55 protein-coding genes, 5 tRNA genes and 2 pseudogenes (2 of these 62 cut by a window edge) are annotated in these 55,250 nt (G+C 60.1%); 32 read left to right on the top strand and 30 right to left on the bottom strand.

Annotated features, from left to right (window positions below; all coding sequences use genetic code 11):
* Positions 1-606 (bottom strand): annotated as a pseudogene (locus WI754_RS15615) (IS30 family transposase); it reaches 400 nt to the left of the window's first position.
* A gap of 281 nt (positions 607-887) precedes the next feature.
* Between WI754_RS15615 and WI754_RS15620 the strand changes: the two are divergent.
* Both WI754_RS15620 and WI754_RS15625 read left to right on the top strand, forming a co-directional pair.
* Positions 888-962, top strand: a tRNA-Glu gene (locus WI754_RS15620).
* 181 nt (positions 963-1,143) lie between these two features.
* Positions 1,144-2,088, top strand: a complete 945-nt coding sequence (locus tag WI754_RS15625) for a phosphoribosylaminoimidazolesuccinocarboxamide synthase (protein WP_349437829.1) — start codon at positions 1,144-1,146, stop codon at positions 2,086-2,088.
* On the opposite strand, the gene WI754_RS15630 is transcribed toward WI754_RS15625, so the two are convergent.
* The 3 genes from WI754_RS15630 to metG are packed head-to-tail and all read right to left on the bottom strand — an operon-like array spanning position 2,081 to position 5,259.
* Entirely contained in the window at positions 2,081-2,917 is an 837-nt protein-coding gene (locus WI754_RS15630) for an MBL fold metallo-hydrolase (RefSeq protein ID WP_349434395.1), read from the bottom strand. The genes WI754_RS15625 and WI754_RS15630 overlap by 8 nt on opposite strands.
* Position 2,918: 1 nt before the next feature.
* A complete protein-coding gene (locus WI754_RS15635) occupies positions 2,919-3,698 on the bottom strand; it encodes a TatD family hydrolase (protein ID WP_349434396.1) in 780 nt (259 codons plus the stop codon).
* A 10-nt stretch (positions 3,699-3,708) separates the two neighbouring features.
* Entirely contained in the window at positions 3,709-5,259 is a 1,551-nt protein-coding gene (metG, locus tag WI754_RS15640) for a methionine--tRNA ligase (protein ID WP_349434397.1), read from the bottom strand.
* Between the two features lie 191 nt (positions 5,260-5,450).
* On the opposite strand from metG, the pseudogene WI754_RS15645 reads away from it, so the two are divergent.
* A pseudogene (locus WI754_RS15645) lies at positions 5,451-5,769 on the top strand (pyrophosphatase).
* Here WI754_RS15645 and WI754_RS15650 read toward each other — a convergent pair.
* From WI754_RS15650 to WI754_RS15670, 5 genes are all read right to left on the bottom strand, one after another.
* Entirely contained in the window at positions 5,741-6,784 is a 1,044-nt protein-coding gene (locus WI754_RS15650) for a DNA polymerase III subunit delta' (protein WP_349434399.1), read from the bottom strand. The pseudogene WI754_RS15645 and the gene WI754_RS15650 overlap by 29 nt on opposite strands.
* Complete coding sequence (gene tmk / locus WI754_RS15655; RefSeq protein WP_349434400.1) at positions 6,781-7,479, bottom strand: dTMP kinase; 699 nt, start codon at positions 7,477-7,479, stop codon at positions 6,781-6,783. The genes WI754_RS15650 and tmk overlap by 4 nt, the downstream gene beginning before the upstream one ends.
* A gap of 144 nt (positions 7,480-7,623) precedes the next feature.
* On the bottom strand, positions 7,624-8,778 hold the full coding sequence (locus WI754_RS15660) for a D-alanyl-D-alanine carboxypeptidase family protein (RefSeq protein WP_349434401.1): 1,155 nt from the start codon (positions 8,776-8,778) through the stop codon (positions 7,624-7,626).
* Between the two features lie 66 nt (positions 8,779-8,844).
* On the bottom strand, positions 8,845-9,876 hold the full coding sequence (locus WI754_RS15665) for a septal ring lytic transglycosylase RlpA family protein (RefSeq protein WP_349434403.1): 1,032 nt from the start codon (positions 9,874-9,876) through the stop codon (positions 8,845-8,847).
* A 268-nt stretch (positions 9,877-10,144) separates the two neighbouring features.
* Positions 10,145-10,354 carry a hypothetical protein gene (locus WI754_RS15670; protein WP_349434404.1) on the bottom strand — a complete coding sequence of 70 codons (210 nt, stop codon included), beginning with the start codon at positions 10,352-10,354 and terminating at the stop codon, positions 10,145-10,147.
* Between the two features lie 291 nt (positions 10,355-10,645).
* Between WI754_RS15670 and WI754_RS15675 the strand changes: the two genes are divergently transcribed.
* A tRNA-Ser gene (locus tag WI754_RS15675) sits at positions 10,646-10,735 on the top strand.
* Between the two features lie 531 nt (positions 10,736-11,266).
* On the opposite strand, the gene WI754_RS15680 is transcribed toward WI754_RS15675, so the two are convergent.
* Positions 11,267-11,416: a hypothetical protein gene (locus tag WI754_RS15680; RefSeq protein ID WP_349434405.1), complete on the bottom strand. Its 150-nt coding sequence runs from the start codon at positions 11,414-11,416 to the stop codon at positions 11,267-11,269.
* A gap of 352 nt (positions 11,417-11,768) precedes the next feature.
* Between WI754_RS15680 and WI754_RS15685 the strand changes: the two genes are divergently transcribed.
* On the top strand, positions 11,769-11,987 hold the full coding sequence (locus tag WI754_RS15685; protein ID WP_037130304.1) for a hypothetical protein: 219 nt from the start codon (positions 11,769-11,771) through the stop codon (positions 11,985-11,987).
* A 176-nt stretch (positions 11,988-12,163) separates the two neighbouring features.
* On the opposite strand, the gene WI754_RS15690 is transcribed toward WI754_RS15685, so the two are convergent.
* Positions 12,164-12,379 carry a hypothetical protein gene (locus WI754_RS15690; protein ID WP_349434407.1) on the bottom strand — a complete coding sequence of 72 codons (216 nt, stop codon included), beginning with the start codon at positions 12,377-12,379 and terminating at the stop codon, positions 12,164-12,166.
* A 266-nt stretch (positions 12,380-12,645) separates the two neighbouring features.
* Between WI754_RS15690 and WI754_RS15695 the strand changes: the two genes are divergently transcribed.
* Complete coding sequence (locus tag WI754_RS15695) at positions 12,646-12,807, top strand: DUF3102 domain-containing protein (RefSeq protein WP_349434409.1); 162 nt, start codon at positions 12,646-12,648, stop codon at positions 12,805-12,807.
* A gap of 29 nt (positions 12,808-12,836) precedes the next feature.
* On the opposite strand, the gene WI754_RS15700 is transcribed toward WI754_RS15695, so the two are convergent.
* Positions 12,837-13,100 (bottom strand): hypothetical protein, encoded by a 264-nt coding sequence (locus WI754_RS15700; protein WP_349434411.1) that lies wholly within the window; start codon positions 13,098-13,100, stop codon positions 12,837-12,839.
* Positions 13,101-13,386: 286 nt separating this feature from the next.
* Between WI754_RS15700 and WI754_RS15705 the strand changes: the two genes are divergently transcribed.
* Positions 13,387-13,566: a hypothetical protein gene (locus WI754_RS15705; protein ID WP_349434412.1), complete on the top strand. Its 180-nt coding sequence runs from the start codon at positions 13,387-13,389 to the stop codon at positions 13,564-13,566.
* Between the two features lie 10 nt (positions 13,567-13,576).
* On the opposite strand, the gene WI754_RS15710 is transcribed toward WI754_RS15705, so the two are convergent.
* From WI754_RS15710 to lexA, 3 genes are all read right to left on the bottom strand, one after another.
* Entirely contained in the window at positions 13,577-13,786 is a 210-nt protein-coding gene (locus WI754_RS15710) for a hypothetical protein (RefSeq protein ID WP_349434414.1), read from the bottom strand.
* 947 nt (positions 13,787-14,733) lie between these two features.
* Positions 14,734-14,807 (bottom strand) — tRNA-Cys (locus WI754_RS15715).
* A gap of 357 nt (positions 14,808-15,164) precedes the next feature.
* A complete protein-coding gene (gene lexA / locus WI754_RS15720) occupies positions 15,165-15,881 on the bottom strand; it encodes a transcriptional repressor LexA (RefSeq protein WP_349434415.1) in 717 nt (238 codons plus the stop codon).
* Positions 15,882-16,110: 229 nt separating this feature from the next.
* Here lexA and WI754_RS15725 point away from each other — a divergent pair, with 229 nt between their 5' ends.
* Complete coding sequence (locus tag WI754_RS15725; RefSeq protein ID WP_349434416.1) at positions 16,111-16,263, top strand: hypothetical protein; 153 nt, start codon at positions 16,111-16,113, stop codon at positions 16,261-16,263.
* A gap of 47 nt (positions 16,264-16,310) precedes the next feature.
* Here WI754_RS15725 and WI754_RS15730 read toward each other — a convergent pair whose 3' ends face one another.
* Positions 16,311-16,586 (bottom strand): hypothetical protein, encoded by a 276-nt coding sequence (locus WI754_RS15730; protein ID WP_349437830.1) that lies wholly within the window; start codon positions 16,584-16,586, stop codon positions 16,311-16,313.
* A gap of 192 nt (positions 16,587-16,778) precedes the next feature.
* Here WI754_RS15730 and WI754_RS15735 point away from each other — a divergent pair.
* The 6 genes from WI754_RS15735 (at position 16,779) to WI754_RS15760 (ending at position 20,954) form a co-directional block, all read left to right on the top strand.
* Positions 16,779-16,853: transfer RNA gene (locus WI754_RS15735), tRNA-Asn, on the top strand.
* A gap of 227 nt (positions 16,854-17,080) precedes the next feature.
* Entirely contained in the window at positions 17,081-17,911 is an 831-nt protein-coding gene (locus WI754_RS15740) for a class I SAM-dependent methyltransferase (protein ID WP_349434418.1), read from the top strand.
* A gap of 135 nt (positions 17,912-18,046) precedes the next feature.
* Positions 18,047-18,679 carry a LysE family translocator gene (locus WI754_RS15745; RefSeq protein WP_349434419.1) on the top strand — a complete coding sequence of 211 codons (633 nt, stop codon included), beginning with the start codon at positions 18,047-18,049 and terminating at the stop codon, positions 18,677-18,679.
* A 196-nt stretch (positions 18,680-18,875) separates the two neighbouring features.
* Positions 18,876-20,129, top strand: coding sequence for a cyclopropane-fatty-acyl-phospholipid synthase family protein (locus WI754_RS15750; protein ID WP_349434421.1), 1,254 nt, complete (start codon positions 18,876-18,878; stop codon positions 20,127-20,129).
* Between the two features lie 149 nt (positions 20,130-20,278).
* Positions 20,279-20,641: an SMR family transporter gene (locus tag WI754_RS15755; RefSeq protein ID WP_349434423.1), complete on the top strand. Its 363-nt coding sequence runs from the start codon at positions 20,279-20,281 to the stop codon at positions 20,639-20,641.
* The gene (locus tag WI754_RS15760) at positions 20,628-20,954 is read left to right on the top strand and encodes an SMR family transporter (protein ID WP_349434424.1); all 327 of its coding nucleotides are present in this window, start codon (positions 20,628-20,630) and stop codon (positions 20,952-20,954) included. Before WI754_RS15755 ends, WI754_RS15760 begins: the two co-directional genes overlap by 14 nt.
* Here the strand turns inward: WI754_RS15760 and WI754_RS15765 are convergent.
* Positions 20,942-21,784, bottom strand: coding sequence for an SDR family NAD(P)-dependent oxidoreductase (locus tag WI754_RS15765; RefSeq protein WP_349434426.1), 843 nt, complete (start codon positions 21,782-21,784; stop codon positions 20,942-20,944). The genes WI754_RS15760 and WI754_RS15765 overlap by 13 nt on opposite strands.
* 397 nt (positions 21,785-22,181) lie before the next feature.
* Between WI754_RS15765 and WI754_RS15770 the strand changes: the two genes are divergently transcribed.
* From WI754_RS15770 to WI754_RS15790, 5 genes are all read left to right on the top strand, one after another.
* Positions 22,182-23,222, top strand: a complete 1,041-nt coding sequence (locus tag WI754_RS15770) for a cysteine synthase A (RefSeq protein ID WP_349434428.1) — start codon at positions 22,182-22,184, stop codon at positions 23,220-23,222.
* A 7-nt stretch (positions 23,223-23,229) separates the two neighbouring features.
* Positions 23,230-23,973 (top strand): alanyl-tRNA editing protein, encoded by a 744-nt coding sequence (locus WI754_RS15775; protein ID WP_349434429.1) that lies wholly within the window; start codon positions 23,230-23,232, stop codon positions 23,971-23,973.
* A 15-nt stretch (positions 23,974-23,988) separates the two neighbouring features.
* Positions 23,989-24,843 carry a 3-mercaptopyruvate sulfurtransferase gene (sseA, locus tag WI754_RS15780; protein ID WP_349434431.1) on the top strand — a complete coding sequence of 285 codons (855 nt, stop codon included), beginning with the start codon at positions 23,989-23,991 and terminating at the stop codon, positions 24,841-24,843.
* Between the two features lie 5 nt (positions 24,844-24,848).
* Positions 24,849-25,415, top strand: a complete 567-nt coding sequence (locus tag WI754_RS15785) for a GNAT family N-acetyltransferase (RefSeq protein ID WP_349434433.1) — start codon at positions 24,849-24,851, stop codon at positions 25,413-25,415.
* A gap of 81 nt (positions 25,416-25,496) precedes the next feature.
* Positions 25,497-25,967 (top strand): DUF1203 domain-containing protein, encoded by a 471-nt coding sequence (locus tag WI754_RS15790; protein ID WP_349434434.1) that lies wholly within the window; start codon positions 25,497-25,499, stop codon positions 25,965-25,967.
* Between the two features lie 54 nt (positions 25,968-26,021).
* Here WI754_RS15790 and ald read toward each other — a convergent pair whose 3' ends face one another.
* A complete protein-coding gene (gene ald, locus WI754_RS15795; RefSeq protein WP_349434436.1) occupies positions 26,022-27,140 on the bottom strand; it encodes an alanine dehydrogenase in 1,119 nt (372 codons plus the stop codon).
* A gap of 157 nt (positions 27,141-27,297) precedes the next feature.
* On the opposite strand from ald, the gene WI754_RS15800 reads away from it, so the two are divergent.
* Complete coding sequence (locus WI754_RS15800) at positions 27,298-27,756, top strand: Lrp/AsnC family transcriptional regulator (RefSeq protein WP_349434438.1); 459 nt, start codon at positions 27,298-27,300, stop codon at positions 27,754-27,756.
* A gap of 21 nt (positions 27,757-27,777) precedes the next feature.
* On the opposite strand, the gene WI754_RS15805 is transcribed toward WI754_RS15800, so the two are convergent.
* Complete coding sequence (locus WI754_RS15805; protein WP_349434439.1) at positions 27,778-29,055, bottom strand: GGDEF domain-containing protein; 1,278 nt, start codon at positions 29,053-29,055, stop codon at positions 27,778-27,780.
* Positions 29,056-29,231: 176 nt separating this feature from the next.
* Positions 29,232-29,549: an HlyU family transcriptional regulator gene (locus WI754_RS15810; protein WP_349434441.1), complete on the bottom strand. Its 318-nt coding sequence runs from the start codon at positions 29,547-29,549 to the stop codon at positions 29,232-29,234.
* Positions 29,550-29,629: 80 nt separating this feature from the next.
* Between WI754_RS15810 and WI754_RS15815 the strand changes: the two genes are divergently transcribed.
* Positions 29,630-30,547 (top strand): alpha/beta fold hydrolase, encoded by a 918-nt coding sequence (locus WI754_RS15815; RefSeq protein WP_349434443.1) that lies wholly within the window; start codon positions 29,630-29,632, stop codon positions 30,545-30,547.
* Positions 30,548-30,574: 27 nt separating this feature from the next.
* Here WI754_RS15815 and ilvA read toward each other — a convergent pair whose 3' ends face one another.
* Complete coding sequence (gene ilvA / locus WI754_RS15820; RefSeq protein WP_349434445.1) at positions 30,575-31,822, bottom strand: threonine ammonia-lyase; 1,248 nt, start codon at positions 31,820-31,822, stop codon at positions 30,575-30,577.
* Between the two features lie 231 nt (positions 31,823-32,053).
* Between ilvA and WI754_RS15825 the strand changes: the two genes are divergently transcribed.
* Positions 32,054-32,614, top strand: a complete 561-nt coding sequence (locus WI754_RS15825) for a hypothetical protein (protein WP_349437831.1) — start codon at positions 32,054-32,056, stop codon at positions 32,612-32,614.
* A 12-nt stretch (positions 32,615-32,626) separates the two neighbouring features.
* Here the strand turns inward: WI754_RS15825 and WI754_RS15830 are convergent, their stop codons facing one another.
* On the bottom strand, positions 32,627-33,382 hold the full coding sequence (locus WI754_RS15830) for a competence/damage-inducible protein A (protein ID WP_349434447.1): 756 nt from the start codon (positions 33,380-33,382) through the stop codon (positions 32,627-32,629).
* 451 nt (positions 33,383-33,833) lie between these two features.
* On the opposite strand from WI754_RS15830, the gene WI754_RS15835 reads away from it, so the two are divergent.
* On the top strand, positions 33,834-34,076 hold the full coding sequence (locus tag WI754_RS15835; RefSeq protein ID WP_349434449.1) for a DUF2188 domain-containing protein: 243 nt from the start codon (positions 33,834-33,836) through the stop codon (positions 34,074-34,076).
* Between the two features lie 539 nt (positions 34,077-34,615).
* Here the strand turns inward: WI754_RS15835 and WI754_RS15840 are convergent.
* Positions 34,616-34,915 carry a hypothetical protein gene (locus WI754_RS15840; RefSeq protein WP_349434450.1) on the bottom strand — a complete coding sequence of 100 codons (300 nt, stop codon included), beginning with the start codon at positions 34,913-34,915 and terminating at the stop codon, positions 34,616-34,618.
* A 296-nt stretch (positions 34,916-35,211) separates the two neighbouring features.
* Here WI754_RS15840 and WI754_RS15845 point away from each other — a divergent pair.
* The 4 genes from WI754_RS15845 (at position 35,212) to WI754_RS15860 (ending at position 41,115) form a co-directional block, all read left to right on the top strand.
* Positions 35,212-35,296, top strand: a tRNA-Leu gene (locus WI754_RS15845).
* 42 nt (positions 35,297-35,338) lie between these two features.
* Complete coding sequence (gene gpt, locus WI754_RS15850) at positions 35,339-35,836, top strand: xanthine phosphoribosyltransferase (protein ID WP_037130339.1); 498 nt, start codon at positions 35,339-35,341, stop codon at positions 35,834-35,836.
* A 276-nt stretch (positions 35,837-36,112) separates the two neighbouring features.
* On the top strand, positions 36,113-36,631 hold the full coding sequence (locus WI754_RS15855) for a hypothetical protein (protein ID WP_349434451.1): 519 nt from the start codon (positions 36,113-36,115) through the stop codon (positions 36,629-36,631).
* A gap of 683 nt (positions 36,632-37,314) precedes the next feature.
* A complete protein-coding gene (locus WI754_RS15860; RefSeq protein ID WP_349434452.1) occupies positions 37,315-41,115 on the top strand; it encodes a vitamin B12-dependent ribonucleotide reductase in 3,801 nt (1,266 codons plus the stop codon).
* 97 nt (positions 41,116-41,212) lie between these two features.
* Here WI754_RS15860 and WI754_RS15865 read toward each other — a convergent pair whose 3' ends face one another.
* The 6 genes from WI754_RS15865 to WI754_RS15890 form a co-directional block, all read right to left on the bottom strand.
* Positions 41,213-41,497: a hypothetical protein gene (locus tag WI754_RS15865; protein WP_349434453.1), complete on the bottom strand. Its 285-nt coding sequence runs from the start codon at positions 41,495-41,497 to the stop codon at positions 41,213-41,215.
* Positions 41,498-41,687: 190 nt separating this feature from the next.
* On the bottom strand, positions 41,688-43,427 hold the full coding sequence (gene lpdA / locus WI754_RS15870; protein ID WP_349434454.1) for a dihydrolipoyl dehydrogenase: 1,740 nt from the start codon (positions 43,425-43,427) through the stop codon (positions 41,688-41,690).
* A gap of 8 nt (positions 43,428-43,435) precedes the next feature.
* On the bottom strand, positions 43,436-44,851 hold the full coding sequence (aceF, locus tag WI754_RS15875; protein ID WP_349434455.1) for a dihydrolipoyllysine-residue acetyltransferase: 1,416 nt from the start codon (positions 44,849-44,851) through the stop codon (positions 43,436-43,438).
* Positions 44,748-47,426, bottom strand: a complete 2,679-nt coding sequence (mdeB, locus tag WI754_RS15880) for an alpha-ketoglutarate dehydrogenase (protein ID WP_349434456.1) — start codon at positions 47,424-47,426, stop codon at positions 44,748-44,750. Before mdeB ends, aceF begins: the two co-directional genes overlap by 104 nt.
* Before the next feature lie 125 nt (positions 47,427-47,551).
* Positions 47,552-48,571: a 4-hydroxy-2-oxovalerate aldolase gene (dmpG, locus tag WI754_RS15885; protein WP_349434457.1), complete on the bottom strand. Its 1,020-nt coding sequence runs from the start codon at positions 48,569-48,571 to the stop codon at positions 47,552-47,554.
* Positions 48,572-48,576: 5 nt separating this feature from the next.
* On the bottom strand, positions 48,577-49,512 hold the full coding sequence (locus WI754_RS15890; protein ID WP_349434458.1) for an acetaldehyde dehydrogenase (acetylating): 936 nt from the start codon (positions 49,510-49,512) through the stop codon (positions 48,577-48,579).
* A 429-nt stretch (positions 49,513-49,941) separates the two neighbouring features.
* Here WI754_RS15890 and WI754_RS15895 point away from each other — a divergent pair, with 429 nt between their 5' ends.
* Both WI754_RS15895 and WI754_RS15900 read left to right on the top strand, forming a co-directional pair.
* Positions 49,942-50,880: a cyclase family protein gene (locus tag WI754_RS15895; RefSeq protein WP_349434459.1), complete on the top strand. Its 939-nt coding sequence runs from the start codon at positions 49,942-49,944 to the stop codon at positions 50,878-50,880.
* Positions 50,881-51,143: 263 nt separating this feature from the next.
* The gene (locus WI754_RS15900; protein ID WP_349434460.1) at positions 51,144-51,941 is read left to right on the top strand and encodes an AraC family transcriptional regulator; all 798 of its coding nucleotides are present in this window, start codon (positions 51,144-51,146) and stop codon (positions 51,939-51,941) included.
* Positions 51,942-52,005: 64 nt separating this feature from the next.
* On the opposite strand, the gene WI754_RS15905 is transcribed toward WI754_RS15900, so the two are convergent.
* Positions 52,006-52,593 (bottom strand): hypothetical protein, encoded by a 588-nt coding sequence (locus tag WI754_RS15905; RefSeq protein ID WP_349434461.1) that lies wholly within the window; start codon positions 52,591-52,593, stop codon positions 52,006-52,008.
* 583 nt (positions 52,594-53,176) lie between these two features.
* Here WI754_RS15905 and WI754_RS15910 point away from each other — a divergent pair.
* The 3 genes in view from WI754_RS15910 to WI754_RS15920 are tightly spaced (at most 11 nt apart) and all read left to right on the top strand, a layout consistent with a single transcriptional unit that may run on beyond the window.
* Positions 53,177-53,947 carry an ABC transporter ATP-binding protein gene (locus tag WI754_RS15910; RefSeq protein WP_349434462.1) on the top strand — a complete coding sequence of 257 codons (771 nt, stop codon included), beginning with the start codon at positions 53,177-53,179 and terminating at the stop codon, positions 53,945-53,947.
* The gene (locus WI754_RS15915; RefSeq protein WP_349434463.1) at positions 53,944-54,651 is read left to right on the top strand and encodes an ABC transporter ATP-binding protein; all 708 of its coding nucleotides are present in this window, start codon (positions 53,944-53,946) and stop codon (positions 54,649-54,651) included. Before WI754_RS15910 ends, WI754_RS15915 begins: the two co-directional genes overlap by 4 nt.
* A gap of 11 nt (positions 54,652-54,662) precedes the next feature.
* On the top strand, positions 54,663-55,250 hold the 5' portion of the coding sequence (locus WI754_RS15920) for a branched-chain amino acid ABC transporter permease (RefSeq protein ID WP_349434464.1). 285 nt of this gene lie beyond the right edge of the window; only the first 588 of its 873 coding nucleotides appear in the window; it begins with the start codon at positions 54,663-54,665; its stop codon lies off the right edge, out of view.

A 55,250-nucleotide genomic window follows, 5' to 3' on the forward strand; every position in this document is an offset into this window, starting at 1 on the left:
CCGTTCGACCAGTGACGTCACATTGGCCTTTCCGAACTTCTTTCGGAACTGAATCAGATCGCATTCCCAATGCCCGAACTGCTTGCGTTCAGCGACCACGTCGGGGCGATACAGAATGTTGACCTCCGGGCTGAAACGCCGGCCATGACGGCGCCTGGCATGCCGCGGCCGGCGTCTGGCACGATGTTCCGGCAGATGTCGCCACAGCTTGATCGCATGGCCGTCCGCTGAATAGGCGAACTTGTAGATCGTCTCATGACTGACGCAGATCGGATGCCGCTCCAGTCGCATCCGGCCGGCAATCTGCTGCGGCGACCAGCCATGCAGGATGCGGTCGATAACCGACTGACGCAGATGCGAGAACCGCGCAAGCTTACGCAGCTTGGCACGTCGCTCACGTGCCATCGCATTCGCCGTCACGCAGTAGTAGCCGTTGAGATCCGGCATCTGCTGATCCTCGAACGTATTGCGTCTGAGCTCGCGGAAAATCGTCGAGCGATGCCGTCCGAGTTTCTCGGCAATCACCTCGACACCGATGCCGGCCATTCGCCAACGCGCGATCTTGCGGCGTTCATCCATATCGATCTGGGAGTAGGTGCGCTTCATGGGCCGTTCCTTGCAACTGATAAGCCATTGTTATCTATTGCAAGTCGCACTTCATCCTTGAACCCACCCCCGCTACATATCCAAGTTGGATAAGATAGATTATGGAACATAATCGTGTTGCGGTTTTCCTGAATGGATTTATTCCCGGTGCCATTCCGCTGCAAAGACTTCGCGCTTTTTCCTGCGTTGGCCCTCTATGGTGTCTATTCGTCTTTTTTGTTGTATGTTGCTGAATGCCTCGCGGTGTCGGTGTGACAACACGCAGCTGTAAATGGCCCCGAGCGCCCATCGTCTAGCGGTCAGGACGCCGCCCTCTCACGGCGGCAACACGGGTTCGAGTCCCGTTGGGCGTACCAAAGGCAATGTTTGACAGCGAACGATCCTGTCACTTAAGGCAACTACGGCCGTCATACGGCAAGCCCAGCATTTGATTTGGAAAACCGAAATGTTCCGGCCTTCCGCTTGACCATCGCCGTCCTCAAGGCTTAAGCGATGCCCACCTCAACCGTCAGCGAAAGACCGAACCCGATGAGCGATTTGCGCATTCTTTCAGACGCTTTCATTCCCGAGTTGCCGGGACGCTACAAGGGCAAGGTTCGTGAGAACTACGATCTGCCGGATGGCCGCCGGATCATCATTGCGACGGATCGGCTGAGCGCTTTCGACGTCATCCTGACCGCGATCCCGTTCAAGGGCCAGGTTTTGACGCAGACGGCCCGCTACTGGTTCGAGGAAACGGCCGATATCTGCCCGAACCACGTCATCGACTATCCGGATCCCAACGTCGTCGTCGGCACAAGGCTCGATATCCTGCCGGTCGAAATTGTCGTGCGCGGTTATCTGGCCGGCACGACCAGCACGTCGATCCTGACCAAATACCGCAACGGCGAACGCGACATGTACGGCATCCGGCTGCCGGACGGCCTGAAGGACAACGAGAAGCTTCCGCAGCCGATCATCACCCCGACCAGCAAGGCCTTCGACGGCGGCCATGACGAGCCGCTGTCCGCCGCAGACATCCTGTCGCAGAAACTGCTGACGCCGGAACAATGGGAAACCGTATCCCGCTATGCGCTGGCGCTGTTTCAGCGCGGCCAGGAGCGCGCTGCCGAACGTGGCCTCATTCTCGTCGATACCAAATATGAATTCGGCACCGACAAGGACGGCCGTATCGTTCTTGCCGACGAGATCCACACGCCCGACAGCAGCCGTTACTGGATTGCCGAGAGCTACGCGGAAAGCTTTGCCTCTGGCGCGCGGCCAAGGAGCTTCGACAAGGATTTCGTGCGCGCCTGGGTGACGGAACGCTGCGATCCCTACAAGGACCCGATCCCGGAAATTCCGGCCGACCTCGTCGAACAGACGTCGAAAGTCTATATAGAGGCCTACGAGACGATTACCGGCCAGCGTTTCGTTGCCGATCTTTCCGGCACCACCGTTCTCGATCGCATCCGGCGCAACCTGCAGCCCTATTTCAGCTGACCGGGACGACCTCGTCCGTCACGTCGAATTCCAGCCGCATCCCGTCATAGGCCGGCTCCACATGATCCGGCGTCTCGCGCATCACAGTCTCGTAGTCGAGCGGCGTATGCATGTGGGTCAGCACGGCGTGTTTCGGAGCGAAGCGTTCGATCCAGCCGAGTGACTGTTCCACCGACAGATGGCTTGGGTGGAACTTGTATTGCAGCGTATCGATCACCAGCGCATCGAGCCCCGAAAGCTTGTCGATCGTTTCCTGAGGGAACCCGCTGACATCGCTGCAATAGGCAAAATCGCCGATGCGAAATCCGAGTGACACGATGCTACCGTGGTACTGCAGCAGCGGCTGAAAGACAATCGTGCCGCCAGCGCCGGCGATCGTGATCGGCGGCAGCGCCGGATCGATGATCTTCGCCTCGACGATCGGCGGATAGCCGCTTTCAGGCGGCGTCTCCAGGCAGTAGCGAAAGGCCTCGCGAATGCGCTCCATGGTCACAGCATCGGCCCAGATCGGCATTCGTTCGCCGGTGTGTTGCACGTAGCCGCGCAGATCATCGATACCATGAATATGATCGGCATGCGCATGGGTGTAGAACACGGCATCCAGGTTGTGGACCTTCGCCGCGATCATATGCGCGCGAAAATCCGGTCCCGTATCGATAACGACGGTTGTCGTTCCGCCATCCTGACCTGTCTGTTCGACAAGCAGGGACGCGCGCGTACGGCGGTTTTTGCGATTGGCCGGATCGCAGGCACCCCAGTCGCCATTGATGCGCGGCACGCCAGGAGACGAGCCGCAGCCGAGAATGGTAAAGACCCGACGCGCCACCACCTCAGAGCCTCGGCATTTTAGAGAAGACGCGGAAAGCGTTCTCCGTCGTGATCGTCGCGATCTCGTCCACCGAAACGCCGATCGTCTCGGCCAGAACCTGTGCCGTGTGAGCGACATAGGCCGGTTCGTTGCGCTTGCCGCGGAACGGCTTCGGCGCCAGATAAGGCGCGTCGGTTTCAACGATCATTCGGTCGTGCGGCACGGTCTTGGCTATCTCGCGCAGTTCCTCCGACTTCGGAAACGTCAGGATACCGGAAAAGGAAACATAGCCGCCGAGCTCGACGCCGACGCGCGCGAGGTCAGGCCCGGAAGAAAAGCAGTGCAGCAGGAAAGGGAAGGCCCCCCTCCCCGTTTCCTCGGTCAGGATCGCGGCCATGTCCTCGTCGGCAGAGCGGCTGTGGATCACCAGCGGCAGGCCGGTTTCCCGCGCGGCGGCGATATGGCGGCGCAGGCCGATTGCCTGCGCATCGCGCGGCGCATTGTCGTAGAAATAGTCGAGCCCAGCCTCGCCGATCGCGACGACTTTCGGATGCGCCGAAAGACGCACCAGATCAGCCGTCTCGATATCCAGTTCCTCGTCGGCATTGTGCGGATGCGTGCCGACCGAGCAGAAGACGTTGGCATAGGATTCGGCGATGCTAAGGATCGTCTCGAACCTCTTCACCCGCGTTGAGATCGTGATCATCTGGCCGACACCGGCTGCATGCGCGCGCGCGACGATCGCGTCGCGCTCGGCCTCGAAATCCGGAAAATCCAGATGGCAATGGGTGTCGATCAGCATTTGGTGGTCCTCATGCTTCCGGCGCGACGTAGCGCGGGAAAACCGGCTTCGGTGCCTCCAGAGCCGTACCTGCGACCAGACGCCCCGCTTCGCCAAGAGACGCGAAATCGCGCTTGTCGGCCGGAACGGCGACGAGGTCGAGCAGCTTTCCGGCCGATTCCGGCATGAAGGGCTGCAGCAGGATGGCAATCTGGCGCACGACGTCGGCCGTGACGTAAAGCACGGTCGCCATGCGGGCCGGATCGGTTTTCTTCAACGCCCACGGTTCCTGGCTTGCGAAGTAGCGGTCGGCCTCGGACACCACGGCGATGATCGAGGTCAGCGCCCGATGGATCATCAGCGCGTTCATGTCGTCGCGCGTCGAGGCATGCAGCGCGTCCGCCGATGCCAGCATCGCGTTGTCCTCTTCGGTCAGCGGTCCGCATTCGGGGATCTGACCGTCGCAGTTCTTGACAATCATCGACAGCGATCGGCTGGCGAGATTGCCGATGCCATTGGCAAGATCGGAATTGATGCGGGTCGCGATCCCCTCCTCGCTGTAACTGCCGTCCTGACCGAAGGAGACTTCGCGCAGGAAAAAATAACGGATCTGGTCGAGGCCGAAATGCTCGACCAGATTGAAGGGATCGACGACGTTGCCGAGCGACTTCGACATCTTCTCACCCTTGTTGAGCAGGAAGCCATGCGCAAAGACCTTCTTCGGCAAAGGCAGGCCGGCCGACATCAGGAAGGCAGGCCAGTAGACCGCGTGAAAGCGAATGATGTCCTTGCCGATCATGTGGATGTTCGCCGGCCAGTATTTCGCCCGCGGCCCTTCCGGATCCGTCAGGTAGCCGGTCGCGGTGACGTAGTTGGTCAGCGCGTCGACCCAGACATACATGACATGGCCGGGATCGTATGGCACCGGAATACCCCAGTCGAACGTCGTGCGCGACATGGAGAGATCCTTCAGGCCGGATTTCACGAAGGAAATCACCTCATTGCGGCGCTCGGCGGGGCCGATGAAATCCGGGTTTTCCTCGTAGTGTTTCAGCAGCTTTTCCTGATAGGCGGAAAGCTTGAAGAAGTAGCTCGCCTCTTCCACCCACTCGACCGGCGACCCTTGAGGCCCATAGCGCACGCCGTCGGCGCGTAGCTCGGTCTCGCCTTCCTGATAGTAGGCTTCGTCGCGCACGGAATACCAGCCCGAATAGCTGTCCTTGTAGAGGTCGCCCGCCTCGCCCATGCGGATCCAGATATTCTTTACGGCTTCGTAGTGGCGCTTCTCGGTCGTGCGAATGAAATCATCATTCGAGGCATTGAGGAGAACGGCCATCTTCTGGAATTCGGCCGAGTTCCTGTCCGCCAGCTCCTGCGCTGAAATGCCTTCCTTGCGGGCCGTTTGCTGCATCTTCTGGCCGTGTTCGTCTGTCCCCGTCAGGAAAAACACGTCGCGTCCGTCCAGCCGCTGGTAGCGGGCCATCGCATCCGTCGCAATCAACTCGTAGGCATGGCCGATATGCGGCTTGCCGTTCGGGTAGGAGATCGCGGTGGTGATGTAAAACGGGGACGTGTCGGTCATGATCGGGTTTCGGCCTGTGTCTGATCTTTTGGTGTCTGGCTATTAGCGCATCCCATGGCCGGATGAAACAGTGCACGCCCAGAAAAGCTGCCTGCGGCTGTCGCATAGCCAATTGTCCTGCCACAACACGCACGCCTTGACAATTCCAGCTGGTGCCTGGAACATTCAGTGAACGAAACGGAGACCCTTTCATGCTGAAACAGCTCGGTGAGACATTCTCTCTCGCACCGGCGGCTTACGCGGACATGCACCAGATCGAGCGAGACCGGGATTGGTTCGTCCTCAAGATGCACGAGGAACTCGGTGAACTCACCCCAGATCCGGAACAGGCTGACCGGCCGCGGCCGCCTGAAGGGGCAATCGGAACAGGACCTGCAACGCGCGCTTTCCGATGAAACGGCCGATCTTCTCGGTCACGTCCTGCTCTTTGCCGAACAGAACCATATCGATCTTGCAGCCGCGATCGAACGCAAGTGGAAATTCAGATCGCCGGAAGGGACTGCGTCTTGATGTCGTCGAGGATCGAAAGAACGGTCTGTTTGCGATCCAGATTATAGGCTTGCGCCAGAGAAAGCCGCTCGCTGGTGGCCGACGACAGCCGCGCAAAGCGTTCGGCCCCGGCGATGTCGCCAGCGGCTGCCGCCTGGCGTGCTACCCGCATGATATGCCCGCTCACCAGCGCCGAAAAGAAATCGAAAATGGTCTCGCTGTCCTTGGCGGAAAGAACATCGGCGAGCTTGTGCATATCCTTGCGGATCGCCGGCCCCTGCCCGACAAGGATCGCTTCAAAGGCGGTCATGATGTCGAGGCCACCATAGTTGATCAGCTTCAACGCTTCCGACACGCTGCCATCCGCCGCAGCGAGCACCTTTTGCGCGTCCGGACCGGAGAGGTCAAAGCCCAGATTGGTCATCGCGTCGCGCAAAGCGCCGGGCGCCAGCGGCTTCAACTGCAGCGGCAGGCAGCGCGAACGGATCGTCGGCAGCAGCTTGCCCGGCGCATGGGTCAGCACCAGGAACAACGACCGTTTCGGCGGCTCCTCGAGAATTTTCAGGATTGCGTTGGCGGCATTGCGGTTGAGATCATCGGCGGGATCGACGATGACGATCCGCCAGTTGCCGGTCCCAGACGTCTGCGAGAAGAATTTTCCCGCTCGGCGTACCTCGTCGACGGTGATGGCGCTCTTGACCTTGCCGGTCTTGTCGTCGACCGGCCGTGTCAGATGCAAGAGGTTGTGCGAGGCGCCGGAGGCGATCTGCCGGCTGACGATCGAATGCGGATCGGGATCGGCCAGTTTCGCCGGTGCCAATGATGGGTCCGGATACGTCAACACATGGTTGGCGAAGCGGAAGGCAAGCGTTGCCTTGCCGACACCCGCCGGCCCCTCGATCAGAATGGCGTGGTGCCCTTTCCCCGACCGGTAGCTTTGGGCCAGAAAATGCTCGGCATCCGCATGACCGAAGAGCTTCGTATTCTCGGCGGGCGGGATCGCGCCTTCCAGAACGTCAAATCGATCGGTGCTCATTGGGCCGCTTCCGTTTCCGGCCCGTCGCCATCCTGTGGCAGCAACGGCTCGACAATCGCAAGCACGGCGGCGGCAATATCGCTGGCGCTCGCTGCCGCGTCGACCACATGACAGCGCCTCGGATCGGCTCTGGCGATATCAAGGAAAGCCTCGCGGCGCTTTTCATGCGTTTCGAGTTCCTCTTTCTCGAAGCGGTCGAGTTCGACCTCCTCGCCGGCTGGCGCCTCCGCCACAGCCGCGCGGCGGCGCACACGGTCGAGACCGATGGATGCCGGCAGATCGAAGATGATGGTGCAATGCGGGGTCACGCCGTTGACCGCGACCCGCTCGAGCGCTTCGATGAAGGAGGGCTCCAGATTGCCGGTCACCCCCTGATAGACGCGCGAGGAGTCCATGAACCGGTCGCACAGGACGACGGTGCCGTTCAGAAGTGCCGGCCGAATGACTTGTTCGACATGATCGCTTCGTGCGGCGGCAAAAAGAATAGCTTCCATGCGCACCCCAAATTCCTGCGCCGCACCGGAGAGAAGCACGTGCCGCACGGCCTCCGCGCCCGGCGAGCCGCCGGGCTCACGCGTGGTCAGAACCGTGCAGCCGCGGTCACGCAGGGAATCGGCAAGCAGGCGAATCTGGGTGGATTTTCCAGCCCCCTCGCCGCCCTCGAATGTAACGAACAGGCCTTTTCCGACTGACACTCTCTATTCCCGTATGACCGTCATCGCCCGGCGATACGACGGGCGCGTTTGTTTTCTAGCTGCCCTCGGCGGTGCAGCGCTTGCAACTCGAGTTCTGTTTAGCGGATTGTCCCGGACGGCGAAACCTTCGATGCCGTCATTTCCTCACAACCAGAAAAACAGCAGTTCCTGCAGCGCGTCGGCCGCCCGGCTGCTCAGCGAGCCCTCCCCCACGGCCGCTGCAGTTTCGACCGGAACCTCGCGCAGCAGCCGCGTGCCATTCCAGATCTTCAGCGTGCCTGCGTCGCGTCCCGCCTCCAGCGGAACAGTCAGGGGCCAGCGATAGATCACCTTGGCCGACAGACGCTCGGGATTGTTAACGGGCACGAGTACATCGACGGCATCGCGGGTAACCAAAGTCACGTGCGATTGCGCTCCACCGTAGACGGCGGCTTCGCCGACGGCGTCGCCGGCCTCGAACAACCTCTTCCTTTCAAAAGCGGTCATCGACCAGTCGAGCACCCGGCGCGTCTCCTCGATCCGCTCCTTGTCGCTTGCCAGCCCGCCAATGGCGAGAAAGACACGCCGCCCCTCTCTCTGCATCGTCGCGACCATCGAATAACCGAAACCCTCGGCAAATCCGGTCACGAAGCCATCGACGCCGATATTGGCCGCGACAAGCGGATTGCGGTTCCGCTGGAGGATCTTGTTCCACTCGAATTCGGCCTGGGAATAGTAGCGGCGGAATTCCGGGTAATTGGCGTGAATATGCCGGGCCAGCAGCGCCATGTCGCGCATTGTGACCGTATTCTGTGGATCAGGAAGTCCAGTCGCATTGCGGAAAACCGAGGCGGTCATTCCGAGTTCGCGGGCGCGTTCCGTCATGCGCCTGGCGAAGGCGTCTTCGCTGCCGGTCATCCCTTCCGCCAGGATGATGCAGGCGTCATTGGCGAACTGGACGGTCACGCCCTGAAGGAGATCGGCAACGCGGATGCGCGACTTCAAAGCGGCGAACATCGTCGAGGTGCCGGATGGCGCGCCACCGGTCCGCCAGGCATGCTCTGAGACCGGAAATTCAGTATCGAGCGTCAGCTCGTTCTTGCCGATGGCGTCGAAGACGATCTCGGCGGTCACCAACTTGGCAAGCGATGCCGGCGGCACAGGGACATTTTCATCCTTGGCGAAGAGGACCGTGCCAGTTTCGGCATCGATGAGATAGGCCTGCTTCGCTTTGGTTTCAAAGGTCTGGGCTTGCGCGGCTGAGGGCGCGCAGATGAGTAATGCTACGAAAATGAAGACCGAGAACAGCCGTGCGCGCATTCCAAACTCCGGTTCCTCTCCGGCCATAGCAGCCGGCCCACCGGGGATCAATCGCCGCGCCTCGGATTAGCGCAGGACGTTCTGGCGTTTTGCATATTCAACAATGGAATTTGGCGTCAGCGGGTTCTTGTCGACCAGAATGGCATCAAAAGCCGTTTCGGACGTGCTGACGCGCGCTTCGACGTAAGCCGCCGCATAGGCCATGTTGCCATCGGGAAGCGGGATGAACTCCGGACGTTCGGTCGGGATCGGCCCGATTTCCGGAAGCATGGCAAACGCGTCGAGCGCCGGAGACGAGGGCAACGGCGTCTCGGTCTCGGCAAGCGCTGTCACCGGTACGCCCATTTCCATGTTCGATTTCGAAGGCATGGTCAGCGTGCCGAGGCTTCCGGCCTGTTTGCGCAAGGGCTCGTTCGAGGCGACCATCACGCCGGTTGCGATTTGTCCTTCTGGGAAGGCGTTCGGCGTGCGGTCGCCCTTCTTTACGTAGGACGCCATCAGATAGGGCATGTCGTTGCCCTCGAGCGGCGCTTTGCCGATATACTGGACGCGCACCTTGGCGCTGCCCTTGCGCTTCATGTCGAGGAAGTCGGCGGTCTTGGAAGAGACGTCGATAATGCGCCCGAATTCATAAGGGCCGCGATCATTGACGCGCACCACCACCGAAGAACCGTTCTCAAGGTTGGTGACGCGGGCATAGCTCGGCAGCGGGAATGTCGGGTGGGCGGCCGACAGGTGATATTTATCGTAGACTTCGCCGTTCGCCGTCAGGCGGCCGTGAAACGCCGAGCCATACCAGGAGGACATGCCGGTCTTGTTGTAGCCGAAATCCTCTTTCGGCTGGTACCACTTGCCTTTGACCTGATAGGGCTTGCCGACCTGATAGCGGCCGCCGCCCTTCGGGATGTTCTTGCCATCGGCAACACGCGGGCTGGCCTTCACGCCATAGATCGACTCGGCAAAATACTCCTTGCTGCGTGTCTTGTTTTTCTTGACGCTGCCTGTCGTTCCGCACGCCGTCAGCGCGACGCAAAGCATCGGGATGGCGGCAACACGCAGTCCCTGGACGAGAAGAGCCGCAGTCTGATTGGATGTCATGTGTCCCACAATCGCAATTCGTAAAAGCCGACCTCGGTACCCTCTCGCGCATGCCCCCACGCGAAAGAACCGGCGTCACGAAACGTAACAGTCGATTAATCATGACAACAACGTGGCGAAATTGCGAATGGTTAACCGTGCCAGAATGGAACAATTGATATTATGGTTTATGAATGGTTAATATTTCCCCGTCGACCACGCAACAAAAGCGATCTATACGATGCCGTTCGAGGTTGGAAAACAACCGTTGGACGCCAGAAGAGCAGTTTCAACACATATATTCGATGATGGTGTACTTGATGCCGATAATCGTTCCATTGGCATTGCGAACAAAGGCGGGAATATATTGCGGATCCGGTGGGACGCAGGCCTCTCGCTCAGTCTCTTCGGCGCCGGTCAAGCCCGCGCCGACAACCTGCGCCGCATAGACATCCGGCGTTTCCAGCGCCGCGCCCGCCGGCGAAACGGCCGTCAGCAAGCAAAACATCGAAGGACCTTGGGTGCCATCGCCGTCGCAACTCGGCTATGCGATCAGAAAAACGAGGAAATTGCCGGTTTTGTTCCGACGCGTGTCAGGTCTGGCTTTGTCGCCTCCTGAAACCCCGCCGTTTCTTCGATTTGCGATGGATGCGCTGATGGTGTGCCGAGGCGGTTGACGTTCCTCATCTGCAGGCTATAAAGCGAGCCACGACGAGGTTGTTGCTCACGCGCTCGCAGGTCAAAACCACCACCCTGCCGCACGCGCAACGTTTCCAGCACCCCGTCGCAAGGAAGAGTGTCCGAGTGGTTTAAGGAACCGGTCTTGAAAACCGGCGTGCGGGAAACCGTACCGTGGGTTCGAATCCCACCTCTTCCGCCACGTCACATTGATTTAATTGATATTTTTGTTATTTTTGACGAAGACTTTATAACGGTTGTGTTAGGCTAAGCCGCTACGCTCAATCAAAATCTTGTATGATGTCGGTGTCGGTATGGTATCCGCTCTTATGATGCTCTTGCGCCTCATGTAAAGTAATGGAATGCACGGCGCCCTCCGGGGCGCCGTTTTCAAACTATTTATCGCGGCTGGGCGCTGTAAGACCTTCACAACGGAACTGATCGCTTCCCGACAGATAACGCCGACGATCGCCGCCGCGCATATCGCGATGGCGAGGACAAGCCCCGTTTGTTTTATGAGGTTTACAGAGTCCGCATGCCGCAATTCGCGGACGTTTTCTCTTGTGATGCATTTGAGTCTCCGAACGAAATCGGTGCGGCCCGATGCCGCCCGAGTATGTGTCGGAGATGGGTGAAAGCGTGTGTCATGGGCGGTTTATAGCACGAGGTGCTAAGAAACCAAAAAAAGCCACCACCCTTTCGAGGCGGCGGGATCGATAAGAAGAATTGCCACTCAGCCGGCGACTTTGTCGATGGTTGCGATGACCGTTGTCAGGGCCGGTGTATTGGTATGCGTCCAAAGCTGGTAGCCGACCACGCTCGCCAAGATGGCAGACCATATGGCGAAATCCCCGATACGAAACAGCGGTTCTTTCTTTTTCATCACAGGCATCCTCAAATCCGGCAGGATTTTCTGAAGACAATATCGCGCCAGTCGTTCAGTTTTAGAAGACGACGTTTGGTGAACACAGTATCTCGGATTGGACAATACGGCGCTGTTACCGCGGGAACCAACCCCGCGCGCCGGGAGTGGTCGGGCAGCGCGCGTCCTGAAAGCTGGAGCGGCACTTTCTGGCGGGATTCGTGCGATAACGATTCACTCGATCGCCAAACTGTGCTAGGTTCCGGATCGAGGCAAACCACACCGGTTGTTGCGACCCCTTTCTGTTTGCCAACGGATCGCCAGTGCAGTCTTTGGACTGGGATTCCACTTATCCGCGGTGAAGGAGAACGCCATGCATTACAGCGTGCAGTTTTTCACCTGGACGCCAAAACAGGGCGTCCATCAAGTCGGCTCGACGATCGAGATCGACGCGGTCAATCCAAAACTGGCGGCCGTGTCACTGTTGGGCCTGAGGCTGGATGAGACCGGTGCGGCGAAGAAACTGGCAGCCCGCGTCTGGAATGCGCCGGATGATTGCAAGGCCGATTGTGAATGCTTCTACTACCATTGACCACCAGCTGCATTCCGCACGCAAACTCTCCCTCGCTTCGTCGCCATTGATTGGGCTTTGCGAATGGCGTGGCTTATCTCCAGCCGGATTGCTTCGTCGCCGGTGGTTGTGCGTTGCCTTGCGGCGCATATAAAACGCACCTCTGCCAATTATCGCGAACGTCGGAATTGTTCTCTTCAACGCATCGAAAAGTGCGTCATCGGCTGCTGGTCAGTGAGAACATCATGCCCATGTCCGCAATGAAACAAGGTTGCCGACATGGTTGAAGCGGCGACCCTATCCAATTGCGAATATTGTGGAAAATTTTGGAGGCCTCGCCCGGAATTGAACCGGGGTACAAGGATTTGCAGGCTTTCACCTGCAATTGTTTCAAAAGGCTTTTCTGCTTTCATGTCGCGTTCATGTTGCAGTCAGTGACGACAGCCACGCTTGAATGAGAGCAGTGCCAGCGATGGCATCAGCTAGGGAGACTACGTCGCCTTCGGCCTTGGGTATGACCATTGCGCAGTTCAAGAAACTCTCCCCTGAAAAGCAGGAGGAGACCAGGCAAGCCTATTGGAGACTCGTATCGCCCTCGAATGGCTCGCGGCCCGATCAGCCGGCTACACCATCCCGCCCAGGCCTGCCTCGCACCTATGAGCGGCTTTCGGAGGCGAGAATGATCGAGCTCGGCCGGGAACTCCTCGCCATCAAGGCGAAGCTGCCTCAAGGGCATTTCATGCCATGGGTGAAGGAGAAGAGCGGCATCAGCTATACGGCCGCGCAGCGGTTCATGCGAGCGGCGAAGGACGCAGACACAGCGGTCCCAGTCGGCGGTTGAATGCGCGTCTGTGGGCTGCGGATCGCTCGTCACATGACACGGCCATCCATCATTTCTTGATCACGATTTTCGACTGCCGTAACGGCAAGCTCCTTGGACTCCGCATAACCTTGTTGGACGTCAAACTGTGGCCCACCGACATTTGACCACCTCCACGATCCTTCGGTTTCCAGTCGTCCCTCTAGCGTCACTCTGCCGATCATTCGTTCGCCTTCGTAGCCAACGAAATCCTGATTAGGCGAGAAATACAATGCGATCCAAAAATATTCATGTGGTGCAGAATCCGGAGGCATCGCCAGTCACTCCTTCGCGTGTGCAAGGTTTGCAGTTGCCCCAATTGTGCCCGTTGACGGCCTGCAGGATGCGCCCCGTTTCGAGAAAAGGAAAGCCGATACTTACGCCTGTGGGATCTAATTCCTTGGCTGCCGTCGATTGCGCTCAGCCTTTAGATGTAGATCGCACACAAAACACGCAGACGCCCGCCAAACGGGGTAGGTCACCTGTCGCCATTACAGCGAGCGCACCGAGCAGACTGGCGATTCCGTGTGCTATGATGCGAACAGATTGCGGGAGGCGACGATGGCATACGAAGTCGATATTACTGTCCTGTTCGACGTGATCACGAAATCGGTTCTCGTTGGCTTCCGTGACGAACTCACCACTTTACCGGGTCCGTTCCTCGATCGAAGAGCCGGGATTGCGGCAGGCGAGGCCTACTGTAAGACACTGGGTTGGAAAGACGGAGCCCAATCACCCTGACGTCGCTCCGCTATCTTTCCCGATGGAATAGCTCCATCGCGATCGGGCGCGTGACGAGTTCCTCTTGGTCCGTCACTCCGCTCTGGAACAGTTCAATGAGCTGACTTGCGATCATCTCCGCTTCCAAACTTTCCGGGCGAATACTGAGTTTTTGGCAACGGGCATCGAGCGCGCGCTTCAAAACGTCGATGTCCACGGGATCAAGGAAAAAGTCGAACATGCTTCCACTCCTCAGCGAAACCAAGTGACTGACAAAATATTGGGAGTGCTTTTCGGGTTCGCAAGAGGTAGCGATCGGCAAATCACTGACCCCACGACCCTCTAATCGTGGCGCTGCTTCGCGCCGATACTGTTGAAAAACTCCGACTGGGCATGGCCGCATTGGCGAGTGCACCAATCACAGCGCGACGGTAGGAGCCGATTCGCTGAAGCCCAGGCTCCGACCTCTAGAAAAGGTATTGGGAGGAACAGAAATGACGGGTTCGGCGGAGACGCGCCCTTTCCGACGCGTGCCCCGACGGCTACAGGGGGCGGTGAAGGTCATGGGTTATCTCCCTGCCCGTTTTGAGGGCCGGTTTGCTGCGGGTTAAAATCAGGGGTAGCGCAGGCGTCTGCCGTACTTTAAGGTTTCCTCATGGCAATGGAGGTTGCCTGAGGAGGATTTCATGAACGATCCCATCATTGGATTTTTGGTCGCAGGTGAACTGTCCTGCCTATTCTGGGCGGCTGTGTTCATGTTGGCCGGCTAAATCCCAGCGATAGAACTGCTGATCCTACTTAGCAACGCCCGCAGTGCGCGCCTTTCACCGGAGTTTCCGGTGTGCGCTAAAAAGGCTGAAAGAGGCTGCTCTTCAAATCGCGTCGGCCCCACTTGGGAAGTGCTTGATATCCGTACTTTAAGTTCCCCGGTGGCGGCGTCGAACACCAAGCTCCATGTTTTGATGTTTCCATGGGGCAATCCCGTCTTTCGAAAATCCTTCACAACGATCATTTTGAGGGGGCCCTCATGGTCGCAACATGTTGCATTTCATGTCGCGTGAACTAGCCGAGGGTAGCCGGAAACCGTTGGAAATCAAGGGAACTGGATTGCAACATGATGCGACATGCTGGCATCAAGTCAATTGTCCAGAATCGCCCATAAGGCTTTAATTTCATTGTGGAAAATTTTGGAGGCCTCGCCCGGAATTGAACCGGGGTACAAGGATTTGCAGTCCTCTGCGTCACCACTCCGCCACGAGGCCTCGTAACGATCATCACTTAATCGTGACGGGCGTTTAGACCGATTTCCGTTCCAGTGCAAGACGCCATGATCGAATTCCAGTTTTTTCTCATGGGAGAATCCAGTCTCCCATCCATTGCCGCTTCGGTTCCTCAGGAAATGCCGCGCCTAATGCATGTCGTCCAAAAGTGTGCCGCGGTTTTGGGACAACCACATGCATAAAAACAAAGACCTAAAGCGCAGCGCATGAATCCGTTTTGACGCGATGCGCTTTAGCGGATGTGCCGACGCGCCGGATCATTGCCAAGCCCCCGCTCCCGTCAATTTTCAAAGAAAATCAGCCGTCTGCGTCCGCTGGCGTCCGGATTCGGCTTGCCGCTTAATGGTAACGTCGGATCAGACCGACCAGTTTGCCTTGTATCTTGACTCGGTCGGGGCCGAAAATCCGGGTTTCGTAGGCAGGGTTGGCAGCTTCGAGCGCAATCGATGCACCCTTGCGGCGAAACCGCTTCAGCGTCGCCTCCTCATCGTCCACCAAGGCGACGACAATCTCTCCCGGGCTGGCGCTGTTGGTATTGCGGATGATGACGGTGTCGCCATCGAGAATGCCGGCCTCGATCATCGAATCGCCGCGCACTTCCAGCGCATAATGTTCGCCGCTCCCGACCATCTCGAGCGGCACGGAAATATCGTGCGTATTGTTCTGGATCGCCGAGATCGGCACACCGGCCGCGATTCGCCCCATGACCGGGATAGAAACGGAACTGTTCTCATTGCTGGCCGGTACGGCCTTGGCGGTGGCTGGCGCCGGCGGAGCGCCGCGGCTGCCCTGGATAACGCTCGGCGAAAAACCACGCTTGGGCTGGAGGCTCATGGAATAGGCCTCCGGCAGCTTGATCACTTCAAGCGCGCGCGCCCGGTTGGGCAGACGCCGGATGAAGCCGCGCTCCTCGAGCGCCGTGATCAGCCGGTGAATGCCGGATTTGGAAGCGAGGTCCAGTGCATCCTTCATCTCATCGAAGGACGGCGGCACACCCGATTCCTTCATTCTTTCGTGAATGAACAGAAGCAGTTCCTGTTGCTTGCGGGTCAGCATGAAAGATCACTCCGGATCGAGAAACAAATCAAGAACGAACACTATATGTTCCATATGTGTTCCGCAAGTCCCTAAAATTCGTTGAACTTTTTCAAAGCGCGATTTTATTGGGCTTGTCCCGCCGAAAGCCGGCATTCATCACGCCGCCGCGGAACATTCGCAACCGTCCGGCCGTTTTCCGCTCAGCGGTGTCGAGGCGCGGCAGGGATTGCTGGGCCGACCGGTATTGATGGTTCTGATCGGCAGCCTCGTGCTTGCCCTCATTGCCTGGGGCGGCGTCGAGATGTTCGGCGAAAGCACCGACAATGATGCCGCGACGCAGGTTCAGGAAATCATTCCGGCGGCCAAGGATGCCGTGAAAGCCTTATCCGCCACGACTTGATTGCAGCCCCTCCAGCCCCGGTGAGGCCTTTGCAGATTGGCGCCGGGTTACGACGTCTGCCGCTTGCGCGCCCACCAGACGGAAAGTCTGCGGCGCTGGCGCCGGACGAAGGCGAGGTCATGCGACAGCACGATCAGGCCTAAGGGCACCATCCAGAAGCCCAAAACCGGGAGGAAGCCCAGGATACCGCCAAAGAGCAGCACGGCACCAAGTGCAATGCGCAAGGCCCGCGATTGAGGCAGGCGCAGGCGCCACGACCCGAGAATGAGTTCATGCGCGCGCGCATCGATACCGAATTTTTTCGTTTTCTGCGGTTCTGCCATAAACTCACCTGCTACACGTCCGATGGCGAGCACCACGGAGCGAATTTGCATTGCGGCTCTTCAAGTGCGCCGCTCTCCCCAGATGGGGAGTTCTCCACAGTCAGACAAGATTGTGCACTTTTTTTGAAAAACTGCTTGGCAAATCGGAAAAGCATTTGTATTAGCAGCCTCACTTCTGCAGCGCGCAGATGATCCCTGGTAGCTCAGCGGTAGAGCATTCGACTGTTAATCGACAGGTCGCCGGTTCGAATCCGGCCCGGGGAGCCAGTTTCAAAGGGCTGCACTTAATGGTGCAGCCCTTTTTCGTTGCATATTTTTCAATGATGCGAGACCGGCCAGCCTGCTTAATCGCCTCGACCCTGTTCACAACTGCATTGTCGCCTATACTCTCGGTACTGTTTCGCGCGCATTGCAGCGGGATCGCTGTCCTGTCGTCCGACGATAAGTGCGCCGGGACGAGCTTGGTGCGCCGGCTCTGACGGCACGGGATCACAATGACAGCCGAAAAAGTGTCGCTGACCGGGGAGAAGCAAACTCTCCTCATCACGCTTTACGCGAAGGCCGGGGAAAGCCGCCTGCCGGATTCCCTTCTGCAGGATCGTTTCGCCGCCGAGACCGTCCGCCGGATCGACTATGACTTTTCGCGGCTGAAGGTTGATCGCGACATGATGATCGGCGTGGCGATGCGCGCCCATATTCTCGACGGCTGGACGCGTGACTTCATTGCACGCCATCCCGACGCGACCGTCCTGCATCTCGGCTGCGGGCTGGACAGTCGCATATTCCGCGTCGATCCGGCGCCGAATATCCGCTGGTTCGACGTGGACTATCCCGAGGTTGTCACGCTACACCGAAAACTCTATCCCGAGCGCGACGGGTACAGTCTGATCGGTTCGTCCGTGACGGACCCGAAATGGCTCGCGGATGTGCCCGCCGACCGTCCGACCATCGTCATCGCCGAGGGGCTTTTTCCTTATCTTCCGGCCGACGAGGTCCCGAAGCTGCTGCGGCGGCTCACCGCGCATCTCCCGAGCGGTGAGTTGGTCTTTGATGGCTATAGCCGGCTCGGACTGGAACTCATCAGCTGGCAGCCTTCGGTGCGCGCGACCGGAGCCAGGCTGCATTGGGCGATAAACGATCCGCGCGACCTCGAAAGGCAGGTTCCACGGCTGAAACTGCAAACTGAACTTCCGGCCTATGATCCGGAAGGTTACGATCCGAGGCAGATCGCCAGGCTATCCTGGGCGGCGCGTTTGACGATTCTCGCCTTCGCCGCAGTTCCGGCCCTTGGGCGAATCGGCTGGCTCTTGCGCTTTCGGTTTTGAAACGCTCTGCCCAATATGTGCATGCTCCCGCGGGGCTTGACGCGTCCGGCGGTCTTGCAACCGACGAGCGCGACAATACGTCAATTCCGTTGTACAAAGAACTTCCGCCCTCACCCGCCGGAACCGGAGCCGACAATGCCTGCAACCGACCTGCTGATCGCCTTTCTTGCCACGACCGCGGTCTTTGCCTACATCCCCGGCCCTGCCATGCTTTATGCCGCGGCCCAGACGATCGCACGCGGTCGGTGGTCGGGGCTGATGGCTGCATTGGGCATTCATCTCGGCGGCTATGTCCATGTTTTTGCAGCGGCCGCCGGCTTGTCGATCCTGTTCCACGCCGTGCCGATGCTTTACATGGCCGTGAAATTTGCCGGAGCGGCCTATCTTGTCTGGCTCGGCATTTCGCTGTTTCGTGCCCGGGTGCGAGAGGATGTCGCCCTGCCCGGCATCGAGCCGAAATCCGGCCGGCGCGCCTTTTTCGAAAGCGTCACCGTCGAGGTTCTCAATCCCAAGACGGCGATCTTCTTTGTGGCCTTCCTGCCGCAATTCGCCGATGTTTCCGCCGCTTTCCCCGTCTGGCTGCAGCTTGCCATTCTGGGGACCATCGTCAATCTCATGTTTTCTTCGGCCGACATCGTCTGTGTGCTTCTGGCCGGCGCGGTGATTGGGCGGCTGCGCCGCTCGGGCCAGGCGCAGCGCCTCATGCAGCGCGCCGGCGGTGCAATGCTGATCGGGTTGGGTGCTCATCTTGCCTTTCAGAAGAGCTGATTCTTAAGCGAGAACCGCGTTCGCGAGACTTTTCGCAAGACCTGAAATAAAAAAGCTATGAAAACAATAACGCTTCCCCCGCCCCGATGGCTCGTGATTGTTTGGAGGCACGGATTTTCTCATGAAATCAACGTTGGCGACCCGGCGAAATGAGGTTATTTTGTGTCAGGAGCAATGATTTCCGAGGATCTGTCGTATGAGCACAGCAGACGCCTGTTCTTGCGAGCCGAAGGATGGCGAGCGCCTTTCCGCTGAAAATCTATCACGTATCATCAAGGGGCTGCCCGCCAAGGCGCAACGGGTGCTGCGCGGTCTCGTTCACATGCAGGCCGGCTGCCTGAAACTGACATTGCCGGATAGCCGCAAGGTCGTCGTCAAAGGCAAGACAGAGGGACCTGTCGCCTCGGTTACCCTTCACAACTGGAACATGCCACAACGGGCCCTCAGCGGCGGCACCATCGCCGTTGCCGAAAGCTATATGGACGGTGACTGGGACAGCCCGGATGTCGGCGCCTTCCTCGAACTCTTCCTCGTCAACACCGATGTCGGCCGTAATTTTTCCAATGGCGCCCGCGGGGTGCTGCGGCTGGTCGAAAAACTCCGCCACTGGCTGAACGCCAATACGAAGACGGGCTCGAAGCGGAACATCTCCGCCCACTACGACCTCGGCAACGCCTTCTACAAGCAGTGGCTGGACCCGACCATGACCTATTCCTCGGCGCTCTATTCGACCGGGGCGAATGATCTGCAGTCGGCGCAACGCGCCAAATACCAGGCGCTCGCGGACGCTGCCGGGATCGAGGCCGGTCACCACGTCCTTGAGATCGGCTGCGGCTGGGGCGGTTTTGCCGAATATGCGGCCGGCGAGATCGGTTGCAAGGTAACCGGGCTGACCATCAGCCGCGAACAGCTCGCTTTTGCCAACGAGCGGATGAAGAAGGCGGGGCTGTCCGACAAGGTCGATATCAGGTTCCAGGACTATCGCGACGAGACGGGGCTCTATGACCGGATCGTCTCCATCGAGATGTTCGAGGCCGTCGGCGAGAAATATTGGCCCGCCTATTTCGCGCAGTTGCAGCGCTGCCTGAAGCCCGGCGGCAAGGCCGGCCTGCAGATCATCACCATCAAGCCGGAAGCCTATCGGGAATATCGCGCCAACCCCGACTTCATCCAGAAATATGTCTTCCCGGGCGGCATGCTGCCGACGCGCGAACATCTGATCGATCTCGGCCGCAAGGTCGGACTGAAGATGAGCGGCGATTTCGGCTTCGGCCTCGATTATGCCCGCACGCTGGCCGAATGGCGCCAGCGCTTCTGGAGTGTCTGGGACAAGGTCGAGCCGCTCGGCTTCGACACCCGCTTCAAGCGCCTCTGGGAATTCTATCTGTTCTACTGCGAGGCCGGTTTCCGGGCCAAAAACATCGACGTAAGACAGATCGTCTATGAATGAGGGTATGGCCTGCGGCACTCAGTCCAGGCTCAACCGCCGAATGCTTCAACGTCTCCCCAGCAATAAAGTCGTTGCTACAGCTTTACCGCCGCTGTCGGGCGGCTTATGCACACCAAGGTTTTTTCAATCGACCATTCCAAGGGGATGACGTGCGTCTTGCATGGGTTTTTCTGGCGCTCGCCATTGCCACTGAAGTTATCGGCCTGACGGTGATGAAAGCCGCCTCGTCCGGCGGTGGCGCCTGGGGCTATGCGGTGATGTATGTCTCCATCGCCCTCTCCTATGTCTTCCTCGCCAAGGCAGTGAAGAAAATCTCGGTCGGCGTTGCCTACGCGATCTGGGAAGGTTCCGGCATTGCGCTGATCACGCTGGTTTCCGTCTTCGTCTTCAATCACGTGCTGAGCAATCAGGAGATGATCGGCCTGATGATGGCCGTCGGTGGCATCATTCTCGTCAATGCCGGCGAAGTTCACGAGGAGGAGCAAATGGAAGTGGCCGATGACCGCGTCTAACGTCTATTTCCTCTTCGCGGTGCTGGCGGGCGTGCTTGATGTCGCAGCCAACCTTGCTTCCACCAAGTCGAACGGATTCGCCCGCCGCGGCTGGGGCGCCCTGTCGATCCTGCTGGTACTCGCGGCGTTTGCCCTATTGGTGGAAGCGGTCAAAGGCATGGAACTGGCGATTGCCTATGCCATCCTCGGCGCTACCGGGATTTTTGGCACGGCCATTTCTGCCCGCATCCTTTTCGGCCAGAAACTGAAGCCGATCGGCTGGGTCGGGCTTGTCCTCGTCTTCGGCGCTGTGGTCGTGCTTCACACGGCCTGAGGGTCGCGCGCCATCGCTTCCGCGGCGCGACGCTGCGTCACAAGCGGTCGGTTTTTCCATCCGGTCGCCCAGTTCAATACCCAGAAGTAGAGCCCATAAGGCAGCAAGCTGAGCATTTTCATCCTGTAGGTGAAGCGCTTCGGAAAGGTGATCTCGAAACCGTTTGATTTCAGGCCTTTGGCGATACCGTCAGCCGCCTCTTGCGGGCTGATCAAAACCGGCATCGAAAATATGTTCTTCGCAGTGGACGCCGTGTCGACAAAACCTGGATTGATGATCTGCAGACGTATTCCGGTCTTGTCGAGATCGAATTTCAGGCTCTCGGCCATGTTGATCAACGCCGCCTTCGTCGCGCCATAGGCAGCGCTCGTCGGCAGACCGCCGTAACCCGAAACGGAGGAGACAATGGCGATCTGCCCGTGGCCTCGCGCCTGCATGTGACGCACGGCTGGCAAGAGACAGTTGACCGTCCCGTGCAGGTTCACCGCAAATGTCTTCTCGAAATCCTCGCGATGCATATCCTCGCCGTGCACCGGGATATGGACGCCGGCATTGAGCACCGCGAGCGCCATCGCGCCGTGTTCATATTCGATGGCCGCGAGAACGCGCTCCATGTCTCGCGGATCGGTGACGTCGCCGTCCAGCACGATGATCTTGCCCGGTCCCGGCGCTTCATGTTGGAGCTGAACCAGCTTTTCGTGGTCTCGGGCCGTGACCGCCACGTCGAAGCCGTCTCTTGCCAGATGCAGTGCCAAGGCGCGGCCGATGCCGGAGCTTGCGCCCGTCACCCAGGCCAAACCATGCTGCGGATGTGCGACAAAGTCGGTCATGGGTTTTCCTTTCGCCGTTCCAGGCTGCGCCATCCCGATACGCGGGATCACAAAACAATACGCATTGAAATGGAGTTTGTTCCCGCATTCGGGCCATTCGACGGCAATCAGCCGATCAGATGTCGATCAGCTGGCGCAGAGAGCCGACGAGCTCGACCGGCGCATCGGCTTTAGCAGCGCTTTTCCGGCGGCGGGTCAATTTTTGCCCGGGGCGGCATCCAGATGAAACACTTTTTCTTGCTTCGCTCCGCGCTCCGGCTGAAAAGACGCTAAGATTCCGGTATGTTGGATTGTGAAGGCCGAAAACGGCTGATGCGGTTCGGACATGTCCTGTTAAAGTCATCATCCGCGTCAGGCGACCGCCTGATGCAGTACCCCGCAGCCAAGAGGTTCGCTCATGTCCGTTCTGCCCTCCGTTCTCGACGCCATCGGCAATACGCCGCTGATCCGCCTCAAGGGACCGTCCGAGGCCACCGGCTGCACCATTCTCGGCAAGGCCGAATTTCTCAATCCGGGCCAGTCGGTCAAGGATCGGGCGGCGCTGTCGATCATCCGCCAGGCGGAAAAATCAGGGCAACTGAAGCCGGGTGGCGTCATTGTCGAAGGTACTGCCGGCAACACCGGAATCGGCCTCGCAGTGGTCGCGCAGGCGCTCGGCTACCGCACGGTCATCGTCATTCCGGAGACGCAGAGCCAGGAAAAGAAGGATGCCATTCGCTTGCTCGGCGCCGAGCTGGTCGAAGTCCCGGCCGTGCCCTACAAGAACCCAAACAACTACGTGAAACTGTCCGGCCGTCTCGCAGCCGAACTCGCAAAGACCGAGCCGAACGGCGCGATCTGGGCCAACCAGTTCGACAATGTCGCCAATCGTGACGCGCATGTGGAGACGACGGCACCGGAAATCTGGCGCGATACCGACGGCAAGGTCGATGGTTTCATCTGCGCGGTCGGGTCCGGCGGCACGCTCGCCGGCGTGGCGCTCGGCCTGAAAGCGAAGAACCCGAACATCAAGATCGGCATTGCTGATCCGGAGGGGGCGGCACTCTACAACTACTATGCTAATGGTGAACTGAAATCCTCCGGTGGCTCGATCACCGAGGGCATCGGCCAGGGCCGCATCACCGCAAACCTCGAAGGGTTCACGCCGGATTTCGCTTACCAGATTCCGGATACGGAAGCCGTACCGCTGGTCTTCGATCTCCTTGAAAAGGAAGGCATCTGCGTCGGCGGCTCGACCGGCATCAACATTGCCGGCGCCATCCGCCTGGCAAAAGATCTGGGTCCGGGACATACCATCGTGACGATCCTCTGCGACTATGGTAACCGCTATCAGTCGAAACTGTTCAATCCGGCATTTCTGAAGTCCAAGGGCCTTCCCGTTCCGGCCTGGCTGACCAGGAATTCCGGGATAACGGTGCCATACGAACCCGCCGGATAAGCATCTCATGAAAACGACTGCCCTTTTTCGCGACGATTTCTACCTTTCAACAACGGAAGCGATCGTTACGGGAATAAGGGAAGACGGCGGCATCGAACTCGATCAAACCTGCTTCTACGCGACGTCGGGCGGGCAGCCCGGCGACAACGGCTTTTTCGAACGCGCCGACGGCGGCCGCATCGAAATCGCCGCGACGCGCAATGGCGACACCAAGGACATCATCATCCACGTCCCCGTCGCCGATCAGCCGGTTCCGCTGGTTGGCGAAAAGCTGGTGCTGCACATCGACTGGCCACGCCGCTACAGGCTGATGCGTATGCATACGGCCTGCCATCTCCTTTCCGTCGTCTGTCAGTTTCCGATCACCGGTGCCGCTGTCGGCGAGGAGGAAAGCCGCGTCGATTTTGACATGAGCGAAACCATCGACAAGGACGAGGTGACGTCAGCGCTGATGAAGCTGGTGAACGAGAACCACCCTGTCTACCTGCAGTGGATCACCGACGCGGACCTTGCTGCCAATCCCGACATCGTCAAGTCGAAGAACGTCCGCCCGCCGATCGGTCTCGGCCGGGTCAGTCTCGTCTGCATCGGCGAGAATTCCTCGGTGGACAGCCAGCCCTGCGGCGGTACGCACGTCTCCGAAACCCAGGAGGTCGGCGCCATTTTCATCGCCAAAATTGAAAAGAAGGGTAAGGAAAACCGCCGTTTCCGCATCCGGTTCGGTACGCCGGAAACCGCACCCACCCTTTGATCGGAGAATAGAGCAATGAGCGAACAGAAAAGCGCCTTCGTCGTTTCCGCCGATTGGCTGGAACAGCGGCTGAACGATCCAACCGTCAAGATCATTGATGCCTCTTGGTATCTGCCGGCGCAGAAGCGCGATCCGAAGGCGGAATATGCCGCGGCGCATATTCCGGGCGCCGTATTCTACGATCAGGATGTCATCGCCGACCTGACCAGCGGCCTACCGCACACCATCCCAGCGCCCGCCGCCTTCGCCGATGCAGTCGGCAAGCTCGGCATCGGCGAGGCAGACACGATTGTCGTTTATGACGGTCCGGGCATCTTCACGGCGCCACGCGTCTGGTGGCTGTTGCGCACCATGGGGGCGAAATCGGTCTTCGTGCTGGATGGCGGCATGGACGGCTGGAAGGCGGAGGGACGTCCTGTGACGACGGATGTCCCGGAGCCGGTTCCGGTCACGTTCCATCCCCGGTTCAACGCGCAGGCAATCACCTCCTTTGCCGAGATGGTCGACATCGTCGCGACCGGCAATCGCCAGATTGCCGACGCGCGCGGCGCCGCCCGCTTTACCGGCGACGAAGCCGAGCCAAGGCCCGGCATGCGCTCGGGTCACATGCCGGGTGCCAAGAGCCTCCCCTCCGGCGTCTTTTCCACCGGCGGCAAGCTCAAATCGCTGGACGGCCTGCGGGAAACCATCGAATCCGCCGGCATCGATCTCGAAAAGCCGGTCGTTACCACCTGCGGCTCCGGCATCACCGCGGCGATCATCACGCTCGCATTGCAATCGTTGGGCCATGCGGACAATAAGCTTTATGATGGCTCCTGGTCCGAATGGGGCAGCCGGGCGGATACGCCCGTGGTGACGGGAAAAGAGTGATCGAAATGATCGAGGAAAAAGGTATGGAGCCGCTTGCGGTGCGCGTCACCGAGTTGGAAATGACGGCAGCGCCGAAGCAGAGCCTGCCCGTGCCGGTCAACATCCAGACCGCGATCATGCGTGTGCCGGAAATCCCGCTGCCGTTCTACCGCTTTCTCTATCTGCAGGTCGGACGGCGCTGGAGCTGGGTCGATCGGTTGCGGCTGAGCGATGCGGAACTGACTGACATCCTGCATGACAAGCGCAATTCCGTGACTGTCCTATACGTCAACGGCGCGCCGGCCGGATTTTTTGAACTGCTGCAGGTCGATGAGGACAATGTCGAGCTCTCGCATTTCGGCATGTTCGAGCGCGCGCTTGGCCTCGGCCTCGGAAAGTGGTTCCTACTGCAGACGCTTTATGCCGCCTGGGGTTCCAATCCGAAAGTTGTCCGTGTGTCGACCAATACCCTCGACCACCCCCGCGCGCTGCAGCTCTACCAGCGCTTCGGCTTTTCCCCGGTCTCGACACATGACGCGACGGTGCAGCCACTGAGCGACGAGGAATTGCTAGCGCTCGCGCGCAACTTCTGACCAAGCGCACGCGGCAAGAATCGGGTGTCGCGTGCTTTCGGCGCATGGCATTTCTTCCTCGATCAAACTGGAGGAAATGACATGCCCCTGCGCTACAAGCCGATGCCGAGCGATCTTGCCGGACGCTACCGTCGCCGCGAACCGGATGCCTATGGCCTTACGCCCGAGTTGCATGTTTCCGATGGCGATGGCATGCCCTGCCGCCATTGTCTCGCCAACATTGCCGCCGGCGATCCCTACCTCATCCTTGCGTACCGGCCCTTCCCGACGCTGCAACCCTATGCGGAAACCGGTCCGATCTTCCTGCATGCGGAAGAATGCGAAGCTTATGCGGGCGGTGAAGCTGCTCCGCCGATCCTGACAACGAGCAAGGACTATCTGCTGCGTGGCTATGGCGCCGACGACCGTATCGTATACGGCAGCGGCGCGGTGACGCCTGTGGATGATATCGATGCCCGCGCCAAAGAGCTGCTCGATCGCCCCGAGATCGCCTATGTGCATGTCCGCTCTGCCCGCAACAATTGTTACCAGTGCCGCATCGAGCGCGCATGAAAACGGGGCTGGAATCGCCGGCCCCGCTATAGTCGTTATCGTCTGTACTCGTGATCAGGCGATCTTCAGCACGGCTTCCGGCGCGTGGTTTTCGTAACCGAGCGCCTCGGCGACTGCCTTGTTCGTCACGCGGCCCTTGTGGATGTTGAGGCCCGCGCGCAGATGCCGGTCCTCGGCAATCGCCTTCAGGCCGCGGTCGGCAAGCTGCAAGCCATAGAACAGGGTCGCATTGTTCAATGCCTGGGCCGAGGTGATCGGAACGGCGCCCGGCATGTTGGCAACGCAGTAATGCACGATGCCATCGACCTCATAGGTCGGATCCGAGTGCGTGGTCGCATGCGAGGTCTCGAAGCAGCCGCCCTGGTCGATGGCGACATCGACGATAACGGCGCCCTTCTTCATGCCGGACAGCATCTCGCGCGTGACGAGCTTGGGCGCAGCCGCACCCGGAATGAGCACCGCGCCGATCACGAGGTCGGCCGAGAAGACCTCCTCTTCCAGCGCATCGATGGTCGAAAAGCGCGTGTGGACGCGGCCGCCAAAGAGATCGTCGAGCTGCCGCAGCCGCGGAATGAAACGGTCGAGAATGCTGATGTCGGCGCCGAGCCCGGCGGCCATGCGGGCCGCATGCAAGCCGACGACGCCACCGCCGATCACCGCAACCTTGGCCGGCAGCACGCCCGGCACGCCGCCGAGCAGGATGCCGCGACCACCATTGGCCTTCTGCAGCGAGGTCGCGCCGGCCTGGATCGCCAGGCGCCCGGCAACTTCCGACATCGGCGCCAAAAGCGGCAGCCCGCCGCGCTCGTCCGTCACCGTCTCATAGGCAATGGCCGTCACGCCGGAATTGAGCAGTCCCTTGGTCTGTTCCGGGTCCGGAGCGAGATGCAGATAGGTATAGAGGATCTGACCGTCGCGAAGCTGCGCCCATTCCGAGGGCTGCGGCTCCTTGACTTTGACGATCATGTCGGATTTTTCAAAGATATCCTTGGCCGTGGCCACGATCTTCGCGCCCGCTGCGCGATAGGCATCGTCTTCCGCGCCAATCCCTGCGCCCGCCTTGGTTTCGATGATCACCTCGTGGCCATGCGCCACATATTCCCTCACCGATCCGGGTGTCAGGCCGACACGATATTCATGGTTTTTGATTTCCTTCGGGCAACCGACACGCATCTCGCGTTCCTCTCATTTTCGGCTTTCGCCGTTGCTTTTTTTACCCCTCTAGGGAAACAGAAAGCCGACCGCATGTCCTTGCAAAGAATCCAATCATTAGTGTAATATTTCGAATATTATTGCGTAGATACGGAAAAATTCGAAGGAAATTCGATCAATGGCGATAGACGCAATTGATGCTGCGATCTTGAGGATTCTTCAGCAGAACGGACGGATCGCCAATGCGGAACTTGCCGAGAAGGTGGGCCTGTCCGCCTCTGCCTGCTCGCGCCGGGTCGATATCCTCGAGAAATCCGGTGTCATCAGCGGCTACCACGCGCGCCTGGCGCACAAGGCACTAGATTACCGCATCATGGTCATCGTCCACATCTCGCTGTCGGGCCAGTTCGCCAAGACGCTGACGGAATTCGAGGCGGCGGTGAAACTCTGCCCCAACGTGCTGGTCTGCTATCTGATGTCGGGTGAATACGACTATATCCTGCGCGTCGCCGCAAAGGATCTCGAAGACTACGAACGCATCCACAGGGACTGGCTGTCCGCCTTGCCGCATGTGGTCAAGATCAATTCCAGCTTCTCGCTGCGCGAGATCATCGACCGGCCGAATGTCGGCGTCTGAACGCAGCCGGGCTTCGAGACGTCAGATATTGCCGACGACGCAGTTGCGCCCGCGGCGCTTGGCCTCATACAGCCGTGCATCCGCCTTCGACAGCAGATCCCGTGCCGCGGAACCATCGACAGGGGTCGAAGCAATTCCGATGCTCACGGTAACGGCGGCGCGATCCGCCGTCGCCACATCCGCTACGACGCGCTTGCGCAGGTCCTCGGCGCGCTGCAGCGCGCCTGCATGATCGAGACCGTCGCACAGCACCACGAATTCCTCGCCGCCATAGCGAAAGAAATAATCGCTCTGGCGCAGACCCGATTGGATCGCGGCGGCAATCGCCTTCAGCACATGATCTCCTTCGAGATGGCCGAAACGGTCGTTGACACTCTTGAAATGGTCGGCGTCGATCATGATCAGACTGACTGTATTGCCTGTCACCGCCGCGTTGCGGATCAGCCGCGGCGCTTCGAACTCAAACCGGCTGCGGTCGAGCACGCCGGTCAGCATGTCCCGCCCGGATTTCGACAGCAGGTCCTCGTAACGCTCCCGAAAAGTCAACGTGTTGAAGATGTCGCCGATCGGCTGCCGGGAAACGGACGGCCCCGAATGGCTGGAAAAATGTAGATATGCGCCAAGGATCACTGAGTAGAAGACGGCGGCCCCCATCTTTGCAAACCAGCCACCCCAGAACACCTCGGCCGGTGCGCCGTTCAGCGCATGCAGCGCGATGTAGAATCCGACCTGGTCGAAGGTCAGCACGGCAATGCCGCATAGAAGGAAACGCAGGGTGAGAAAACCACGCACCCAGCGCCCGAACCGTTCGTAGAGAAGGATAATCAGCAGCGCGTCGAGGTAGAGAAGAAGCGTTCCCCACAACATCAACCAGCCCATCTCGTCGATGAAGGCGAGATCGGCCGTGCGGCCTGGCACGACCGATACCGTCTGGTGCATCTGAAGCAGCTGGCTGAGCGCGACTGTCAAGAAATTGCCCGCCAGCAAGCCGTAGATCGGCTGGCGTACCGTCGCCGCATCCTCCTTCACGTAAAGAAGCAGGATCATCATCAACTTGCCGGCGAAAAGGACGGCCGAACCCGGTGAAATCACGCCGAAGGGCAGTTGCACGTAGAAGACCGCGGCGAGATAGGTCTCGATGAAATGCAGCACGCCGAGCGCGGCGATGAAGACGCCAATGCCGAGGCGATGGCGCAGCTCCAGCAGCGTGACCATGATCGCGACGTAGACAAGACCCTCGCAGAGAAAAAGCAACACATTGGTCATTGACAGCGGCGCGCCCGGGTTTGGTTGCGGCATTGTATAGATCGTAAATTTAAAGAAACGCTGACCAAATGCACCCATCGGATGATGGCCACGCTTTGGATCGTATCATGTTCGACCAAATGAGGATTCGCACGTATTTTCCGCACGTTTGTGCGTCGCTGCAGCGGCCGGCTAGTCAGCCGATTGGTCTTTGGTCCAAATGTCTTGATTTAGACCTGCCGGGAAACCATGTCATCGGCAAACAGCGAGGGGCCGTGCTGGTCGATGATCTGATGCGCCTTGCGCAAGGTCGCTTCGATAACATCCTGTTCCGAGCTGAAAAGATCGGCCCGGATGAAGGTACGGACGCGAACAACGCCGTCGACTTCCCTTTCGATGGAACCGGCCAGTCGGAATTGCGCGCCTTCCCGCTTCGGCGTCGCCCGGATCAGGCAATCGCCATAGGTCTCCGTCTTGCCGGAAGGCGCAGCGGTATCCGCCTTGGAGCCGCCAGAAAAACCGAACAATTTTGACAAGAACGAAGCCATGCGGAAGACTTATCATGGCAAACGAGGGTGTCAAAGGCTAAGTTTGAAACAGCCGGACCATCTCGCCGGCTCGGGAGAAAATGGATGGCAGCGGCCTTGCCCACGTCATGACGAGACCTTTTGCGGCAGTTGCATCAATTGAGGATATCGACGCCCGGCTCGCCGCCGCCGAAGCGGCGTTTCCCGACAACAGGCCCGGCCTTGCGAAGGAAATCGTCTGGGCCGACCCGCTCGCCAAGACCCGTACAGCTCTTGCGGTCATCTATATCCACGGGTTTTCGGCCTCGAAGGGAGAGGTCCGCCCCCTGCCCGATCTCGTTGCGACGTCGCTCGGCGCCAATCTTTTCTACACCCGTCTTGCCGGGCATGGGCGCAGCGGCGATGCGATGGCTGAAGGTTCCGTCGAAGCGTGGAAAAAAGACATGACGGAGGCCCTCGGCATTGCCACGCAAATCGGCGAAAGGACGCTGATCATCGCAACGTCAACCGGCGCCTCGCTTGCCACCTGGGCGCTCGCTCAGCCCGGCTCGACCGGCCCCGTTGCCGGCGCCGCTTTTCTCGCGCCGAATTTCAGGATCAGGGGGCGTGGCGCCGGCCTGCTGACGGCGCCGTTTGCCCGGGCGAGCGCCCGCCTCCTCCTTGGACAGCGGCGTGGCTTTGTCCCGTTGAACGCACTACATGCCGCCTATTGGACGAGCGAATATCCGGTTTCCGCCCTGTTGCCGATGGCGGCCCTGGTCAAGCAGGTTCGCGGCCTGCCATTCGAAAAGATCGGCACGCCGGTTCTATTCATCCATTCGGCAAAAGATCAGGTCGTCGATCCGCTTCAAACGGCACGCATTGCCAAGCGCTGGGGCGGACCGGCAACGCTGCTCGATCCCGGCGATATCGGCGATCCCTATGGTCACGTCATTGCGGGCGACGCCCTGTCACCGAAAACGACGGCAGCGATCGCCGCAGACATCATAAAATGGTTCAATAGTCGCCAGCAACCATAAAATATAACGGGATAAAATCATATCGAACTAGATCACCAGGTTAGCCAGAATCTCGTTGTCGGTGATGTCCTGATACCGCAGCCCGGCGGCGTCGAAAGCGGCCTTCAGCCGGGGGAAATTCTCCGGATGTTTGGTTTCGATGCCGATCAGGATCGAGCCGAAATTGCGCGCCGATTTCTTAAGATATTCGAAGCGGGCGATATCGTCCTCCTCACCCAGCAGGCCGAGGAAATCCTTGAGCGCACCGGGGCGCTGCGCCATGCGCACGATGAAGTATTTTTTCAGGCCGGTATGCCGCATCGCCCGTTCCTTGACATCAGGAAGGCGCTCGAAATCGAAGTTCCCGCCGGAGACCACCGCAACGACGGTCTTGCCCTCAAGCCTGTCGCGCCCCAGCGCTTCCAGCGCCGTGATCGACAAGGCGCCGGCCGGTTCCAGCACCACGCCCTCGACATTGAGCATATCGGTGATCGTCACGCAGATGGCGTTTTCCGCCAGCAGCAGCACCTGGTCGGTGGAAAAATCCTTCAATGCCGCGAAATTGAGATCGCCGATCCGCCCAACCGCCGCGCCATCGACGAAATTGTCGACCTGGTCGAGCGTCACGACCGCCCCCGTCTCCAGGCTGCGCCGCAGGCTCGGGGCACCCTCGGGTTCGCAGAAGATAAACGATTCAGGCGCAACCACGCCCTTAAGATAACCGGTCATCCCGGCCGAAAGGCCACCACCGCCGACCGGCATGATCACCAGATCCGCAATCGTGCCCTCGGGCAATTGCTCGACGATTTCGGCCGCGACCGTCGCCTGCCCTTCGATGATGTCGGCATGGTCGAAGGGCGGCACCATGACGCCGTCGATCTTTTCGACATGATCGCGCGCCGCCTGGTAGCACTGGTCGAAGAAATCGCCGACGAGCCGGATGCTGATGAACTCGCCGCCGAAGATCAGCGTCTTGTCGATCTTCTGCTGCGGCGTCGTCACCGGCATGAAGACGACGCCGGGCACGCCGAAGTGCCGGCAAACGAAGGCGAACCCCTGGGCGTGATTACCCGCCGAAGCGCAGACGAAGGTCTTGCCCGTTCCCCCGGCCTCGATCACCTTGCGGAAGAAGTTGAACGCGCCCCTGATCTTGTAGGAGCGAACCGGCGACAGGTCCTCACGTTTCAGGTAGATCGCAGCACCGTAGCGCGCGCTCAAGTGCTCGTTGAGCTGCAGCGGGGTTGCTGGGAACAGAGTGCGCAAGGCCTCGACGGCGTGATCAACGTCCTGCTTCATGGAATGCGGTCTTTCGCTCGGGTTCGTGTCGCCATGCCTATGCCACAACGCATGGCGCGAAACCACAGCTATTCGCATTTAAGTAGAGTAATATAATCATCTTTTAGAATGGCCGCTTCTCCTTGACACCGCCCGGCAAATCCCGAAAATCCCGATGGATCCGGGATCTGGGGAGAGACAATGGGCACCACAAGGAGAACAGGCGGCGCGGCGTGGGCAGTGTGCGCGGCTATGATGCTGGCGGGAGCCTCCGGGCCTGTCGCAGCAGGGCAACTCACCGACGCAGCCGCCAAGGCCGAGACGCTGGCGGCAGCCGGCGACGCGATCGGTGCTCACGATGTCATGCGCACGGCAATCAGCGATTTCTCCGCAACGCTTCCCTTTTCCATCGGCAAGGCGGTGTTCGTCATGGCTGATCCGGCGGGATACGCCATGTATGAGCCGAAGCCGGATCCGCAGTTCAAACCCGGTGAAGCGCTCGTTTCTTATGTCGAGCCTGTCGGGCTGAGCTGGAAGCCGGCAAACGTGGCTGGCAAGCTCCAGTCGCATTTCACCGTGGATCTGGACATCCTGAGCGCCTCCGGCGAAGTTCTCGCCAGCCAGAAAGCCTTTGGCGACTTCACCTTCACCGGCTTTTTCCGCAACCAGGAAATCTATGCGACATTGACCACCGATGTCAGCGGAGCCGCGGCAGGCGACTATGTCCTTCGGTTTCGTTTCAACGATCTGAACAGCGGCAAGTCCGCGAGCGTCGACCAGAAATTCACCATCGCGGCGCCTCAAACGCCGTGAAGAGAAAGCGCTTTACGCGCCTTTCTTCGCAGCCGCGATCTTTTCGATCATCGCCCTCACATCCGCCTCTGCCGCATCGAGCAGCGCCTCGTCGCGGGCGCGGATGACGAGGTCGGTTGAAAACGCCTTGCCGTCGAACTTCGGATAGGAGCCGATGCTGGTCATGGGATGAGCCTTCTGCACCTCCCCCAGCGGGCCGCCGATATCCCCCTCGCCAAAGGGGGAAAGCACTGAGCGCGACTTGACCTTCGTGCCGGTCGCGAGTTGCGGCAAAAGCGCATCCAGCATGGCCTGGAAGACCTGCGGCACGCCGGCCATGACATGGACATTGCCGATAATGAAGCCCGGCGCCGTCGAAACCGGATTGGGGATATGCCGGGCGCCGTTTGGCATGCGCGCCATGCGCCGCCGCGCCTCGGTGAACTCCATGCCGCGCCGCTCGTACATCGCACCGAGCAGGCTCATCGCCTCCGGATCGTGGATGCATTCGACACCGAACGCCCGAGAAACCGCGTCTGCGGTGATGTCGTCATGGGTCGGACCGATGCCGCCGGAGGTAAAGACATAGTCATATTGACCCCGCAGGCCATTCAAGGCCGCGACGATCGCCAGCTCGTCGTCGGAGACGATACGTACTTCCTTGAGATCGATGCCGGCAATCGTCAGCATATCGGCGAGATGGCCTATGTTCTTGTCCTTGGTCCTGCCGGATAGCAATTCGTCGCCAATGGCGAGCATGGCGGCAGTGACGATTTTTTCGCTGGTCATCGGCAAGTCCTGTTCGGATCGTTCAATCGAAAGTCGCGACGGTCACCCTTTGGGCTCTGACGGCGAACCTGCAAACTGATAAATCCGATATCCAGCGGCAATCAAGCGGAATTGCCGGTTCAACGGAAAAGAGCGTCAGGGCGTGGCGTCGCCGGGATCGCGATCAAGCTTTCCGCGGGCGGACGGCAAGGCAGCCACCGGGTCAAGGCTGCTCTTTTCAGTGCTATCCCGTTCTCATGACGACGGCCAACCATTGCTGGTTCTCACCTGCCCAGTTGCGAAACTACCAAACGACGCGAATTTCGTGCTACCTTGGACTGCCCGGACGCAAATGGGAAAAACCTGCGACCCGCATTTCGGCAGTTGGAACAACGCCTGCATGGGCTGTTCCGGTCCGGTCATGCCGACGCCGCCAAGGCAATCGAGTGCGGCGCGCTCCAGGGAGTAAGAAATGGCCAGAGTGATATATGCGATCGTTGAGCATGATGGCGGATGGGCCTACAAGCTTGCCGACGTCTTTTCCGAGACCTTCCCAAGCCGCGAGATGGCTTTGGCGGCGGCAAAGGCCGCAGCAGCCGAACAGCAGGTAGGCGGCGACGACGAGGAAATCAGCTTTCAGGATCCAAGCGGCCTCTGGCATTTCGAACACGCCGATGGCGGCGATCGTCCCGAAGCAATTGTCGAGGACAACTAGAACTATTGAGGCGGATATAGAGGCGCACGCCGGAAAATTCAGGCAGGATGCCCCTCTTCGAAGACGAAGAGGGGCGTATTTTTTGGTGCTGAAAATGCCGAGTTTCCCTCCCTCGGCATCGCGATTAAAGCTGCAATAGCCTGCCGCATCAACCGAAACCGCTGGTTAACCTTCACGCGTAGGGTTAATCACGCCCCTGGTTGCCGGCAAGCAGAAGGCTAATACTCAGATTAGCCCCAAGCCCCACCGATACCAGCATCATTGTCCATCGTTTTGGCGATCGCGAACTCAGGCCATTTGGCCGTTACGCCACCTTGGCGGCGCCATCCTTCCGTGTCTGATTTTCTTTCAGAATTGCCATGCAGATCAAATAGCTCAGCATGAAATCCTGCTTGGCGTCGGCCAGCAACTTTGCAGCTTGCAGAAGGTCGGAACCCCCGTTCATGGATTGCAAGCGTCAAGACTGATATTCAATCAGTATAATTCAACTATAGGTTATCAATGATAGCTATCGTCAATTAGCTTTTCAGAAATACGCGCTATGCAGCGCCCAGAATGGTGGAAAGCCGTTCAGACGGGATTGCTACGTCCAGCAATCCCGCCTGACGGAACCACTGATCGATGCTCGCCTGCACAGCTGCTTTTGCCTCATCCAGGGTATCGGCGGACTGGAAGTCGTAGCGGATCGTGCCGTTGCAGCCGGAAACCATCCATTTCCAGGTCGTTTGATCATGATGCTGCAAGACATAGGCCAGTTGATGCTGACCGAGCATACAGGCAAAGGAACGATTTCGGATCGGTTTCCATGTTAATGGGATTTCCTGTAACACCTCGACCACGCCTCCATGTTTCCTGGTGAACCTGAAATATAGGGCGCCTGTCGAACTGGGATAACCCTGTCGTTTGAGGGGTTTTTCCGATTCCGGCATCACCGTTTGGCTGATCGCGCCTTCGTCGCCGATCGCTTACGGTCTGGTTGGCCGCCGTAGTCCCGGTTCCATTCCTGCTCCGTGAAAAATAAAGCCAAGGCGAAAAGAGGGTAAGCAGGACGAGAACGGACGACGAATGCCTGTCGGAGGAATGCCTGAAAACATTTGCTTGACGAAATCAGCCAAGTGTCTGAAAGGAAAAACACGCGGACGTGGCGAAACTGGTAGACGCAAGGGACTTAAAATCCCTCGGAGCAATCCGTACGGGTTCGACCCCCGTCGTCCGCACCACTTCCCGAACACTAAGACGCCGCCATCAACCGGAGCTTCGCAATGTCACTTCCCGATAAAGCATTTCCCGTCTCCTGGGACCAGTTTCACCGCGATGCGCGTGCACTCGCTTGGCGCCTTGCCGGCAACGGCGGCGAATGGAAGGCGATCGTCTGCATCACTCGCGGCGGGCTTGTTCCGGCGGCAATCGTCTGCCGCGAATTGAACATCCGCCTGATCGAAACGGTGTGCGTTGCCTCCTATCACGACTATGACGCGCAGGGTGAGATGTATGTGCTCAAGGGCATTTCGGAGGAACTGAAGGTCGATGGTGGGCAAGGCGTGCTGATCATCGACGACCTGACCGACACCGGCAAGACCGCCGCTGTGGTGCGGGCCATGCTGCCGAAGGCGCATTTCGCTGCCGTCTACGCTAAGCCGAAGGGTCGGCCGCAGGTCGATACCTTCGTCACCGAGGTCAGCCAGGACACCTGGATCTATTTCCCCTGGGACATGGGCTTCACCTATCAGGAGCCGATTGCGAAAGGCTCGCGTGGCTGAGACAAACGCGCATTTCGAGTCGTGATGTCCAGCCCATACATGGGCGCGGCGCCGGTTTATTTATGAGCGATAGCGAATGTTATCTAATTTTTGAGTGGTTTGGCCTCATAAATTGAACCGCCCGGCGCCGCGTTCCGCTGCGGCGGCAAGAATCGGAAGCGCTAGCTCGTGCTTGCGCGCTACTGATTCTCAGTGGGAGGACGAACTATCATACGCAGGGCGCTCGTTTCGGTCGCTGTTGGCTCAAGCCTCTGGTCGTTGTCGGTCATTGGGTTGGTGGCCGGCGACGTTCACATCGGACCTGTCACGACCTATGTCGAGGCCAATGTCCGGCCATGGGCAGAAGATCCCCTCATCATCGAAGCGTTGAAGGGTCACAATGAACGTCATGCGCATCTGACGCCGTCGGACATCGATCGGATGGATGCCGTCTGGCGTGCTGAGTTGTCGAGCAATGCGCAGCCGCTGATTGATTCGGTAACGGGCAGCCCGTTGTCGAAATTCCTCAAGGGCAAGCAGGCAGCCTCGGGCGGCGCCATCACCGAAATCTTCGTCATCGATGCCAAGGGCCTGAGCATCGGTGAAAGCGAGACCAGTTCCGACTATTGGCAAGGCGACGAACTGAAATGGCAAAGGACGTATCTTGCCGGCCCCGGCACGCTCTTCGTTGACCGGGCGGAGAAGGATGAATCGACGCAGATGCTGCAAGCGCAAGCAAGCCTGACGGTGTCCGATCCGCAGACGCACCAGCCGATCGGCACGATCACTGTCGGCATCAATTTGGACGCGTTGTGACAGGCCAAACGGCTTCCCGAAGAACGGTTTAGAATCGAAAACGAAACTGGGCTTTCAAGCGTCAGCCGCTTCCCCGAATCAGTTTTTCCCCGACCCACAACAGCGCCTGTTTGGCTATCGCGGATGATCGCTACGGTAAATTCTTACCCGCAAAATCTCGAAAATCTGCTTGCCTTTCGGGAAGCCGCTGGAGGTAAGCCGGCGAAGCGTCTGATTTTGCTGGATTTGGTTTCTGTCCCCGTTTTCCACAGGGCGTACACACAACATCTGGTGTCCACAATTAGGTCACAAACCAGCCCTTGACGGAATCGGGTAGGATGCCGTTAATGGATTTCACGTTGCGGCGGCGGCGGGACCGGACAATTTACGAGGCTGGTTCATTTCAGAAAAAATCGTCTGTGTTCAGGCGACCCGGTGGATGATCCGCCGGTCGCGATGGTTATTTTTTGTGATCTCCCCTGACGCCAAATACGTCACAAAAAGCTGGCGTAAAGAAGTTGTTAATACTATATTTAGTGTTTGCAGCCAAAATCAGCACAAGATACAGGATAACCCGAGACGGGTTTCCCACATAGAGCGGAAAACGAAAGCTGGCTGTGCAATCCTCCGCGCAGCCGGACGGGGACATTTTTGCCCAGCGCTTCGGAAGCCTTGGGCATGCGGCAAACAAAGGACAAGGGACAATGCAGATCGAACGTCGTTTCACCAAGGCAGGCCAGTCGGCCTATGCCGAGATTGAGTTTCGCAAGGCCATCAGCGAGATCAAGAATCCCGATGGCTCGATCGTGTTTCGTTTGGCGGACATTGATGTGCCCGCGCAGTTCAGCCAGGTCGCGGCCGACATTCTGGCCCAAAAGTATTTCCGCAAGGCCGGCGTTCCGAAGCACCTGAAGAAGGTCGAGGAAAATTCCGTCCCCTCCTGGCTGTGGCGCTCCGAAGCCGACCTGGCCGCAATGAAGGATCTGCCGAAGGACGAGCAGTACGGTTCCGAAACCGACGCCCGCCAGGTTTTCGATCGCCTGGCCGGCACCTGGACCTATTGGGGCTGGAAGGGCGGCTATTTCGCCTCGGAAGACGACGCGCTCGCCTTCCGCGACGAACTCGCCTACATGCTCGCCACCCAGCGCGTCGCCCCGAACTCGCCGCAGTGGTTCAACACCGGCCTGCACTGGGCCTATGGCATCGACGGCCCCGGCCAGGGCCATTTCTACGTCGACCCGTTCACCGGCAAGCTCGTCAAGTCGAAGTCGTCCTACGAGCATCCGCAGCCGCATGCCTGCTTCATCCAGTCGGTCGGTGACGATCTCGTCAACGAAGGCGGCATCATGGACCTGTGGGTTCGCGAAGCCCGCCTGTTCAAATACGGCTCCGGCACCGGCTCCAACTTTTCCTATCTGCGCGGCGAAGGCGAAAAGCTCTCGGGCGGCGGCAAGTCCTCGGGCCTGATGTCGTTCCTGAAGATCGGCGACCGCGCCGCCGGCGCCATCAAGTCGGGCGGCACCACGCGCCGCGCCGCCAAGATGGTCGTCGTCGACATTGACCATCCGGATATCGAGGAATACATCAACTGGAAGGTCAAGGAAGAGCAGAAGGTCGCCGCCCTCGTCACCGGCTCGAAGATCGTCGCCAAGCACCTGAAGGCGATCATGAAAGCCTGCGTCAATTGCTCCGGTGATAACGACGCCTGCTTCGACCCGAACGAGAACCCTGCCCTCAAGCGCGAAATCCGCGCCGCCAAGAAGGACCAGGTTCCGGAAAACTACGTCCAGCGCGTCATCCAGTTCGCCAAGCAGGGCTACAAGGACATCGAGTTCAAGACCTACGACACGGACTGGGATTCGGAAGCCTACCTCACGGTCTCCGGCCAGAACTCCAACAACTCCGTCTCGCTCAAGGACGATTTTTTGCGCGCCGTTGAGAATGACGGCGACTGGAACCTGACCGCCCGCAAGGACGGCAAGGTGATGAAGACGCTGAAGGCGCGGGACCTCTGGGAATCGATCTCCTACGCCGCCTGGGCGTCGGCCGATCCGGGCCTGCACTTCAATACGACGATGAACGACTGGCACACCTGCCCGGCTGCCGGCCCGATCCGCGCATCCAACCCGTGCTCGGAATACATGTTCCTCGACGACACGGCCTGCAACCTTGCCTCGCTGAACTTGCTTCAGTTCAAGGACGCTGCCACCAAGAACATCAACATCGCCGATTACGAGCATGCCGTGCGCCTCTGGACGCTCGTGCTTGAAATCTCGGTGATGATGGCGCAGTTCCCGTCGCGGGAAATCGCCGAACTCTCCTATGAATACCGCACGCTTGGCCTCGGCTATGCCAACATCGGCGGCCTGCTGATGTCCTCCGGCATTCCCTATGATTCGAAGGAAGGCCGGGCGATCGCCGGAGCCCTCACCGCCATCATGACCGGCGTCTCCTATGCGACGTCGGCGGAAATCGCCGCCAAGCTCGGCCCCTTCCCGGGCTTCAAGCCGAACCGCGACAACATGCTGCGTGTCATGCGCAACCATCGCCGCGCCGCCTTCGGCGAAACCCAGGGCTATGAGAAGCTCTCGGTCGAGCCGGTCGCCCTCATCCACGGCGATTGCCCCGATCAGGACCTCATCGCCCATGCCAAGGCGGCCTGGGACAAGGCCGTCGCGCTCGGCGAACAGCACGGCTACCGCAATGCCCAGGTCTCCGTCATCGCGCCGACCGGCACGATTGGTCTCGTCATGGATTGCGACACGACCGGCATCGAGCCCGATTTCGCCCTCGTCAAATTCAAGAAGCTCGCCGGCGGCGGCTACTTCAAGATCATCAACCGTGCGGTTCCCGAAGCGCTGCGCACGCTTGGCTATTCGGAAAGCCAGATCGCCGAGATCGAGGCCTATGCCGTCGGCCACGGCAACATCAACCAGGCGCCCGGCATCAACCCCGGCTCGCTTCGCGCCAAGGGCTTCACCGACGACAAGATCGAGGCGATCAACGCCGCCACCAAGGCCGCCTTCGACATCAAGTTTGTCTTCAACCAGTGGACGCTCGGCGCCGACTTCCTCAAGGGCACGCTGAAAGTCTCCGACGAGCAGCTCACGGATATGAGCTTCAACCTGCTCGAGCACATCGGTTTTACGAAGAAGGACATCGAGGCCGCCAACATCCATGTCTGCGGCGCGATGACGCTGGAAGGCGCGCCGTTCCTGAAGGCCGAGCACCTGCCGGTCTTCGATTGCGCCAACCCCTGCGGCAAGATCGGCAAGCGTTACCTCTCGGTCGAAAGCCATATCCGCATGATGGCGGCCGCCCAGCCGTTCATCTCGGGCGCGATTTCCAAGACGATCAACATGCCGAACGAGGCGACCGTCGAGGATTGCAAGGCCGCCTACATGCTCTCCTGGAAGCTGGCGCTGAAGGCGAACGCCCTTTACCGCGATGGCTCAAAACTCTCCCAGCCGCTCAACGCCTCGCTGATCGAGGACGAGGACGACGAGGATGCGATGGAGGACTTCATCCAGGCTCCGGCCGCCGCCCAGGCGGTCACGGTCACGGAGAAGATCATCGAGCGTGTGATCGAGCGGGTCACCCGCGAGCGTGAAAAGCTGCCGAACCGCCGCCAGGGCTATACCCAGAAGGCGATCGTCGGCGGACACAAGGTCTATCTGCGCACCGGCGAATTCGGTGACGGCCGCCTCGGCGAGATCTTCATCGACATGCACAAGGAAGGGGCTGCTTTCCGCGCGATGATGAACAACTTCGCCATCGCCATCTCGCTCGGCCTTCAGTATGGCGTGCCGCTCGAAGAATATGTGGAGGCCTTCACGTTCACCAAATTCGAGCCGGCCGGCATGGTTCAGGGCAATGACGCGATCAAGAACGCCACCTCGATCCTCGACTACGTGTTCCGCGAACTCGCCGTCTCCTACCTCAACCGCCACGACCTCGCCCATGTCGATACGTCCGACTTTTCCAACACGGCGCTCGGCAAGGGCATCCAGGAAGGCAAGACCAACCTGATCTCCACAGGCTGGACCCGCGGCCACAAGCCGACCCTCGTCCAGGGCGGCCAGATCGACCGCACCGCCGGCGAGCCGAAGGGGGCAGCCACCGCTGCCCCAGCCAAAGCCTCCGGCGGCGCCAACGTCACCGCCTTCTCCGGCAGCGCTGCCCGCAAGCTCGAGCCGGTCGCCGCCATCTCGACCTCCGAAATCGTCGCCTTCAAGCGCGACTACGAGGAACGCGCCGTCGAACTGACCGAGGAGATCGCCGAAGAGGTCGAAAGCGAAGTGACCGCCCTCTTCTCCGACAAGGCCGCCGCCGAAGCTGCTGCTGCCAAGTCCGACGCCAAGAAGCTGGAAGCCGAACGCCGCATGCGCTCGATCGCTCAAGGGTATACGGGCAACATGTGCTCGGAGTGCCAGAACTTCACGATGGTGCGGAACGGGACCTGCGAGAAGTGCGACACGTGCGGCGCGACGAGCGGGTGCAGCTGAGGGCTGAGGGCTGCGAATACATGGATGGGCTTCTTACCAATGTCGCTCAGCCCAGGGTCTGAGTCGCAGTGGCTCCTTTAGAGATGTCATCAAGCTTCTAAAGTCTGGGACGAAGCAATAAACACCAATTTTTCCGGGCGCTTGGTCGTCCGGAAAATACCTTGGGGAACAAAAAGGGATCACCGCGAAAAAGTCCCGCGTCCTGCACGCGCTTGATTTCGCCCCATACGGCCTTCAATTGCGGCTCATATGCTGCGGTCGTGGCACGGGCAGCGGCCTCGTACTTGCCGAGGCAGTAGGAGGATGCGCTGGCGTTCGTCGCAATCAGGGCGAAGACGACGCTTGCGGCGGCAATCTCGAGAGTGTTCTTGAGGATCGACATCTTGCATCACCTTGAGCGGGTTGGTTGAGGTTCCGCTCCCTTTCCGATGCATTGACTCTTCTCGAGTACGATATTGGACGGGAATCCGAAAAAAGTTTTGTCCGCCGCTCCTCCGCCCACGCTTTCAAAAAATGGCACGGAAACATCCGCGCCTAGTCAGTGAAGTTCTGGCGTTGTCAGCGATTGGGCGTCATTTCCTGGCCTTCGCCTTCACCGGCGGAAGATCGGTGCAGACTCCTTCGAACAGCTCGGCAGCCATCCCGATACTTTCCCCCAGCGTCGGATGAGGATGGATGGTCTTTCCGACGTCCACGGCGTCCGCGCCCATCTCGATAGCGAGGCAGACCTCCCCGATCAGATCTCCTGCGTTCGGGCCAACGATCACACCGCCAATGACGCGTTGCGTGTCTTGGTCGAACACAAGCTTGGTACTGCCATAGGCGGCGCCGTTGGCGATCGCGCGACCGGACGCGCTCCAGGGAAACTTGGCGATTCCGACGTCGAGACCGTCGGCTTTCGCCGCGCCTTCGGTAACCCCAACCCAGGCGATCTCCGGACTGGTATAGGCGACGCTGGGAATGACCGTGGCGTCGAAGGCGGCTTTGTGGCCGGCCGCCACTTCCGCAGCCACGTGTCCTTCGTGGACCGCCTTGTGAGCGAGCATCGGATCGCCCGCGATGTCGCCGATCGCGAAAATGTGCGGCTGCGCGGTCCGCATCTCTCTGTCGACGGGAATGAACCCGCGCTCGTCTGGGGCCAGTCCGGCGGCCTCCAGCCCGAGAGAGCGGCCGTTTGGACGACGTCCGGCTGATTGTAGCACGAGATCGTAGATGCGCGTCTCGTTGGATGCACCCTCGAAGGTGACGCTGATCCCCTCGTCCGACGCTTCCGCCTTGATCACACTGGTGCTCAGGAAGATGTCGCCGAAGCGGTGCGCGTTCTGCTTCTTCCAGACTTCGACTGCGTCCCGGTCCACGCCCGCGAGGATTCCCTCGAGCCGTTCGACGACGTCGATTTTGGCGCCAAGCGCACTGTACACCGTCGCCATCTCGAGGCCGATGACGCCCCCGCCGATGACGAGCATGCGCTTCGGGACGAACGGAATCTCCAAGGCGCCCGTGGAGTCGACGATTCGAGGGTCGTTCGGAAGGAAAGGAAGGTGCACGGGCGCAGAGCCGGCGGCGATGATGCACGACCGGAAGCTCAGCTCGGATCTTGCGCTGCCGTCTTCGATGGACAAGGTGTTCTTGGATGCGAAGGTCGCATTTCCTCGAGCGATCGTGACCTTGCGCATCTTCGCCATCTGTTCGAGACCGTCGGTGAGCTTCTTCACCGTACCGCCCTTGAACGCGCGAAGCTTGTCCAGGTCGTACTGCGGAGCCGCGAACGTCACGCCATGATCGGCGAGCGTCATAGCCTCCTCTGTGACAGCAGCAACATGCAGCAGCGCCTTTGACGGAATGCAGCCGACGTTGAGGCAGACGCCTCCCAAGGTTTCGTTCCGCTCGACGATCGCGACCTTGAGGCCGAGATCGGCGGCGCGGTACGCGGCCGAATAGCCACCTGGCCCGCCGCCAATGACGACGACGTCGTAGTCGGCGGCAACTTCGCTAGCCTTCGGTTCGGTCACCGGCGACGGTGTCGAGGCTTCGGGGGCGACAGGGACTGCAGCCGCCGAGGCCGCTGCAACGGTGGCCGAGATAGTCGCGACCAGGCTGTCCTTGGACACGCGGTCTCCGAGCTTCACGAGCAAGGATTCGATTCTGCCCTTGACGGGTGACGGAACTTCGAGCGTCGCCTTGTCGGATTCCAGCGTGAGTATCGCCTGATCGACCTCGATTTCGTCGCCTGGCGCTACCAGGATCTCGATGATCGGAATGTCCTTGAAGTCGCCGATATCCGGTATGCGGATTTGCTGAATACTGGTCATCTCGGGCCTCACAGCATGGCGCGGCGGAGATCGCCGAGAGTGGACGCGATATGGCCCAGAAACTTCGCAGCGGCGACGCCGTCGACGACGCGGTGGTCCCATGACAGGCTGATGGGAAGGATCTGACGCGGTTGGAAAGCCTTACCATCCCATGCCGCCTCGGTCGCGGAACGGCCCGCCCCGAGGATGGCGACCTCCGGCGCGTTGATGATCGGCGTAAAGCCGGCGCCCCCTACGCCTCCGAGCGAGGATACGGAGAAGCAGCCGCCCTGCATGTCGATGCCGGAGAGCGTTCCGGCACGGGCCTTTTCTGCCAGCGCGCGCATCTCGCCGGCGATCGCGATTAGGCCCTTGCGATCGCAGTCCCGGATCACCGGCACCATGAGCCCCTTGGGAGTGTCGGCCGCGAAGCCGACATGGACGTAGTTCTTGAGAACCACCTCGTCACCATCCAGCGAGGAGTTGAAGCTCGGAAACGCCTTGAGCGCCAGCGCCGAGGCCTTGATGAGGAAGGCGACCATGGTGAGCTTGACGTCGTTCGACTTCGCTTCCTTGTTGATGGCAACCCGGAACTCTTCGATGTCTGTGACGTCGGCCTTGTCGAAGTTCGTGACGTGAGGAATCGTCAGCCAGTTTCTGGTGAGGTTCCCACCGGAGATCTTCTGGATCCTCGAGAGCGGCTCGCGCTCCACCGGACCGAACTTGGCGAAGTCGACCGCGGGCCATGCCGGGAGGCCGGCGCCGATCGAGCCGCTTGCCTGGATGGCGGGAGCTGGTCCTCCTGCCAAAGAGGACTTGACGAAGGCCGCCACGTCCTCGCGGAGGATGCGTCCCTTGGGGGCGGTCGGCACGATCCGGACTAGGTCGACGCCGAGTTCGCGGGCGAGCTGGCGCACCGACGGCGTCGCGTGGGCCTTGGCGCTGGTCCGAATCTCGGAGGGTTCCGCTGCCGGAGCCGGCGGGTCGATCCGAACCGGGGGCGGTGCGACGGGTTCCGCCTTCGCGGCGGATACAGGTGCGTGGACGAGCTGCGCGGACGTGGCGGCTTCCGCTTGCTTGGCGCCGCTCTCCAGAGTGAGGATCAGCGAGCCTTTGGACACGCGGGAACCGACTTCGACCTTGAGGTCGACGACTTTTCCGGCCGCCGGAGAAGGCACCTCCATCGTCGCCTTGTCGGATTCGACAGTGATGAGCGGGTCGTCGACTTTGATCACGTCGCCGGGCTTGATCGAAATTTCGACGACGGGCACGTCCTTGTAGTCGCCGATATCCGGCAGCGTTACTTCTTGTATGTTGCTCATGACGTTGTTCCTGCAGTCCTCAAACCGTCCAGGGGGCTTCTGCGTCGGAAGCGATCCCGTAGCGTTCGATTGCTTCTTCAACCTGCTTCGCGGTGACCTGTCCGGACGGGACGAGGGCAGCAAGCGCGGCGACGACGATGTGGTTGCGGTCGACTTCGAAGAACGACCGGAGCGCCTGCCTCGTGTCGCTGCGGCCAAAGCCGTCCGTGCCCAACGCGGTGAACGGAGCGGTGACATATGAGGCGATGAGCTGCGGATAGGCCCGGACGTAGTCGGAAGCGGCGATGATCGGCGCAGCCCCCGACAGGCAGTTGCCCACATGGGACGACTTCTCGCTCCTTGTCGGGTGCAGGCGGTTGGCGCGCTCGACTTCCCTCGCATCGCGCGCGAGTTCCGAGAAGCTCGTGGCCGACCAGACTTCTGCTTCCACGTTCCAGTCGTCCCGCAGCATCTGCGCGGCATGCACGACTTCCGGCAGGATCGCACCGGACCCCACCAGCCGGACCGAGCCGCCCTTTTTCGCGGGAACATGGCTTGAGAAGCGGTAGAGACCCTTGATGATGTCCGCTTCCACGCCTTTCGGCATCGACGGCTGCGCATAGTTCTCGTTCATCGCGGTGATGTAGTAGAACTCGTCCTTCTGCTCTTCGAGCATCGAGCGCATCCCATGATCAATGATGACCGCCATCTCGTAGGCGAAGGCCGGGTCGTATGCGCGGCAATTGGGGATGGTGGCGGCCTGAACATGACTCGTGCCGTCCTGATGCTGGAGGCCCTCCCCGCCCAGGGTAGTCCTGCCCGCCGTCGCTCCGATCAGGAAGCCGCGGGCCCGCTGGTCCGCCGCCGCCCAGATCAGATCGCCGACGCGCTGGAAGCCGAACATCGAATAGTAGATGTAGAAGGGCAGCATGGCGGTGCCGTGCACGCTGTAGGATGTGGCCGCGGCGGTCCACGACGAAATCGCGCCCGCCTCGGTGATGCCCTCCTCGAGGAGCTGGCCGTCCTTGCTTTCCTTGTAATAGAGCATGGAACCGGCGTCTTCCGGCTCGTAAAGCTGGCCGACGGGCGAGTAGATGCCGACCTGCCGGAACAGGTTAGCCATGCCGAAAGTGCGCGCCTCATCCGCGACTATCGGAACGATGCGAGGGCCAAGTTCCTTGTCCTTCAGCAGGTTGCCGAACATGCGCACGACGGCCATCGTCGTCGAGATCTCCTTGCCGTCGGACTTCAGCGCGAAGTCCGCATAGGAAGCCATCGCTGGGACCGCGACGGGCGCGGCCTTGCGCTGACGGGCGGGCAGATAGCCGCCCAGCTCCTTCCGGCGCTCCTGCAGGTACTTGAGTTCCGCGCTGTCATCCGCTGGACGGTAGAACTCCAGCTTCTCGACCTGCTCGTTCGACAGCGGCAGCGCGAACCGATCGCGGAACGCGAGCAGCGCGTCGACGTCCAGCTTCTTGGCCTGGTGGGAGGTCATGCGCGACTCGCCCGCGCCTCCCATGCCGTAGCCCTTCTTTGTCTTCGTGAGGATGACTGTCGGCCTGCCCTTGGTTGCCTTGGCGGCCCTGAACGCGGCGAACAGCTTCCGGAAGTCGTGGCCGCCGCGCTTAAGCGCGTCGATGTCATGGTCGGACATATGGGAGACCAGCGCGCGGACTTCCGGGTCCTCCTCGAAGAAGTTCTTCAAGTTGTAGGCGCCGTCCTTGGCCCCGAGCGTTTGATACTTGCCGTCCACGGTCGCGGCAAAGCGCCTGAGGAGAGCGTGATTCTCGTCGCGTGCGAAGATGTGGTCCCATTCAGAACCCCACAGGACCTTGATGACGTTCCAGCCGGCGCCCTTGAAAAGCATCTCGAGCTCTTGGATGATCTGACCGTTGCCGCGTACCGGGCCGTCGAGGCGCTGCAGGTTGCAGTTGATGATGAAGGTCAGGTTGTCGAGGTTCTCGCGCGCGGCCATGGACAGCCCGGCGATCGACTCTGGCTCGTCCATCTCGCCGTCGCCGAAGACGCCCCAGACGTGACGGCCATCGGTGTCGAGAATGGAACGGTCCCGCAGGTAGCGCATGAAGCGCGCCTGATACACAGCGCTGATCGGTCCGATGCCCATGGAACCTGTCGGTACCTGCCAGAAGTCCGGCATCAGCCACGGATGAGGATATGAGCAGAGCCCCGGTCCGCCGATTTCCTGACGGTAGTGCTTCAGATGATCCTCCGACAGCCGCCCCTCGAGAAATGCGCGGGCATAGACACCCGGTGCGGAATGCGGCTGGAAGAAAACGACGTCTCCCCCGTGGTCGGGGTTTGAGGCGTGGAAGAAGTGGTTGAAGCCAAGCTCAAAGATTTCGGCCGCAGAGGCATAGCTCGCGACGTGGCCGCCGAGTTCGCCATAGGCCTTGTTCGCACGAACCACCATCGCCAGCGCGTTCCACCGCATGATCGCGGTGATGCGGGTCTCCATGTCGATGTCGCCCGGATAAGGAGGCTGCGCTTCGAGCGAAATCGTGTTGCGATAGGGCGAGTACGGCAGCGTGTCGGGAACTACGCCGAGTTCCTTAGCCTTGCTCTCGAGCTCGTTCAGGATGAAGCGCGCTCTTGCGTCCCCTCCCTGGCGCAGCAGGGAATCGAGAGCCGACAGCCAGTCGGCCGTCTCGATCGGATCGTCATCAACCTGGATCTTCGAATTGTTTGAAATGCCGTGCATCTTTCCATCTCCCGTGGCAGTGCCGCAGCCCGTCCGAACGCGCTCATCGACATGCGGGCTCACGTCCGCGCTAGAACGGAGCCCTGCAGCAAGTCGCGTCCGGAGTTTCGGGCGGCGTGGTGTCGTTACGTTGGGCTTCCGCCCCTGCGGACAAGATCGAGCGCCACGTCTACGATCATGTCTTCCTGCCCGCCGATCAGGCGTCGCCGACCGATCTCCACAAGGATCTGGCGCGGATCGATGTTGAACTCAGACGCCACCCGTTCGGCGTGGCGAAGGAAGCTCGAATAGACGCCTGCGTATCCGAGCGTCAGGGTCTGGCGGTCCACTCGAACCGGTCGATCCTGGATCGGCCGCACGAGGTCGTCGGCGGCGTCCTGCAGCTTGAACAGATCGCAGGTATGCTCCCAGCCGTACAGGTTGGCCACGCCGATGAAGGCCTCGATAGGCGTGTTGCCCGCCCCTGCCCCCATGCCCGCGAGTGAGGCGTCGACGCGACGGGCGCCGTTGAGAACCGCGGTCACGGAGTTGGCCACCGACAGCGACAGGTTTTCGTGAGCATGGATGCCGCGCTCGGTCTCGGGCCGGAGCTTCTCGTCAAGCGCCTTGAAGCGCTCCTCGATGGACTTCATGGTCAGGTTGCCGGCCGAGTCCGCGACGTAGACGCCGTCAGCGCCGTAGCTCTCCATCTTCGACGCCTGCGCGGCGAGCTCGTCGGGACTACACGCCGACGACATCATCAAGAAGCCGCAGACGTCGAGGCCCATTTCCTTCGCTGCTGCAATGTGTTGTGCGGACACGTCGGCCTCAGTGCTGTGCGTCGCGATGCGGATCGATTTGATGCCGGCGTCGCGGGCGTGCTTCAGATCTTCGATCGTGCCGATTCCAGGCAATAGGACGGTCGTCAGGCGAGCACGCTTTACGACCTTTGCCGCTTCCTTGATGTAATCGACGTCGGTGTGGCGGCTAAAGCCATATGACAGGCTCGACCCGTCGAGACCATCTCCGTGGCCGACCTCGATGCCATCGACTCCTGCTTCGTCCAGCGCGGAGGCGATTTCGCGAACCTGGCCGAGGTCGTAGCGGTGCCCGATCGCATGCATCCCATCACGCAGGGTGACGTCGAGAATGTAAAGCTTTGTCATATCTACTATTCCGTCCAGTTGCGCAGTTCGGCCAGGCGTTCGGCGGTCCGCAGCGCTGCTGAGGTCATGATGTCGAGATTGCCCGCGTAGGCAGGCAGGTAGTGGGCAGCACCCTCCACCTCGAGGAAGACCGTGACGCGAAGGCCGGTGAACGGCTCCTCACGGCCAGGGATCGCCAGCGGCGCGTTGTCGCCGATACGCTGGATCTGAACATCCTGCTTGAGACGGTAGCCTGGAACAAAGCTTTGGACGGACGCGATCATGTCGGTGATCGAGGCCCGGATGGCTTCCTCGTCGGCGAAGTCACAGAGGCACTGGACCGTATCGCGCATCATCAAAGGCGGCTCGGCCGGATTGAGGATGATGATCGCCTTTCCGCGGGCAGCGCCGCCCACGGTTTCGAGCGCGCGCGACGTGGTTTCGGTGAACTCGTCGACGTTCGCCCGCGTACCCGGCCCGGCCGACTTCGAGGCGATGGAGGCGACGATCTCGGCGTAGTGGACCTTCGCGACCTGGCTTACCGCAGCGACGATCGGGATAGTCGCCTGTCCGCCGCACGTGACCATGTTCACGTTTCGGGTAGAAAGGTGACTGTCGAGGTTGACGGTAGGCACGATGTACGGACCGATGGCGGCGGGCGTGAGATCGACGACCTGCTTGCCGTGCTTCTGCAGAATTTCATTGTGGTGCTGATGCGCGCCCGCGGACGTGGCGTCGAAGACAATCTGGATGTCCGGGAACGTCGGCATCCTGACCAGCCCGTCGATCCCTTCGTGGGTCGTCGCGACGTTGAGGCGAGCCGCGCGGGCCAATCCTTCAGAATTCGGATCGACGCCGACCAGAGCCGCCATTTCGAGACGATCTGAGTTGCGCATGATCTTTATCATCAGATCGGTGCCGATATTGCCCGATCCGATGATGGCGGTTTTAACCTTAGGCATATTAAATCTCTCAATAAGATTGCCGGGCGATACCTTGCGAGAAGAAGAGATCGCTTACGGCAAGAAGTTTAGCCTGCGCCGATGCTAAACTCGTCAACTTTTTCGTGCTTGCTTCAGAAAGCCAATTCTACCACCAAACTGCCACCGTCACGCTCCGGGCTGCTCGGCGGCGGCCTTGGCGGATCGCCCCGGCTGCCGGGCGGCGGACACTCAAACCCTTTCGACGAATCCCTCCCGTTGCGCGAGCAAGGCGCAATCATGGATGCTACCAGGATGTGACAGAACGGCGTTCGACCTCGGATAAAGGCCCTCACATGAAATAGTTGGCACTGCCGAATAATGGCGTCGTGGGGGATTGGGCTATCGTCCCCCCGCTCGGCCACGGGAAATCCGGTCGCGAGCATGCGAAAAACGATAGGGGGAATGAACATGAGGAAAATTGCGAAGACGTCGGTTCTTGCAGCATTCGGACTCTCCGCCACCGCAGCGGCGATGCCCGTGGCCGCTGCGGACGACGGATTGTGGAGCGTTTACAACGACGCCTTCAAGGGCGCCAAGTACATCGAGCTTTCACATGTGATCACACCAAAGCTGCCGGTCTGGATTGGGTTCGGAACTCCGACATTCGCACAAACCAAGTCCGCGGTGGACGTCGAGGGCTACTCCAAGAAGGGCGACACCTTCACCTTCGAAAAGCAGGGCTTCGAGGCGACTTCGTACGTCTTGCCGACCGACCAGCTTGGGACGCAGCTCGACCCGCCCGCACACTGGGCTCCCGAGTATCCGGGCATTGACGAACTCCCGGCAACCTACACGCTGCGCCCGCTGGTCGTGATCTCGATCGAAGACAAGGTCGCCAAGGACGCCGGGTACCATCTACAGGTTTCCGACATAGAAGAATTCGAGAAGGCGCATGGCAAGATCCCGGAAGGCTCGGTCGTGTTCGTGCGGTCGGGATGGTCCAAGGGCTGGTCCGATCCGGATCTCGCGAAGAAGCGCCCGTTCCCCGGAGTAAGCCTCGACGCGCTCAAGTTTCTCCATCTCGAGCGCAAAATCCTCTTCCACGGTCACGAGCCGCTCGACACCGACACCACGCCGACCCTCGAAGGTGAGTACTGGCTGATGCACAACGGCTACGCCCAGGCGGAGGGCGTGAACAACCTCGACCAGGTCAAGGAGACCGGATGCCTGGTCGCAATCGGGTTCCCTAAGTTCCAGGGCGGCGTCGGCGGCTACGCACGCTACGTCGGGATTTGCCCTTCGGATTGGAAGTTTGGCGTCTCCGTCGGAGAGGTTGCCGACGCTCCGCTTCAGAAGTTCGACAAGCCGCTCAAATGGAGCGACGAAGCCGGCACCCGCGTACGCTGAAACCGGACGGCCTGCCCTCCTCAAGGGCGGGCCGTTTCCAGTGCGCGGCGTAAATTAGATTGAAGTTGCATAATCGTCGGATTCCGCAGTACCATTCGCCAACAAAAAGGGGACAGATGCCCCAGGATTCAGGCTTTCGAGACGTTCCAGGAATTCATTCCATGCCGGACATGTGGAAAGACTATTCGGAGTTCTACAGAGGGTCCGGCTATGCGAGCTTTCCTCAGGAGCATCGACATTCCATAGGCAGACTTGGATTTCGTATGATCCAGGTCGAACAGGGTCCGCACAATTTCTGCGACCCCATGTTTCCCGAAACCATCATTGCGCTGCCGCTCGCGGTTGAAAAGCAGTGCAACTGGAGCTGGACGATAGGCGATACGCGCCATCGTCAGAGGGCCGAAGTTGGCGAAATGCTCGTCGTTCCTTCCGACGTCGAGAGCAAGTGGGAAGTCGATGGCAGTCGCAAGCTGCTGGCGCTTGTGATGCCCAACGACACCATTCGCACGATCCTCGGTCCGGCATGCCCTCCGAGCATAGGAAATGCCTTTGCCAAACTGACAATGAACACCTGGGCAGACCCCTTCATTGAGTCGATGATGACCCGCCTCTGGGACAGCACGGCAGGGAAGGAAGCCGCCGACACGTTCCTTACGGACGGAATCGTCGTTTCGATACTTTCTCAACTGCTCATCCGGGCCGGCACGAACCTCGACATCAACACGTCCGTCGCACTTCCGCAGTGGCGGCTCAAGCGTGTGAAGTCCTTCGTCGACGCCAACCTTGGACGTGATCTCAACCTCGACGAGCTTGCGGAGGCGGCCGGGCTCAGTCGGCGTCACTTTGCGCGCAGCTTCCACGAAGAAATCGGTGAGACGCCGCATCGCTGGCTGATGCAGAGGCGGCTCGACCGGGCGAAGGAGTTGCTGGCCAGCACCAATGCCTCGCTCTGCGAGGTCGCTGATGTCTGTGGTTTCTCCAGTCAGAGTCACCTGACGACGGCCCTGAAACACGCGACTGGCATGACACCCCACAGATGGCGGCAGCACTTCCGCCAGTGAGGGAGGCCTTTCGAAAGCTCCCCGAGACGCCACCGCCTCGATCGCGTGTCGACATCTTAAGGTCTCAGCCAGCGGTTTTCTCTGCGGGGGCTTCCTCGAACTTTATCAAGCCCGCGTCGACGAGAAGGGCGATACCAATCAGTGTCTTTTCGTCGTCATGAAGCTCGTCCCCGGTGAGCTCGAAATGGATGCCGCTTGCAAGTTGGGCCATCACCGTGATGTAGCAAACATGCAGGGCATACAGGTTGCGCGTCAAATCAGCGTGATAGACCGGAAGCAGCGAAGGCCCCCGCCGTTCTTCCACTTCCATGACGACGAAATCCTTGAGCAGTTGTGCCTGCGACACGTGCGCGGCACCGCTTAGATCTCCGTAGGCGCGCGCCATGTCCCGCAGCACTCCGATTGTCGCATGCGGGGTCTTCGCGTCCTTCCGGCGCCCGGCCGAATACTCCTGGACCGCGGCGACGATTTCGTGCTGCTGCCGTAGGAGAGTGGCGGCCTGAGGAGACAGCCCTTCGAACACGGCCATCTCGCACAGGTGGAATCCCTGGGCGAAATGCGCGATCAGCGTGATCTGCCCCTGCGCCTCCTCGTATTCTTCGGGGATCGGCTTGCCCGCGACCCTCGACAGGAAGTTGGCGAGCGCGCTCACTGCAGACGCATGTGCCCGGGTGAGCGAGCCGTCCTTGTCGTCCTGCTTGAACAGCTCTCGGTTGGCTCCACAACGTGCTGACCGGTCCGAGGGTCTTTTCCCCGATGTTGTCCATTGAGGCCATCCAATCCCTCCCTATGTCATAGTCGCCCATCTTTTCCCCATTTGAATCCCTTGCGCGGATGGAGTCGGCGTCCTTTGCGATTCCACCCCTCCACGACGCCGCTGCGGCCGCCAAAAGCGCTGTCCGTTTTCCTCGCTCCTGCCTGCCATCTTCGCCTTCCCCCGACGCGTCCCTCAGATGATATTTACGGCCTCCTGAAGTAAGCCCCCACTCCGCAATTCCACTAGATTGCCTGGAACAAAGAGCGGTCGAGGGGCCGCCGGATTACTGGACGCCAATGGCGTCTCCCATGCAATCCCGCTGGCTCAAGATCGGGAGGCATGACGTTGTGTTTCGGAAACCTCCTTCGCTCCTGTTCGCGCCGTTGACGGCGCGCTGAACCTCCGTGGAAACACCCAAGTTTCGCGGACCGGCAGGGCCTCCCAAGCGGCCGGTCCGCACCAGCACAAGGGCGATTAGATGCTGCAATGCGATCAGGTGACGATGGACTTCGGTCCATTCCGAGCAGTCGACAAGTGTTCCTTCTCGGTCGAGCGAGGATCGATCACGGGTCTTATAGGACCTAACGGCGCCGGCAAGTCGACGATGTTCAATATGATCGCAGGCGCGTTCCGCAATACCGCGGGGCGCATCGTCTACGAGGGCGAGGACATCACCGAACTCTCGACGGACAAGCGATTTCACAAGGGTCTGGTGAGGACGTTTCAGATTCCTCACGAGTTCCAGCACCTGACCGTCTTGGAAAACCTCATGATGGTACCCCCCGGGCAACTCGGGGAGAGCCTGTTCCGCAACTGGCTGTCGGCGAGCATGGTGGCCGACGTCGAGGAGCAGACATATGAGCGCGCCACCGAAGCCCTCAGGTTCCTCGAATTGACCCATGTCAGCCATGAGCGCGCCGGCCGCCTTTCGGGAGGTCAGAAGAAGCTGCTGGAGCTCGGTCGCACAATCATGACCGACGCCAAGCTCGTGTTGCTGGATGAGCCGGCAGCGGGTGTCAATCGCACCCTGCTCCGCAAGCTTGAGGAGAAGATCCAGTTCCTCAATCAGGAACGGGGATACACCTTCATTCTCATCGAGCACGACATGGAAATGATCGAAAAGCTTTGCGGTCCGATCATCTGCATGGCCGAAGGTAAGGTCCTTATCCAAGGCGACTTCGCAACCGTACGGTCCGACTCTCGTGTCCTCGAAGCCTACCTCGGCGAAAAGCAGGAGGTGCTCCATTGACCTCGCTGCTCACGATGACCAACGTCCGCGGGGGATACGGCGACGCCGATATCCTCACCAACGTCTCCATGGAAGTGTCGCCGGGCGAAATCGTCGCGATCGTCGGTCCTAACGGTGCCGGCAAGTCAACCTCGATGAAAGCTGTCTTCGGCCTTCTGAACGTACGCGGCGGAAACATCGTCGTCGACGGGACGGACATCACGGGCTGGGCGCCCAACCGCATCGTGCAGGCCGGCGTCAGCTACGTGCCGCAGGTCGACAACATCTTCGGCGAGATGACGGTCCACGAGAACCTCGAAATGGGCGCGTTTCTCCGCGGGGGCGATTACACCGCGGCATGCGACCGCGTGTATTCGCTGTTTCCGGACCTCAGGGCGAAGCGCAGGACGCTCGCCGGAAGCCTTTCCGGCGGGCAGCGCCAGATGGTGGCCATGGGACGGGCGATGATGCTCGACACCAAGGTCCTGCTGCTGGACGAGCCGACGGCCGGCCTGTCGCCGAAATACATGGAACAGATCTTCGAAATCAGCCGGAACATTCGCGACACAGGCGTCGCGATCCTTTTGGTCGAGCAGCACGCGAAGCAGGCGCTCGCCTTCGCTGACCGTGGATACGTCCTCGCGGCCGGTGCGAACCGGCACCACGGGACGGGCCAAGCGCTACTGGCCGATCGGGCCGTAGCTGAAATGTTTCTCGGCGGATAGGCAGCGCGACAATGGATTTTCTCAGCTTCGTAAACTTCCATCTTGTTCCCGGTATAGTCATCGGGTCCATCTACGCGCTTGGTGCAATTGGCATCACGCTCGTCTTTTCCATCATGCGCCACGCACATCTCGCGCATGGAGATATGGCTGCTCTCGGCGCCTACATTGCTCTGGCCGTGGTGGCGACGTTCGGCGTGTCGCCCTATCTCGCCCTCCCCGTGGCGCTACTGCTAACGGGCGTTCTGGCGATCGGTATCGACAAGCTCTTCTATGAACATCTTAGAAACCGACCGAAGATCCTGACCACGATCTCCTCCCTCGGGATCGGACTCATGCTCCGTTCCGTGGTGCAGATCGTGTGGGGCGTCAACACGGCCGCCTATGCCGCGGGCATTTCGCGCCCGAACAATTGGTTTGGTCTGCGGATCAAGACTACCGAGCTGATCACGGTCGGATCCACGATGGCGATCGTAGCCGGTCTCATCCTTTTCCTCACGCGAACCAAGTGGGGCAAGGCGATGCGCGCCATGTCGGACAACCGTAACCTCGCCCTCCTGTCGGGCATCGACAATGGCAAGGTCGTGGCCCTGACCTGGCTC

The sequence above is a fragment of the Pararhizobium sp. A13 genome, from assembly GCF_040126305.1.
Lineage (GTDB): Bacteria > Pseudomonadota > Alphaproteobacteria > Rhizobiales > Rhizobiaceae > Pararhizobium.

What these genes read in the sequence shown, in the direction of transcription:
- WI754_RS15635 (WP_349434396.1), bottom strand. Translation starts at nt 3,698, where the DNA reads ATGCTGATCGACACCCATTGCCATCTGGATTTTCCGGATTTCGAGGCC.
- metG (WP_349434397.1), bottom strand. Translation starts at nt 5,259, where the DNA reads ATGACCGACACGTCCCCGTTTTACATCACCACCGCGATCTCCTACCCG.
- WI754_RS15650 (WP_349434399.1), bottom strand. Translation starts at nt 6,784, where the DNA reads ATGAGCACCGATCGATTTGACGTTCTGGAAGGCGCGATCCCGCCCGCC.
- WI754_RS15660 (WP_349434401.1), bottom strand. Translation starts at nt 8,778, where the DNA reads ATGCGCGCACGGCTGTTCTCGGTCTTCATTTTCGTAGCATTACTCATC.
- WI754_RS15665 (WP_349434403.1), bottom strand. Translation starts at nt 9,876, where the DNA reads ATGACATCCAATCAGACTGCGGCTCTTCTCGTCCAGGGACTGCGTGTT.
- WI754_RS15680 (WP_349434405.1), bottom strand. Translation starts at nt 11,416, where the DNA reads ATGAAAAAGAAAGAACCGCTGTTTCGTATCGGGGATTTCGCCATATGG.
- WI754_RS15685 (WP_037130304.1), top strand. Translation starts at nt 11,769, where the DNA reads ATGCATTACAGCGTGCAGTTTTTCACCTGGACGCCAAAACAGGGCGTC.
- WI754_RS15690 (WP_349434407.1), bottom strand. Translation starts at nt 12,379, where the DNA reads ATGAAAGCAGAAAAGCCTTTTGAAACAATTGCAGGTGAAAGCCTGCAA.
- WI754_RS15695 (WP_349434409.1), top strand. Translation starts at nt 12,646, where the DNA reads ATGATCGAGCTCGGCCGGGAACTCCTCGCCATCAAGGCGAAGCTGCCT.
- WI754_RS15700 (WP_349434411.1), bottom strand. Translation starts at nt 13,100, where the DNA reads ATGCCTCCGGATTCTGCACCACATGAATATTTTTGGATCGCATTGTAT.
- WI754_RS15705 (WP_349434412.1), top strand. Translation starts at nt 13,387, where the DNA reads ATGGCATACGAAGTCGATATTACTGTCCTGTTCGACGTGATCACGAAA.
- WI754_RS15710 (WP_349434414.1), bottom strand. Translation starts at nt 13,786, where the DNA reads ATGTTCGACTTTTTCCTTGATCCCGTGGACATCGACGTTTTGAAGCGC.
- lexA (WP_349434415.1), bottom strand. Translation starts at nt 15,881, where the DNA reads ATGCTGACCCGCAAGCAACAGGAACTGCTTCTGTTCATTCACGAAAGA.
- WI754_RS15725 (WP_349434416.1), top strand. Translation starts at nt 16,111, where the DNA reads ATGGTTCTGATCGGCAGCCTCGTGCTTGCCCTCATTGCCTGGGGCGGC.
- WI754_RS15730 (WP_349437830.1), bottom strand. Translation starts at nt 16,586, where the DNA reads ATGGCAGAACCGCAGAAAACGAAAAAATTCGGTATCGATGCGCGCGCG.
- WI754_RS15740 (WP_349434418.1), top strand. Translation starts at nt 17,081, where the DNA reads ATGACAGCCGAAAAAGTGTCGCTGACCGGGGAGAAGCAAACTCTCCTC.
- WI754_RS15745 (WP_349434419.1), top strand. Translation starts at nt 18,047, where the DNA reads ATGCCTGCAACCGACCTGCTGATCGCCTTTCTTGCCACGACCGCGGTC.
- WI754_RS15750 (WP_349434421.1), top strand. Translation starts at nt 18,876, where the DNA reads ATGAGCACAGCAGACGCCTGTTCTTGCGAGCCGAAGGATGGCGAGCGC.
- WI754_RS15760 (WP_349434424.1), top strand. Translation starts at nt 20,628, where the DNA reads ATGACCGCGTCTAACGTCTATTTCCTCTTCGCGGTGCTGGCGGGCGTG.
- WI754_RS15765 (WP_349434426.1), bottom strand. Translation starts at nt 21,784, where the DNA reads ATGACCGACTTTGTCGCACATCCGCAGCATGGTTTGGCCTGGGTGACG.
- WI754_RS15770 (WP_349434428.1), top strand. Translation starts at nt 22,182, where the DNA reads ATGTCCGTTCTGCCCTCCGTTCTCGACGCCATCGGCAATACGCCGCTG.
- WI754_RS15775 (WP_349434429.1), top strand. Translation starts at nt 23,230, where the DNA reads ATGAAAACGACTGCCCTTTTTCGCGACGATTTCTACCTTTCAACAACG.
- sseA (WP_349434431.1), top strand. Translation starts at nt 23,989, where the DNA reads ATGAGCGAACAGAAAAGCGCCTTCGTCGTTTCCGCCGATTGGCTGGAA.
- WI754_RS15785 (WP_349434433.1), top strand. Translation starts at nt 24,849, where the DNA reads ATGATCGAGGAAAAAGGTATGGAGCCGCTTGCGGTGCGCGTCACCGAG.
- WI754_RS15790 (WP_349434434.1), top strand. Translation starts at nt 25,497, where the DNA reads ATGCCCCTGCGCTACAAGCCGATGCCGAGCGATCTTGCCGGACGCTAC.
- ald (WP_349434436.1), bottom strand. Translation starts at nt 27,140, where the DNA reads ATGCGTGTCGGTTGCCCGAAGGAAATCAAAAACCATGAATATCGTGTC.
- WI754_RS15800 (WP_349434438.1), top strand. Translation starts at nt 27,298, where the DNA reads ATGGCGATAGACGCAATTGATGCTGCGATCTTGAGGATTCTTCAGCAG.
- WI754_RS15805 (WP_349434439.1), bottom strand. Translation starts at nt 29,055, where the DNA reads ATGCCGCAACCAAACCCGGGCGCGCCGCTGTCAATGACCAATGTGTTG.
- WI754_RS15810 (WP_349434441.1), bottom strand. Translation starts at nt 29,549, where the DNA reads ATGGCTTCGTTCTTGTCAAAATTGTTCGGTTTTTCTGGCGGCTCCAAG.
- WI754_RS15815 (WP_349434443.1), top strand. Translation starts at nt 29,630, where the DNA reads ATGGATGGCAGCGGCCTTGCCCACGTCATGACGAGACCTTTTGCGGCA.
- ilvA (WP_349434445.1), bottom strand. Translation starts at nt 31,822, where the DNA reads ATGAAGCAGGACGTTGATCACGCCGTCGAGGCCTTGCGCACTCTGTTC.
- WI754_RS15825 (WP_349437831.1), top strand. Translation starts at nt 32,054, where the DNA reads ATGATGCTGGCGGGAGCCTCCGGGCCTGTCGCAGCAGGGCAACTCACC.
- WI754_RS15830 (WP_349434447.1), bottom strand. Translation starts at nt 33,382, where the DNA reads ATGACCAGCGAAAAAATCGTCACTGCCGCCATGCTCGCCATTGGCGAC.
- WI754_RS15835 (WP_349434449.1), top strand. Translation starts at nt 33,834, where the DNA reads ATGGCCAGAGTGATATATGCGATCGTTGAGCATGATGGCGGATGGGCC.
- gpt (WP_037130339.1), top strand. Translation starts at nt 35,339, where the DNA reads ATGTCACTTCCCGATAAAGCATTTCCCGTCTCCTGGGACCAGTTTCAC.
- WI754_RS15860 (WP_349434452.1), top strand. Translation starts at nt 37,315, where the DNA reads ATGCAGATCGAACGTCGTTTCACCAAGGCAGGCCAGTCGGCCTATGCC.
- WI754_RS15865 (WP_349434453.1), bottom strand. Translation starts at nt 41,497, where the DNA reads ATGTCGATCCTCAAGAACACTCTCGAGATTGCCGCCGCAAGCGTCGTC.
- lpdA (WP_349434454.1), bottom strand. Translation starts at nt 43,427, where the DNA reads ATGACCAGTATTCAGCAAATCCGCATACCGGATATCGGCGACTTCAAG.
- mdeB (WP_349434456.1), bottom strand. Translation starts at nt 47,426, where the DNA reads ATGCACGGCATTTCAAACAATTCGAAGATCCAGGTTGATGACGATCCG.
- dmpG (WP_349434457.1), bottom strand. Translation starts at nt 48,571, where the DNA reads ATGACAAAGCTTTACATTCTCGACGTCACCCTGCGTGATGGGATGCAT.
- WI754_RS15890 (WP_349434458.1), bottom strand. Translation starts at nt 49,512, where the DNA reads ATGCCTAAGGTTAAAACCGCCATCATCGGATCGGGCAATATCGGCACC.
- WI754_RS15895 (WP_349434459.1), top strand. Translation starts at nt 49,942, where the DNA reads ATGAGGAAAATTGCGAAGACGTCGGTTCTTGCAGCATTCGGACTCTCC.
- WI754_RS15900 (WP_349434460.1), top strand. Translation starts at nt 51,144, where the DNA reads ATGATCCAGGTCGAACAGGGTCCGCACAATTTCTGCGACCCCATGTTT.
- WI754_RS15910 (WP_349434462.1), top strand. Translation starts at nt 53,177, where the DNA reads ATGCTGCAATGCGATCAGGTGACGATGGACTTCGGTCCATTCCGAGCA.